We start from the raw sequence: 57671 nt of genomic DNA on the forward strand, positions 1-57671 counted from the left end.
TTCTTGAAGTTCTACCTGAGTATACAATTCATGGCAGTGTATAGCAAGTAGGAATTATGTAGAAGCTACTTAAGTTAAGGTTAAATTCAATGAGATATTTTATAAAATATTCAAAAAAAACTCAGTCCAATTTTATCTTCAACTTGTTAACATTTTTGATAATCGCTAGCATCCTTATCTTTATTGCTTGGGGTTTAAAGCAGATGGCAGCACCAATAGCTGTATTAGAGCAACAACCAGTAACTCTAGAGTATAGTAATCTTTTGCAGTATTCTCTTAGAACGCTTTTGAGGATGCTAATTGCGGTAATTATCTCATTAATTTTTACTTTTATTTATGCCAGCCTAGCTGTTAAAAGCAAGAAATGTGAACAAATATTAATTCCGTTACTAGATATTCTTCAATCTCTTCCTATTCTTGGATATATTTCTTTTACAGTTACAGTTTTTTTAGCTCTTTTCCCGTCAAGTATTATGGGAGCTGAATGTGCAGCAATATTTGCCATTTTTACATCGCAAGTTTGGAACATGACATTTAGTTTTTATTATTCGCTTAAGAATATCCCACAAGAATTGCATGATGCAGCATATATTTTTAGAATGTCAAAATGGAGACAATTTTGGCAGGTCAGCGTTCCATATGCAGTGCCAGGATTAGTTTGGAATATTGTAGTATCAATATCTAGTGGGTGGTTTTTCGTAGTAGCTTCAGAGGTTATCACAGTTGGCAATACCCATATAACCTTGCCTGGAATAGGATCATATATTGCTTTAGCAATTACGCAGAAAAATCTTTATGCAATTAGCTCAGCAATTATGTCAATGTCACTGGTGATTATATTATATGATCAATTGCTACTTAGACCTCTAGTGGCATGGTCTGATAGATTTCGTTATGAAATGAATGCAGGTAACAATGCACCATATTCTTGGGCATTAAATTTATTTCAAAGAAGTTTAATTATTCAAAAATTATTCTCCCCTATTGCTTATATTGCAAAATTTATACTTTATCTCCCCATACTTAATCGTTATAGCGAAATAAATTCAAGTTCGTCAAATAATTTTTCCAATAATCCTTCGTGGAGCGATTATTTATGGTATACTATGCTGGGCGGCATAGCATGTTTTTCAGCCTATTACATATATCATTTCTTGCATTACGATATTGGTGGGTCTGAGCTATTGAATGTATTTGTTTTAGCATCAATTACTATGTTACGTGTGGTAGTACTTATTACTCTTGCGGCAATTATATGGGTACCGATTGGTATATATGTTGGACTAAATCCTAGAGTAACAGCTATTGTACAACCACTAGCACAATTTTTTGCAGCTTTTCCAGCAAACTTATTATTTCCAATTGTCTTTATAATTATTACTCGTTACGATTTAAACCCTAATATTTGGCTTAGTCCTTTGATGATTATGGGAGCTCAATGGTATATATTATTTAATGTTATAGTAGGAGCATCAACTATTCCCAATGATCTTAAAGATGCCACAAAAATTTTCAGAGTTAGTGGTTGGAATTGGTGGTTCAAAGTAATGTTACCAGCAATTACTCCATATTTTATAACAGGAGCAATAACTGCATCAGGTGGGGCATGGAATGCTAGTATCGTGGCAGAAATTATTAATTTTGGCGATCGGAAAATAGCAGCAAGCGGTATTGGAAGTTATATAGCTGAAATGACAATAAAGGCTGATTTTAATAAAATAGTTTTAGGTATGGGCATTATGGCTCTATTTGTGGTATTGTTTAATCGTTTATTTTGGCAACCGTTAAATGAGTATTCTATTAAAAGATTTCAGCTATAATTCTATGAATCTAGAATATCCAAAAATTTCAAAAAAGCCTATTGCATTTAACTGTAAAGTTATTATAATGTGATGTTTCGTTTAGCTAACCTAAATTCGGGATAAGAATTAGTTAATTCTTATCCCGAATTGGCTTGTTATAAGGAAAAATGCATTCTTAAAGCGGTTTTGCGAATGCATTTTAAGCCTTTCTAAAGCTAATAATTTTAATCTTTCAAAATCATGTTTTTAGCAAATTAATATTTAACAATCAGGTGAAGAACCGCTTCAAACCTGATTGTTTCTATATGTATCCCTGAATTCGATGTAACTTGTTACATTGAATTCAGGTTAGCTAGGCTAGCAATACAATGAATAATAGAATAAACAATCCATCTACGATAGTAGTTGCAATGTCTGGTGGGGTTGATAGCTCAGTAGTAGCTGCTATGCTCCATGAACAAGGTCATAAAGTCATTGGTATAACTTTACAATTATATGATCACGGTATAGCTACCAAGAAAAGAAATGCCTGTTGTGCTGGGCAGGACATTTACGATGCAAGAATGGTAGCAGATAAGTTAAACATTCCGCATTATATCTTAGACTATGAGTCTAAATTTAAAGAATCAGTAATTGATGACTTTGCTGATAGTTATATTAGAGGCGAAACCCCCCTGCCCTGCGTAAAATGTAATCAGTCAGTTAAATTTAAAGACTTATTAAAAGTAGCAAAAGATTTAGGGGCAGACTGTCTTGCTACTGGTCATTATGTGCGAAAAATCGAAGGTATCGATGGGGCAGAATTACATACTGGTATTGATATAACCAAGGATCAAAGCTATTTTTTATTTGCAACTACCTTAGAACAACTAAATTATCTATCTTTTCCCTTGGGAGAATTAAGTAAAGAGCAAACAAGAAATATTGCTACTAGATTTAATTTAGGCGTCGCAGATAAGCCTGATAGCCAAGATATTTGTTTTGTGCCAGATGGTGATTATAGGAAGGTAATTAGTAAGATACGAAGCAATGCTAATGAGAAAGGTAAAATAATTCATGTAGACGGCTTTGAACTTGGGACACATAATGGTATAATAAACTATACTGTAGGTCAACGTCGTGGGCTTGGAATAGCTTTTCATGAGCCACTTTATGTAGTAAGAATTGACCCTAATACAAAAATTGTATATGTTGGTCCAGATTCGGTATTAGATTCTACCGAATTTACTATTAAGGATGTTAATTGGCTAGGCAGAGAAATGGTTGCACAAGAGGAAATTGATGTGCAAGTTAAGATTCGCTCTACTCGTCCTGCTACCTTTGCCAAGATTAGTAAAATGAGTAATACAGAAATTAAAGTAAAATTAATCTCTGCAGAGAAAGCTGTAACTCCTGGTCAAGCTTGTGTCATATATGATAATGATCGAGTCCTTGGAGGAGGATGGATTACTAGAGAGATTGTATAGATCCAATTTCAAAAAAGTCTATTTTTATAAAATAAGTAATCTTAGCACTACAGTTGTAGTTACTCACAATGTTGTCCCTGCGAGGCTTTGCCCACGTGGATCACTAGTATGCCATTCCCGCGTAGGCGGGAATCTATAATATCTAATAGCCTTTGCAGGTTATTTTAGACCCCCTACCTACGCAGAGGTGACATCGTTTTTACTACTGATAGTCTAGTGATACGATACTACAACTGTAGTAATACACCCTTCTAGGGTTTTCTACTATTTAAAATCGGAGGAATTAATGAGTTTTTTAACGAGGAAAAGTTTTGAATCAATAAAAGAACTAGGTAAGACTAGTGGTCTTAGCAAAACCCTAGGAGCATTTGACCTAATATTATTAGGGCTTGGTGCTATAATAGGTACGGGTGTATTTGTGACAACCGGTTTGGTTGCTGCTCAATTTTCTGGTCCAGCAGTTATGCTATCCTATGTTATTGCGGGTATAACATGTATTTTTGTTGCTCTTGCATATACAGAACTTGCTACAATGCTACCAACTTCTGGTAGTATTTATACTTACTCTTATATAGCATTTGGCGAGGTATTTGCTTGGCTAATGGGCAGTGTTATTATATTGGAACTTGGTTTTGCTGCTGGAGCTGTTGCAGCGGCTTGGTCTGGATATGTTCAGGCAATATTGTCAGCTGGCGGAATAGATTTGCCAGAAATTTTAACTACCGTGCCTAGCAATGGTGGAATAATAAATTTACCAGCTTTTCTTATTGTAGTATTTGTCTCTTTTATTTTATACTTAGGAACAAAAGATAGTAAAAGACTCAATGCTATTTTAGTATTTGTGAAAATGGCGGCTATATTTGCTTTTATTGTGTTTGCTACACCGCATTTTGATGCTACAAACTGGCAAAACTTTCTACCTTTTGGCGTCAATAATATGCTAGTTGGTGCATCTATCCTATTTTTTGCTATGACAGGTTTTGGTACAATAGCCGCTACAGCTGAAGAATGCAAAAACCCTAACCGAGATTTAATGATCGGTATTATTGGATCACTAGTAATTGCAACAGTAGTATACGTTATAATAGCTGGACTAGTCACCGGCATAGCACCTTTTGATCAACTTAATAATGACCAACCTCTTGCTCATGCACTTAGCTTGAACCATAGTAATGTTGGTTCGGCAATTGTTGCTACTGGAGCAGTATGTGGTATGACTACGGTACTGATGATGAATATTTATGCTACATCCCGTATTTTTTATGTAATTGCCCGAGATGGGTTATTGCCAAGAAGCTTTGCAAAACTGCATGCAAAATATGATAGTCCTTATATCACTATCTTAATATTTTCTGTACTTGCTGCGTTATTAGGTGGGTTTTGCCCCACTACAATACTTGTTCAATTGTCATCTATGGGATCATTAATAGATTATATAGCAGTCGCTGTAATAGTCATGTTGTTTAGAATAATAATGCCAAATGCTACAAGAACCTTTAAATGTCCTGCCGCATTTATCATTATACCATTTGTTTTAGTAGCATGCCTATATCTACTATCTATACAAATGTTTGATAGTAATTTTAATCTGATGGTTGCAGGTCAATTGCTAATATACTGGTTTGCACTCATGTTTGTTCTGTATATTATCAGATTGTTCTTTATAACACGAGAAGTTTAATTTGTATGAGTGATAAATTACAATCTTTACGTGGTATGAAAGACCTACTACCTGAGGATTACCTGATTCACGATTACATAATAAACACAGCCAAACATATAGGTGGGCTTTATGGTTATCAAGCCATAAGTACACCTATAATTGAATATACTAAAGTCTTTGATCGTACACTTGGAGAGACTTCTGATGTAATAAGTAAGGAAATATATAGTTTTCTTGATAAAAGTGGTAATCATATCTCTCTTAGACCGGAGTTTACGGCTGGCATTATCAGGGCTTTTATATCTAATAATCTGCAACAAACATTACCTATTAAATTTTTTTCAAACGGTCCAGTGTTTCGTTACGACCGACCACAAGCTGGAAGACAAAGACAGTTCCATCAAATAAATTTTGAGTATATTGGTGGAGAAGGACCTAGCACCGATGCCGAAACGATTAAGCTTGCATTAGATATCCTTCAAGCTTTAGAAATAGATCAAAATACAACTTTAGAAATAAACTCACTGGGTTGTACTACAACTCGTGCTGTTTACCAACAAAAGTTGGTAGAATATTTCAATGATTATAAGTCAGAATTATCAGAAGATAGCCAAAAGCGGCTTATCAAGAATCCAATGCGTATATTAGATTCGAAAGATGAGCATGATAAAAAAATAGTTGCAAATAGTCCGCTAATGTCATGCTATTATAGTAGTGATACTGCAAAATATTTTGACGATTTGCTAAAATACTTAGATTTACTCAATGTAAAATATATCATTAATCCAAGATTAGTAAGGGGACTTGACTATTATTGTCATACAGCTTTTGAGTTTACTACTAGCAACCTTGGTAGTCAGTTTGGTAGTCAGTCGACAGTTCTTGCTGGTGGTCGTTATGATGGGCTGAGCAAACTTATGGGAGGTCCTGAAGTAAAAGCCATTGGCTTTGCTGCTGGAATTGAACGCCTTAGCCTAATGAGAGAGTACCACATATCTAAACCAAGACCAGTATTTGTCTTTCCCATTAGCGACAATAATTTAGAATATTGCTTAATTTTAACAAATCAATTGCGTCAAAAAAATATTCCTGTTACCTTAGATACTAACGGCAAAATAGCTAAAAGAATAATACGAGCTAATCTACAAAAGGCTAAATATGCTATTTTTGTTGGCGATAATGAACAAATGAGCAATAATTTAAAATTAAAAGATCTTGATAAACAACAAGAATATCTATTGCAATTTGAACAAATTATGGAATTATTAGGTTCTGTGAACATTTCTATGTAAAGAGTAGATTTATAGGCATTTTCGCTTGCAGAACCGCAGCGTACTAAATGTCATATCTTTACCCACATCTTTTAAAAGTGGCATACTTATTAGGCTTTAAAAATACATCTTTGATATTAAAACCTGATATGTATAACCTATTTAAAAAGATGTGGGTAAAGATATGACTAAATGTACGTGAGGATTCGAGTACCTGCTCGACGCACAAATTACCAGCAGAAGTAGAGTTTCGAAAGATATCTAATAAATAAAAAGATAATAGTCAAGTTAGTAATAGAGTATATGTATTCATTAATAACTACATAAAAAGAATTTTTTGCTTGGTTCTATGAATATTGAATTTGTCAAGAAATGGCTAGATAGTTTAGGTTTTGTTTTAAAAAACGAAACACAAAACTCTTTTTCTAAATTTTTTAAAACCTATGAAATTGCTGTAACTTTAGATTCTGAAAGAATCGAAAAATCAATTATCGACTATAAAACAGAAATAAAACTTCACAGAAATACAACAGCTAATTTCTCTCAATCCGAAAATTTGGTAATCTTGGAATGCGTTTGTAGATTGCTTGAAAAGGGATATAGCCCAAATTCAATTGAATTAGAAAAAAGCTGGAACTTAGGACATACCGGCAAAGGTTTTGTTGATATTCTTGTTAGGAACGCAGAAGGTAACTCACTCTTCATGATAGAATGTAAAAACTGGGGTGCAAGTTTTAATAAAGAAAAGAATAAAATGTTTAGGGACGGTGGACAACTTTTAAGTTATTTTAGGCAAGATAGAAAAGCAAAAGCTCTTTGTCTTTATGCTTCTAAGTTAGCAGGCAATAAAATTGTTTATACAAATGAAATAATAGATACGAGTAGTCTAAATGGTGAAAATGATATTGAGATTTTTAACTCTTGGGATAAGACATTTAATAAGAAAGGTATTTTTGAAAATAGTATAAATTGCTATGAGTTCAAAAATATTGGTCTTACATATGGTGATTTAGATGATTTAGAGTTTGCTGATGGTCAAACAATTTTTCATCAATTTGCAGAAATTTTAAGGAGGCATATTGTCTCGGATAAACCTAATGCTTTTAATAAAATATTCAATCTTTTTATTTGCAAAATACAAGATGAAGATACGAAATCAATAGATATAAACATAGATTTAGATTTCCAATTTAAAGTAAATGATAATTTTGAAAGTTTATTTGATCGATTAAATAATCTTTATAAGAAAGGATTAAGTAATTATATCAACATTATTGTTCCAGATGTTAGTAGTGCAGAATTTGAGGCAGTGATTGAACATACTCAAAATGCAGAATTAAGAAAGACTTTTTATAAGCTAAGATATTACAGAAGCTCTCAAGAATTTGCGTTTAAAGACGTATATGACGAAGATACTTTTATAGATAATGCTGAAATTGTTAAGGAAGTTGTAAAACTACTACAAAAGTTTAAGATAAAATATTCAAAAAAACATCAATATCTAGGAGATTTCTTTGAATTATTACTTAATACTGGTTTTAAGCAAGAATCTGGACAATTTTTTACACCAATACCTCTGACAAGATTTATTTGTAAATCTCTACCTATTAAACAAATAATAGATAAAAAAATAGAGAGTGATATAGATTTCTTGCCTTATGTCCTAGACTACGCCTCTGGCTCTGGACACTTTATAACGGAAATAATGGATGAGATAGATATCTATGTAAATCAAATAAAAGACGCTGATATTAAAGCTGGCAGAAATGCGATTAATAACTTTAATAGTCAAAGTAAAAATCTAAAATGGGCAAAAAATTATGTTTATGCAATAGAAAAAGACTACCGTCTCGTAAAAATTTCTAAGGTCAGCTCTTTTTTAAATGGTGATGGAGATGCTAATGTAATTTGTGCTGATGGACTAGCCCCTTTTGATAACGATAAATACAAAGGGAAACTTTACAAAAAAGAAAAAGGAAAAGAAAATAATGTTTTTGATATAATTGTAGCAAATCCACCTTATTCAGTAAGTGGATTTAAAAATACTGTAAAGAACGGAAAAGATACTTTTGAATTGTTTAATTCTTTAACAGATAAATCATCAGAAATTGAATGCTTATTTATTGAAAGAACAAAACAGCTAATGAAAGATGGTGCTGTTGCAGGTATTGTTTTGCCAATTTCAATATTAACAAATGGTGGTATTTACGAAAAAGCAAGAGAAATTATTTTAGATAATTTCTCTACTAAGGCGATTGGTTCTAGTGCGTTCATGGCAACAGGAACAAAAACAATCATCTTATTTTTAGAAAAACGCCAATACTCTGAATTTATTCAAACAAAACATATCGTAAACAGATTCTTTACCAATTTTAACGATGTAATTTGTGGTGGAATTCACAACGCTTTTTCGACTTATGTAAGAAATACTTATGAAGATTTAACTTTTGAAGATTATATAAATATTTTACAAAATAAATCAACAAAGAATGAACAACAAAGGGTATTAACTAAAGAGTATAATTCTCTTTCTTACAATGAGGTTGTTGAATTAGAAAAACAAAAACTGATTTATTTTATCACAACTTATTCTCAAAAAGTTGTTTTAGCTGATAGCGGTGAAAAAGATATTGAAAAAGAATTTTATGGATATGAATTTTCAAATCGGCGTGGAAGTGAGGGAATTTATATTTATAAAGATGAAGAAGGTAACTTAAATTCAAAACTCTATAATCCTGAATTCGAAGGTCTTGAAGACCCGAACAAGTTAAATAGCTATATTTTAAGGAATTATAAAAAAGATAGTAAAATTGAACAAAAAATTGCAGAAATTCAAATTTCCGATGATCATCCACTGAAAGAACATATACATTATGTTCGTCTTTCGCAGTTAATGTCGTTTGATTTGAAAAAATTTGATAAGTCAATCAATCTAAACAAAAGGGATAATTTAAAAATTGAAAGTAAGTGGAAATTAGTGAAATTAGGAGAGGTATGTGAAGATATTATAAGTGGCTCAACACCTTCAAAACGCATTAGAGAATACTGGAATAGCAAAGATATTAATTGGGCAACAATTAAAGATTTTACAAGTTTATATATTGAAAACACAATGCAACATATATCGAGAAAAGGATTAGATAAAGTCAGAATTGTACCAGTTAACAGTGTGTTACTTAGTTGTACAGGGACGATAGGTAAGGTTGCTATAAATAAAATTGCATTAACAACTAATCAGCAAATCAATAGTATTGTATGTAAAAATATTCTAAAACCTGAGTATCTTGGATATTTTCTTGAAAAGAAAACTAATTCTTTAAGTGTTTTAACAGATAATGTTGGAGTAAAACACGTCAATACTCAAATGTTAAGAGATTTTTTAGTTCCTCTCCCCCCTATTGAAATCCAAGAAAAAATTATAGGAGAAATCACAGAAATTGAGAAAAAAGAAAGTGAAGCAAAGCAAAAAATTAATAAATTACAAGACAGAATTAACAAGATATTCGAATATCAAAAAAACACTGTAAGTGCTAAAGAAATCGCAATTAAAGATATTGCAAAAAGTTTATTTGCTGGAGGTGATATTCCGAGAGATAATTTTTCAAAATCGAAAACAGATGAATTTCAAATACCGATTTATTCCAATAATGTAACAAAAGCAATATATGGTTATACAAACATTGTCAAAGTTAACGAGCCGTGTGTTACAATAACTGCCCGTGGAACAATAGGTCATGTTGAATTTAGAAATGAAAAATTCTATCCAATAATTAGATTAATTGTATTAATACCAAAAATAGAAGTAGCAAATCCTCTATATTTGAAATATATCCTAAGTAGAATAGGAATTAAAAATACTGGTTCAGTAATACCCCAATTAACTATACCTAAAATATCTGATGTAAAAGTCCAACTACCATTACTTAAAATCCAAGAAAAAATTGTAAAAGAAGTTGAAGAAATTGAACAAAAAATTGAACGAGCAAAACAATTTTTAATAAATGCAAAAGAAATGAAACAAGAAGTATTAAATAAACATTTGAAGTAACTAAATTAGACGGAAATACAACAATAAAAAATTTTTTATATTGACCTGCCTATAGATAATTATATAATCCACGCTTTCAATAAGTATAAAGTTATAATGATTAAATTACAAAAAATATTATTTACAACTTATATATGTTTCTTAGTTTTTGTGAATGCTCAGGCAGATGAGATTACAGCTGATCAAAGATTTTTTTATATTGGTACTGAAGCTGGTATAGTAGAACCAGTAGTGAAAAAGTTCCGTCATAGTTCAGGTAGTGGTTTTACTTTAAAAAGGTCTAAGATGTATAGCGGTAAGATTGGTTACAGCTTCTATCCGCAAATGGCAATTGAGCTTTCGGTAACACACCAACCAAAATACCGACTACATTATGTTTTACCACAAAAAGAACTAGCTCCCTCTCTAATTATACCACAAACTCCAGGGATCACTAAGGTAATTTCCAATATATATATGATTAATTTAGTATATGATCTCGATAAAGTGAAGGGAATAACTCCTTTTGTTATATTAGGTGCTGGGGTGGCACGGGTAAAAGTTAACTCGGCTTCTTCTCGTTGGGATTTAATGAATGTAGAGTATTTTAGAATTAAAACAACTCGTAGTAATTGTTTTGCTTGGCAAGTGGGTCTTGGATTTTCTAAGGATTTATCTAGCAATTTTAGCATTGATGCAGCAGTAAAATTACAAGCTGCTCATTCAATAAAGATTAACTATGCTACTTTGGATATGAAAACCCAGCAATTTATACCAGCCCCTCCTATTAAAAAGACCATAGGGGTTGGAGAATTTGGTATAGGGTTTACTTATAGGTTACCAATTTAATGCAAGAAGACTATTAGTGTATTGAATTTTTTAGTGTATACTAACCTGAATTCGATTTAACAAGTTACATCGAACTTCCGTGTTATATATAGAAACAATCAGGTTTGAAGCGGCTGCCCACCTGATTGTTAAAATATAATACTCCATTCAATATGTGATTTTAATTATTAAAATCACATATTGAATGATGAAAAAAGTTAAAATGCACTCGCGTCAGCCGCTTCAAGAGTACATTTTTCCTTATAACAAAGCAAGTATCGATATAAGAATTATTAATTCTTATATCGATACTTGAGGTTATACTAGTAAAAATTTAAAGAATTGACAACAAAATACGGTGTTATCCTTGTTTTGTTTTACGTTATGGAGAATATATGACCACTAATTTAGAACTCACCTCAGCACCTCATAATACATACGATGAAGTGCCTTACGAAAGTTATCCGTACGCCTTAACCAATCCATATCACCTACGGACACTTGCTGTTTTATTTGGGATGAAACCAACAGCAATTGAAACTGCACGAATTCTAGAGCTAGGATGTGCTGCAGGCGGGAATTTAATACCTCATGCTGTTAATTATCCTAAAGCACATTTTGTTGGAGTTGATCTATCTAAAGTGCAAATAGATGAGGCTAATAAACATAAAGAAGGATTAGCTCTTAAAAATATAGAATTCCGACATTGTTCTATTACAGATATTGATGAATCATTTGGTAAATTTGATTACATAATTACTCATGGAGTAATCTCTTGGGTACCAAAATTTGTTCAGGATAAGATTTTTGAAGTAAGTAGTAAAAATTTATCAGAGAATGGAATCGCGTATATTAGTTATAATACACTACCTGGTTGGAATATGGTTCGTACCATAAGAGATATGATGCTTTATCACTCAAATACATTTAATAACATTCAAGATAAAATTGCTCAATCTAGATTGTTACTTGAATTTGTTAAGGATAGCTTGGAAACTTCCGACTCTCCTTATGCTCAAGTGTTAAAATCTGAAGCCAGTTTGCTTGCCAAACAAAATGACCATTATTTGCGTCATGACCATCTAGAAGAAGATAATGTACAATATTATTTTCATGAATTTATGGATGAGGCTAAAAAAAATAATCTACAATATCTGTCTGATTGTAGTATAGCTAGCATGTATTTAGGAAATATGCCGGCAAAAGTGGTGGAAAAATTACAAGCGATAAATGATATTGTTAGAACCGAACAATATATGGATTTCATTACCAATCGTCGATTTAGATCAACCTTACTTTGCCATAATAGTGTTAAATTAAATAGATCTATCAATAATGAGGATATTAATAAATTTAATATGACATTTAATATAGTACCAGAAAAGCCTCTTGTTGATATAGATCTTAATTCACTTGAAACAGAGAAGTTTTTTTATAATGGTAATAAGGATAGTAGTTTATCAACATCTTCTCCTTATATGAAAGCAATACTCTATACTTTCTCTGAGAATATCAATAACCCAATGAGTTTTGATAAAATTGCCGTGAGTAGCAATAAAAAATTACATGGAACAAAATTGAATGAAATAAAGGCTGAGTTCTTAGCTAATGCCATGAAATTAGTATTGCAAGGATATATTAATATAACGTTACAGGCAACTCGAAAAGAAGTAGATCTTAATAAACCTAAAGCATCAAAGCTGATCGCATATCAGGTAACTCATACACCCAATATGTGGGTAACAAACCAAAGACATGAGGTGGTAGCTATTAACCTTTTTGAAAAATTTGCTCTGCAATATATGGACGGTAAGCATGATAATAAGCAAATAATTGAATCTGTCATGCAGCATGTTAATTCTGGTGAGATGACATTAAGCCGTGACGGTAAAAAAATAGATAATATTGATGAAGTCAGTAAAGAATTAGAAACATTCTTGCAACCTACACTAACTAGATTCGTGACTAATGCTCTGCTGATTTAAAGATAAGATATATACTCGGTGAACTTCAAGAATTGGCGTTGTCGTGTCTAAAGATCTCCGCTGCTCACGTACTAATGTACGCTCCGCTGCTCGACTTTGACACTCCTAGCTCTTCTTGAAGTTGACCTTCGTCTACCAACTCTTCATTTACGAGCAGTATACTCTAGAATAGAAAATCAAGAATTGTGTTGTATCATTCGGGATAAGAATTAGTTAATTCTTATCCCGAATTGGCTTTAATATAAGGAAAAATGCATTCTTAAAGCGGCTAACGCGAATGCATTTTAAACCTTTCTAAAGCTAAAAACATGATTTTAAAAGATTAAAATCATGTTTTTAGTAAAATATTAATTTAACAATCAGATGCAGAGTCGTCTCAAATCTGATTGTTTCGATATGACAAGCTTCATGGATTGCCACGCTCACGTACGTTCGCTCGCTAATAGACATATGCGTCTATAAAACGTCTATTAGCGAGGAGACCGTAGGCAATCTATAATTTCACCGAATTTGGGATAAGAATTTGTCAATTCTTATCCCAAATTCGCGTAAATCATAGCAGTATACATAAGGTACATGAACACGCGAATCCTTGATATTTTCAAAAAACAATTCTTCCAAGCAGAAGAGTACACTCCTTATTAAAGAGAATCTATCCTAAAGTTTTCTGATAATCAACCTCTTCCTGGTCCAATTTAGCTGCAAGTTTACGCATCCTATTCATGTAAAAGCCTGTTCCTGCTGGCACTAATCTACCAACTATGACATTTTCTTTCAACCCACGCAATTTATCAATTTTTCCAGCTATAGCAGACTCCGTTAGAACTCTTGTTGTTTCTTGGAAAGAAGCAGCAGAAATAAATGATCTAGTTTGCAGCGATGCCTTAGTAATACCTTGTAGGATTGGTTGGGCTTCAGCCGGTCTTAAACCATTATCTATAGCTTTTTTATTAATTTCGGCAAATTCACGATAATCTATCTTCTCATCAACCATTAATGTCGTATCCCCAGAATGGGTTACTTCTACTTTTTGTAACATTTGACGAATTATTACCTCAATGTGCTTATCGTCAATTTTTACGCCCTGTAAACGGTAAACCGCTTGGATTTCTCCCACCATGTAGCTTGTAAGAGCTTCCACTCCCATTACCTTTAAAATATCCTGTAGAACTGGATTGCCATCAATTAACATATCGCCTTTTTTTACAAAATCACCTTCATTAACAACAACATGTTTGCCCTTTGGTACCATATACTCAATTGCTGTAGTATTATCACTTGGCTGAATAACAATACGCCTTTTTGACTTATAGTCTTTGCCAAATTCAACTCTACCATCTACTTCTGCAATAACAGCATGATCTTTTGGACGTCTAGCCTCAACAAGTTCAGCTACTCGTGGAAGACCACCAGTAATATCTTTTGTTTTGGTTGATTCCCTTGGAATACGTGATAAAATATCACCTACTGACACCTTAGCACCATCTTCAACATTTAAAATAGCATTCACTGGCATGTAATATCTAGCCTCCAAACCATTGGATAGCATAATAGTTTCTCCATTCTCATCAACTAATTGAATACGAGGACGTAACTCTGCCCCGCGTGAATATTGTTTTGATTCAATTATAACTTTGCTAGAAATACCAGTTGCTTCATCAGTGATATCACGAATTGACACTCCTTCTACCATATCCTTGAATACAACCTTTCCAGATTTCTCGGTAATAATCGGAATAGTGTACGGATCCCTCTCTACTAATTTTTGTCCTTTTTTTACCTTATCTGAATCATCGGCTATTAATCTTGAACCATACGCTACTTTATGCCTTGCTTTCTCATTATTATTAGCATCCAATAATAATAACTCACATGAACGACCCATTACGATCTTACGTCCCTCAGAATCAACAACCACATTACGACCTAAAATCTTCACTTTTGCATCATGAGAGGCTTCTATTGAAGATATTTCAACACCTTTCGTTGCAGCTCCTCCAATATGGAAAGTTCTCATGGTCAGCTGAGTACCTGGCTCACCAATTGACTGGGCAGCAATCACTCCTATTGCTTCTCCAACTGATACTAAAGAACCAGTGGCTAGATCTCTACCATAACATCTTACACATATTCCATTAATAACCTCACATGTTAGGACAGATCTTACCATTACCACATCCAAACCAGAAGATTCGATTTCTTCTAATTTTGCTTCATTAATTAATTCACCGGCTGATAGTAATAATGCATTAGTAACTGGGTGATATACTTTAATCGCAACTGTTCTGCCTAAAATTTGCTCTGCGAGCGATACAATAACTTCACCACCATCGATAATACTTCTGACTTCTATGCCTTTTGTAGTTTGACAATCTTCATCAGTAATTATACAATCTTGAGCAACATCAACTAATCTACGGGTTAAATACCCAGAATTAGCTGTTTTCAACGCTGTATCTGCAAGACCTTTACGTGCACCATGTGTAGAATTAAAATATTCAAGGACAGTAAGACCTTCTCGGAAATTAGAAATAATCGGGGTTTCAATAATCTCACCTGATGGTTTAGCCATTAAACCACGCATACCAGCTAATTGCTTAATCTGTGCTGCTGATCCCCTTGCTCCCGAAGTAGCCATCATATATATCGAATTTACTTTCTGATGATTAGGCTTATTATTAACAGGTGTCATAGCAATTTCTTTCATCATGTCATTTGCTACTTTATCCGTACATTTAGACCAAGCATCAATCACTTTATTGTATTTTTCACCGTAAGTAATTAGACCATCAGAATATTGTTGTTCAAATTCTTTTACCTCAGTCAATGTTGAATTAATATGGCTATCTTTTGATTTTGGTACAACCATGTCGTCCATACCAAAAGAAATGCCTGAGGAACAAGCATATTTAAATCCAAGTTTCATTAGTTGATCAGCAAAGATCACTGTAGCCTTTTGTCCACAGTGGCGATATACCAAATCAATAACCGCAGATATATCCTTTTTAGTCATGGATTTATTTACAAACTTAAATCCAACATTATGATTACGTGGTAATAATTCTCCTATAATTAACCTACCAAAGCTAGTATCCACTATAGTTGATACAACCTCCCCTTCAATATTAAGCACATCGCGACGAAATTTTATCTTTGAGTGAATAGTTATTACCTTATTATACAAAGCATGTTCAATCTCCGACATGCTAGCAAAACTCATCCCTTCACCAGGTTCATTGTCAAAAACCATTGTTAAATAATAAAGACCTAGTACTATGTCCTTATCAGGGACGATAATCGGACGACCATTTGCCGGACTCAATATGTTGTTTGTTGACATCATAAGTACTCTTGCCTCAAGCTGAGCTTCAATTGAAAGAGGGATATGCACTGCCATCTGATCACCATCAAAATCAGCATTGAACGCAGCACAGACTAAAGGATGTAGCTGGATAGCTTTCCCTTCTATCAGTAAAGGTTCAAAAGCTTGGATACCTAAACGATGCAAAGTTGGTGCTCTATTCAACAACACTGGATGTTCACGTATAACTTCTTCTAAAATATCCCATACTTCTGATTTCTCAGCTTCAACCATTTTCTTAGCGGCTTTTATAGTGGTAGCAATTCCATATAATTCAAGCTTTGAATAAATAAATGGCTTGAATAATTCCAACGCCATCGTCTTTGGTAAACCACATTGGTGTAACTTAAGCTCTGGTCCCACAACGATAACAGAACGAGCAGAATAATCCACTCGTTTACCAAGCAAATTCTGACGAAAACGACCTTGTTTACCTTTTAGCATATCACTAAGTGACTTAAATGGACGTTTATTAGTATTTTTCACTACTTTACCACGACGACCATTATCAAATAATGCATCGACCGATTCTTGTAACATCCTTTTTTCATTTCTGATGATAATATCCGGTGCTTTTAGTTCAAGTAGTCTCTTTAATCTATTATTTCTATTAATAACCCTTCTATAAAGTTCGTTAAGATCAGAAGTTGCAAACCTTCCTCCATCAAGCATAACTAATGGTCTAATTTCAGGTGGGATAACTGGCAGAACAGTCATAATCATCCATTCTGGCTTATTCTCAGATTCAAGAAAATCTTCAACTAACTTAAGTCTTTTAACAATCTTCTTCTTTTTAACTTCTGAAGATGTATTTAATAAATCTTCTTGCAAACTCTTCTTTAATTCAGGTAAATCAAGTTCTGTAAGCATCTGCTGAATCACTTCAGCCCCAATAGAAGCAGTAAAACTATCTTCTCCATACTCATCTTGTGCCTTTTGCAAACTGTCTTCTGATAAAAGGTCACCCTTTTGCAGAGCAGATAACCCAGGATCAACAACAACATAACTTTCAAAATATAGAACTTTTTCTAGATCCTTCATAGTCATATCTAGCAATGTACTAATCCTTGATGGTAAAGATTTCAAGAACCATATATGGGCAACTGGTGCTGCTAGCTCAATATGCCCCATTCTTTCTCTTCGGACTCTAGATGTAGTAACTTCAACACCACACTTCTCACAAGTGATACCACGATATTTCATACGTTTATATTTACCACAAAGACACTCATAGTCCTTCACGGGGCCAAAAATTCTAGCACAAAATAATCCTTCTTTCTCTGGCTTGAAAGTACGGTAATTTATTGTCTCAGGTTTCATTACCTCACCAAAAGACCATGAACGCACTTGATCAGGACTAGCAATATTAATCCTTATTTGATCAAATTGCTGAGTACTGCTTAATTGTCCGTAAAAATTTGTCATCCCTGTTGTCATAAAGATTCTTCCTTAAAAAATTTTTCAGATATAGTTTAGTAAAAAGCCTCTTGGACCTTCTGTAGCAATTGCAAAAAATATCTTTAATCTGTGCTAGTATCCTCAAGCTTTACATTTAAGCACAAGGACCTGAATTCTTTGATCATCACGTTAAACGACTCAGGAATACCCGATTCAAAATTGTTATCACCTCGGACAATAGATTCATAAATTTTAATTCTACCAACCACATCGTCCGATTTTACAGTTAACATTTCTTGTAACGTATAAGCAGCTCCATAAGCCTGCAGTGCCCAACACTCCATCTCACCGAATCTTTGACCTCCAAAATGCGACTTACCACCTAATGGTTGCTGAGTTACCAAACTATAAGGACCGATAGAACGAGCATGGATTTTATCATCGGCCAAATGATGTAATTTTAGGAAATATTTATAGCCAACTGTAACGGCACGATCAAAATACTCTCCTGTTCTACCATCAATCAACCTAATTTGACCTGATGGGTCTTGATCTGCAAGGACTAGCATTTCTTTTACATTCTCAACCTTTGCACCGTCAAAAACTGGGGTTGAGAAATATACCCCCTTATCGATATTATTACAAAACTCAATAATCTCTTGATCGGACATTTTCTTTATATTTTTTGTCGTTGAGTTATGTCCATATACCTCGGAAATAAAAGATTTAAGCTCTTCTACATCAATTTTTTTGTTATGAACTTGATCCAACATAGAAGATATTTTTTTCCCAAGATTTACTGCCGCCCAACCAAGATGAGTCTCTAAAATCTGCCCGATATTCATACGTGAAGGTAAGCCAAGTGGGTTAAGAACGATATCAACTACTGTACCATCTTCTAAAAATGGCATATCTTCTTCTGGCATAATACGAGAGATAACACCCTTATTCCCGTGTCTTCCGGCCATTTTATCTCCAGGTTGTAACTTATGTTTAGTAGCAATGAATACTTTTACAACTTTAAGAGCCCCTTGTGGTAAGTCATCACCACTTTGTAATTTCTCTACTTTGCTAGTAAAACACTTATTAAGCTTGTCTTGCTTTTCATCATAATGACGTTTAATTTGTTCAATTTCATTCATTACATTAGCATCTTCAACAATCAGTTGCCAAAATTGTCCTTTTGATAATGACTTAAGGGTTTGATCACTAATCAATTGACCGGATTTTACGGATTTAGGACCGCTAACAATTATTTGTCCTGTTAAAATCTTCTCTAAACGCATAAAAACAAAATGCTCTATGATTCGAAGTTCATCATCCCTATCTTTTGATAATTTTTCAATTTGTTGCTTTTCAATAGCTATAGCACGCTCATCCTTTTCTATTCCCCTACGAGAAAACACTCGTACTTCTACCACTGTACCAGTGATCCCAGTAGGAACACGTAAAGATGAATCCCGAACATCTGAAGCTTTTTCTCCAAAAATAGCTCTGAGTAATTTCTCTTCTGGAGTCATAGGTGACTCACTTTTAGGGGTAACCTTACCCACCAAGATATCGCCTGGTTTTATTTCTGCACCAACATATACTATACCAACTTCGTCAAGATGGCGTAAACTTTCATCACTAACATTTGGAATATCGCGAGTAATTTCTTCGGGACCAAGTCTTGTATCTCTAGCAATTATTTCAAATTCTTCAATATGAATTGAGGTATAAATATCATCTTTTACAATACGTTCTGATATTAAAATCGAATCTTCAAAATTATACCCATTCCATGGTAAAAAAGCTACTAGCACATTTCTACCAAGAGCTATTTCACCATTATCTGTACTTGGCCCATCAGCAATTACTTCACCTTTTTTTACATAATCACCAACGTTAATCAACGGCTTTTGATTAATACAAGTATTATGGTTAGATCTTTGAAATTTTAATAAATTATAAATGTCCACACTAGGTGATCCATCTGTTTTCTGCTCCTTAGTCCTTACCACTATTCTAGTTGAATCAACTTGCTCTACTATTCCATCATGCAAGGCTACAACTGAAACCCCAGAATCTTGTGCAACAATTCCTTCAATACCAGTACCAACTAAAGGGGCATCACTTCTAATAAGCGGGACAGCCTGACGTTGCATGTTTGACCCCATCAAGGCTCTATTAGCATCGTCATTTTCTAAAAATGGAATAAGTGATGCAGCAACGGAAACAACCTGCATCGGGGTAACGTCAATGTAATCTACTTCTAGAGGGGTAACCATAACAAAATTACCACCTTCAGTTCGACAGTTAATTAATTCTTCTTGTAACAAACCTTTTTGATCAACAACTGCATTAGCTTGAGCAACTTTATATTTTCCTTCTTCAATAGCTGACAAGTAAACAACTTCGTCAGTTACATGACCATCCACGACTTTTCGATAAGGTGTCTCAATGAAGCCATGCTTATTAACTCTAGCATAAGTAGCCATGGAATTAATCAAACCTATGTTCTGTCCTTCTGGTGTTTCAATTGGACAAATCCTCCCATAATGAGTAGGGTGGACGTCCCTCACTTCAAACCCTGCTCTTTCCCTGCTAAGTCCACCAGGTCCTAAAGCTGATAATCTTCTTTTATGAGTTATTTCTGATAATGGATTAGTTTGATCCATAAATTGAGAAAGTTGTGAAGTACTAAAAAATTCTTTTACTACAGAAACCAAAACTTTTGAATTTACTAAATCATGAGGCATAACGGCATCAAGATCAACCACCGACATTCTTTCAAGTACTGATTTCTCTATACGAACAAGACCAATTCTGAACTGATTCTCAATTAGTTCACCAACTGACCTAACTCTTCTGTTACCAAGGTGATCAATATCATCTATAGAACCTTTACCATCTTTTAGCTCTACTAAAACTTTAAGAATATTTTTAATATCTTCAATAGTTAAAATAGCTGTAGATTCTGGTATATTAAGTTCCAATCTTGCATTCATTTTAATACGACCAACTTCTGAAAGATCATATCTTTCATGGTCAAAGAACAAGTTGTTAAATAATGTTTTAGCAGCTTCAATATTAGCTGGTTCTCCTGGTCTTAATACCCTAAATATGTCTATCAATGCTGATTCATAATTTTGATTTTTATCAGCAAATAAGGTATTCCTTATGTAAGGACTTGATTGTGGATTTATAGCAAGTACATCGACAGACGGAATTTCAAGAGTCATAATAGAGTCCAGCATATCCATTGTGATCATTTCACCAATTTCGGCTAGTACCTCACCATTATCCGGATTAACAAGATCTTGTGCTAAATATTTGCCTACTAAATATTCACGTTCTACCAAAATATTTTTCACTCCATCTTTAGCAAATTTTTTAGCCAAACGAGGAGTAATCTTCTGACCAGATGCAAGTATGACATTGCCGGTATCCGCATCCACTAAGTCATTAACTAGCCTATGAGCAGTTATAGACTCAGGTATAAACTTTGTTGCCCAGCTTGCATTTTTGGTAAAACATGTTACCGTATCATAATAGAATTTTATAATTTCATTGGTAGACATTCCAATGGCTCTAAGAAGAGTAGTAGCATAAAGCTTTCTTTTCCTATCTATTCTAAAGTAAACAATATCTTTAGCATCAAATTCAAAATCTAGCCATGATCCTCTATAAGGTATAACTCTAGCAGAATATAGAAACTTCCCTGAAGAATGAATTTTCCCATCATCATGATAGAAAAATACGCCAGGTGACCTATGCATCTGCGATACCACCACTCTTTCTGTACCATTAATAATAAAAGTACCATTCTTTGTCATTAGGGGAATATCCCCCATATAAACTTCTTGTTCTTTAATACCTTTGATTTCTCTTGCTCCAGTATCTTCATCAATATCCCAAATACTTAATCGCAATGTGACTTTAAGAGGAGCAGCATAACTAAGACCTCTTTGAGTACACTCTTCGACATCATATTTAGGATTATCAAATTCATATTTAGCAAATTCTAAATATGCAATATTAGAGGGGTCGTGAATCGGAAAAATTGAACTTAATACTGATTGTAATCCTCTGTTTTCTCGCTCAGAATCTTTAACTCCTAATTGTAAAAAACCTTTTTCATAAGAATTTTTCTGAACCTCTATCAAATTTGGTATAGACGCTACCAAATTTATGTGACCAAAATTTTTTCTTACGCGTTTGCCAATTGATAAGGATTGCGTTGTCATATAATCTCCCGATTAATGCTTTTAATAATTTTTTATTTTGAAACCAAGTAAAAATCTACTTCAAACTTGGAATCTCACATATTACAATAGTCTCAATGTCCCCCTACGAAAGTAGCAAGGTCTAGAAAAAGCCTAGAAGGCTACTTTTTTAGATTCCACTACCTACGCTGAGATAATAGACTTGCTGCATAAATCAAAGATAGTTGAGGGATTTTTAGGAGAAACGAAGCCGGCTACCTTCGCGTACACAGACGTACGTGAGGAGCGGAGGCGAGTTTCGACGACAAAATCACCAACTAGATTGACTTATGCAGTAAGTCTAATATAGAGTTTGCTTATCCGTGTATCATACCTCGGATAACATCAACCCTAATAAAGATAACATTAAATTTGCTACTAACTTGTTACATCAAATTCAGATTATTTAATTCAAAATTAAACTTTAATTACCAATTTCTTTACCTTAACATAAACTAAATTGTTATACTCGAATGATCTGAAGAATGGGGACAACAAACAAAGGGTAAGCAAACGCAACGTAGTAAACCGTTGTTCGTACGCGAAATCCCTGCAAGTATTTGCGAAAACAATTCTTCAAAGCAGAAGAGTATACCTTAAATTTCTTTTTTAGTATTCTATATAAACTCCAAATAAAGATAAAAATCTAAAAAAGCTCGATTTAAAAATATTACTTGAATAATTTAAAGAATTAGAGCATAAAACAAGAGGGGAACGTAGCATATGTACATTAGGAATAAAAACATGCGAATACTCTGTAATTTTGCGAAACCAATTCGTTAAATTATTCAAATATAATAGGAGTGTACTTAAATGATTTGAAGAATGGGGATAATAAACAAGGGCTAAGCGAACTAGGCGTACATCTAGTACGTAAATACACAAATACCCGAAATTTTGCCACACCAATTCTTTAAAGTAGAAAAATATACTAAAATGTACAAATCTGTTTCTTATCTTCATCTGATTCAGAATTTTGGATAAATAAATACAAAGACCTATTAAAGCAAAAGAACTTTGTCTTAAAAGTTTTATAAGTTTTTGTACAAAATGTAATAGTTTATACGGGTATGATAACATATTTAGCAACATAACTCGTAAACCAAATAGAATATCACACAACAAGTTCATTTCCATTATTAACAATACAAACCTAGATTTAGTCCCAAAATGTTTCTACCAATCTATGTATATTCTAAATCTTGCGGTATATACTTAGGTAGAACTTCAAGAATTGGCGTTCCTGCGACCAAAGATCGAAGCTGCCTAGTTACTCATGTACGCCTAGCAGCTCGACTTTGCTACTGCCTAGCTCTTCTTGAAGTTATACTATCGTCTACCAACTCTTCATTTACAAGCAGTATACTCGAATGTGACTCCAAATTGAATTTGAAAATGAGGGGCGAGTCAATGGAGCGTACATAAGGTACGTGAGTACACGAGTCCCTGATATTTTCAAAAAATAATTCGGAGTCACATTCGAGTATACATATATTTATTATTGTTTTGCTTTATAAAGAAAGGCTATCACAAAACTACTACATGGGTATAACTTAAGCAGCCTAAGTATACTCTTCTGCTTTAAAAAATTGTTTTTTTAAATATCAGGGACTCGTGTACTCACGTACCTTATGTACGCTCCATTGACTCGCCCCTCATTTTCAAATTCAATTCTCCAAATCATTCGAGTATATCATCCCTGTGACGGTTAATGTCATTCCTGCCTACACGGGAATGACATCTTTTTTGTTAAAATACTGCTTAACAATAACAACCCTGTGCTTAAGTTAATACCCATAAATGGGGATTCTCATACTTACAAATGTACGCTTAATCTTTTAGCCCTTTGTCCCTATTCTTTAATCACTATACTCTATAATTAACTTAGAAAGTTATCCTAACAACCTTCACAGAGCCTAATTAATATGAACTTACACAAACAAGTTTTTAATACACCCCTAAAATAAACTCTAGGTTTTCCCGCCCGATGGTATACTCAATTACTTTAATTCAATTTTTGCTCCAGCTGCTTCTAATTTTGCTTTAAAACTTTCAGCATCTTCTTTATTTACACCGGATTTAATAGTTTTTGGGGCAGCATCTACTAACTCTTTAGCCTCTTTTAAGCCAAGACCAGTAAGTTCTCTAGTTACCTTAATTACTTCTATTTTTTTATCACCACTACTGACTAAAACAACTTCAAACGCTGTCTTTTCAGCTACTGCTTCTGATACTACAGGACCCGCCACCTGTGCTACAGGAGCTGCAGCTGTTACACCCCATTTTTCTTCTAGCATTTTTGCAAGCTCTGCTGCTTGAATTACTGTAAGTGTTGACAATTGATCTACGATTTTTACTAGGTCTGTCATAATTTTCTTCCTTTTAAAACTTTTTTATTAAATTATTCTTTATTTGCATAAGCTTGAAAAACTCTAGCAAGCTTGGCTGCAGGAGCTTGCACCACACCAGCAATTTTAGTTGCAGGAGCTTGTACCATACCAATAATTTTGCCTCTAAGCTCATTTAATGAAGGCAATTTTACAAGTTGTTGTACAGAATTCGCATCTAATACTTGATTATTTACTAAACCACCAACTATTTTCAAACATTCATTAGTTTTAGCAAATTCTACAACAACTTTCGCAGCTTCAACAGGGTCTTCAGAATATGCAAAGGCTGTCGGACCAACAAGCAAATGTACAATATCACCAATACCAGCCTTATTTGCTGCTATTTTTGACAAAGTATTTTTAACTACTTTGAACCCCGCATTTTTTGCTTTAAGAGACCTACGTAGTAGAGTTACTTGACTAACAGTAAGCCCATGATAATGAGTAATTATCACGGAATTTGACCGTTTATACACCTCTTCAAGTTCTACGACAAATTCATGTTTCTCTGATCTTAACACCTTAACTCTCCTTGTCGTATTTTACGATATACTTGCTAAATCTATTTTTACTGATGGACTCATAGTAGAAGATAGATATATTGCTTTTAAATAATTTCCTTTAGCACCAGAAGGCTTTGCTTTAACTACAGCAGATATTAAAGTTGATGCATTATCTAGCAAATCTTGTTTGGAAAATGATAATTTACCAATTCCAGCATGAATAATACCTGCCTTTTCAACCCTATACTCTACTTGACCACTTTTGGCATTTTTAATTGCCGTTACGATATCGGTAGTTACAGTCCCAAGTTTTGGATTTGGCATTAAGCCCTTTGGCCCCAAAATTCTTGCCACTGCACCTATTGCTGGCATCATATTTGGTGTTGCAATACAAACGTCAAAATTAATTTTTCCTGCTTTAATATCATCAATAATTTCTGTAGAACCAGCAATATCTGCTCCAGCCGCTTTAGCTTCTTCTATCTGCTCATCCTTACAAATCACTGCAACTCTACTAACTTTACCGGTACCAGCGGGTAGTGCCACAACACCACGCACCATTTGATCCGAGTGCTTAGGATCTACCCCTAATTTCATCACCATTTCCAAAGTAGAGTCAAATTTAGTATAAGACACAGACTTGAGTAGCTCTATTCCTTCTGCTAAAGTGCGGTTGCCAACTAGAGCTACTTTTTTTCTTGCTTCTCTAATCTTTTTGCCACCAACTAATTTTTTATCAACTAACATACATTAATCTCCTACCACTTCAAGACCCATAGATTCAGCAGTACCACGAATAATTTTAGCGGCAGCTATTAAATTATCAGTATTAAGATCTACCATTTTAATTTTTGCAATTTCAATGCAATCTGACATTGTAACCTTACCAACAAATGCTTCTTTTTTAGTAGCACTGGAACCTTTAGGAATTTTAGCAAATTGTTTTAAGTAATACGATGCTGGAGAAGTCTTAGTTACAAAAGTAAAACTATTATCTTCATAAGCAGTAATCACGACTGGGATAGGAGTCCCTGGTTCAATAGCTATCGTCGCAGCGTTAAACGCCTTACAAAACTCCATAATATTAAGTTTCTTCTGACCAAGTGCAGGACCAATAGGTGGGGATGGATTAGCCTTACCTGCTGGCACAGTTAACTTAATATAAGAGGTTATTTTTTTTGCCATTATAATCTTATCCTTACTTATTTAATTAATAGCTTTATTCACGTGAGCCTTGTCAATACACTCTCGTTCCTAGCTAAAAGCATTGCCCGCATGAATCACTAGTATGTCATTCCCGCTTCGGTAAGGAATCCATAATATCTAATAGCCTTTGCAGGCTATTTTTTGGATTCCCACTTTTAGCTAGGAATGATATCGTTTTTGACCTTGTAAGTACCATACTAACGTTACCGTTTTTGATCCACGCTAGTAAAGCATTCCCACGTAGGCAAGAATCTAAAAAAGCAGCCTAAAAGACTATTAGACCCCAACTTACGTTAGGATTACATCACACGGTAATATTATATCGAATTCAGCTTAACCTCAGTTCGATCACAAATTAATACTAGGCTTAGTATCATCCCTATTAGTGCTAATGTCACCCCGCATAGGCAGAGGTCTAAAAAAGTCTAAACAACCTAGAAGGCTCTTTTTAGATACCAGCTTACGCTGGGATGACATAGAATTTGCTTAAGTTGACACTCATGCACCTTTAGCTAGGATGCTAGAGACAATAAACTGCATACTCTTCTGCTCCTACGAATTGTTTTTTGAAAATATCATGGATTCGCATGCGTAACTATACTAGATGTACGCTACGCCTGCTCACCATTCATTTTCAAATCCAATTCATAGGATCATTTGAGTACACACCCTACCCTAAACAAACCCTAATTATTTTTCTTAACCTGCGTAAAATTTAGTTCTATAGGAGTTGCTTTACCAAAAATAGATATAGACACACGCAATCTATTTTTGTCATAATCAATTTCTTCTATAACCCCTGTAAAAGTCTCAAACGGACCGTCAGTAACAATTACTGCCTCACCAATTTCATATAATTTCGAAACCCTAGCATCTTTGGTTTCAGCTTCCAGTTTACTAAAAATATTTTGTATTTCTTTTTCGCTAAGGGCTTGTGGTGTACTTTTACCACCTAAAAAACCTGTAACCTTAGTTACACTTTTTACCAAATGCCAAGAATCATCTGTCATATTCATTTTAATCAGAATATAACCAGGCATAAATTTCTTTTCTGTCTTAACGTTTTTACCACGTTTAACTTCAGGTACTTCAATAACCGGAACAACGATATCCTCAAAAAACTCCGACATACCCTGTTTAGCAATTTGATCGAGAATCATTTGCTTTACACGCTTTTCTGAGCCTGATAATGTATGAATAACGTACCACTGCACCACAATTTTTCCCTAAACCTATTCTTTACTTCCCAATATTAAGTAAAACTTGCATTATGCTATGTATACCGTAGTCTAACACCAAACAAATTATACTAAAAATAAATACAGCCACCACTACTATAAGAGTTGAAGTTATCAACTCTTTCTTACCAAGCCAAACAATTTTATAAACTTCTTGCTTTACTTGCTCGTAAAATTTGTAGACTCTATTTTCCTTTAACATATTATACGAACTCATTATAGTTGGCAGGAGCGACAGGAATCGAACCCGCAACCTTCGGTTTTGGAGACCGACGCTCTACCAATTGAGCTACACTCCTATCATATTTTTATCAAAAAGTCAAGTGTTTTAATTTCAATAAAATTCTTACTTATTCGAATGATGCCATTAGCCAAGGCAATTTAAAAGTCACTTCTCATTTTTGATGTCATATATAATATCATATTATACATGATACACTAAGCTATCTTAATAATTTTTTTATTTCTTAGCTTTAATAGTTTCGGCCACCTGTAATGGTACTTGCTCATAATGAGAAAAAACCATACTATATTGAGATCTACCTTGTGATAAAGATCTCAAAGTACTAACATACCCAAACATCTCGGCCAATGGCACATTTGCAGTTATAACTTGTGCATTACCTCTTGGATCCATACTTTGCATTTGCCCTCTACGACTGTTTAGATCACCAATAATATCCCCCATATACTCATTAGGAGTAATTACTTCAACTTTCATAATTGGTTCAAGTAATTTTGGATTACCTTTTGGCATACCTTCTCTAAAAGCAGCTTTTGCAGCAATCTCAAATGCAAGTACACTTGAATCTACATCGTGAAACGCTCCATCTATCAAGGTTGCTTTAAAATCAATCATTGGATAGCCGGCAACTACACCTGTATCTTTTATATTATTTAGACCCTTTTCAACACCAGGAATAAATTCTTTGGGTATAGATCCTCCAACAATTTTGCTTTCAAAAGCAAATCCTGTTCCAGCTTCTTGAGGTTCAAATATTATTTTAACCCGTGCAAATTGCCCAGCTCCACCAGATTGCTTTTTATGAGTATAATCAATTTCACAAGGCTTGGTAATTGTTTCTCGATAAGCTACTTGTGGTGCTCCAATGTTAGCCTCAACTTTAAACTCACGTTTCATACGATCAACCATAATCTCTAGATGCAGTTCACCCATACCTTTAATAACAGTTTGACCGCTTTCCTGATCAGTTGATACTCTAAAAGATGGATCTTCAGCAGCTAACCTAGACAATGCCATTCCCATTTTTTCTTGATCAGCAGTTGATTTTGGCTCTACAGCTAATTCAATAACCGGTTCAGGAAATTCCATTCTCTCCAAAATAACCTGCTTATCCGGATCACACAAAGTATCACCAGTAGTGGTATTTTTAAGACCAGCTAGAGCAACAATATCTCCTGCAAAAGCTTCTTTAATATCTTCTCTTTCATTAGCATGCATAAGAAGCATCCTACCTACTCGTTCTTTTTGGTCTTTTACCGTATTAATGACAGTAGCACCTGAACTAATCTTACCAGAGTAAATCCTGATAAATGTAAGAGATCCCACAAATGGATCGGTCATTACCTTAAAAGCTAAAGCAGAGAAAGGTTCAGATGCTGATATTTTAAAATCTTTTTCTTCTCCAAAATTAATATCTATTCCCTTGACTATTCCAATATCGATTGGTGAAGGTAAATAGTCAACAACCGCATCTAGCAAAGGTTGCACACCTTTATTTTTAAAGGCACTACCACATAACACAGGAAAAAAGACTCGGTCAATCGTTCCTTTCCTTATTACTACTTGAATTTCTTCCTCAGTAAATTCTTCACCTGATAAATATTTCTCCATCAAATGATCATCAGCCTCAGCAACCATTTCAATTAGCAAAGCACGATATTCTTCAGCCTTTTCTAACATATCAGCAGGGATTTCTTGGTACGAATATTCAGCTCCAAGAGATTCATCCTTCCAAATTATTGCCTGCATCTTGATTAAATCAATAACTCCTTTGAAATTCTCTTCAATACCAACTGGCAACTGAATTACTAGAGGTTTTGCACCAAGACGATCTTTAATCATTTCTACACATTTGTAGAAATTAGCACCCATTCTGTCCATTTTATTGACAAAGCACATTCTAGGTACTTTATATTTATCAGCTTGTCTCCAAACTATTTCTGACTGAGGTTCAACACCGGCCACACCATCAAATACCGCCACCGCTCCATCTAAAACACGTAAAGACCTTTCTACTTCTATAGTAAAATCTACGTGACCTGGAGTATCAATAATGTTAATCCTTATATTTTTCCAGTAACAGGTAGTAGCAGCAGAAGTAATGGTGATACCACGTTCCTGCTCTTGTGCCATCCAATCCATAGTGGCACCACCTTCATGAACTTCACCAATTTTATGTGATTTTCCTGTATAAAAGAGAATACGCTCGGTTGTAGTAGTTTTACCAGCGTCAATATGAGCACAAATACCTATATTACGAGTATTAGCAAGAGAAAATTCTGTAATCGCCATATGATTTAATTACCTTGGTTGCGATTTTTTGGGACTAAAATGAGCGAAAGCTTTGTTAGCTTCAGCCATTTTATGAGTGTCCTCTCTTTTTTTAATAGCAACCCCTCTATTATTTGATGCTTCAAATAATTCCTCCGCCAACTTATCAATCATCATTTTTTCAGAACGCTTATTTGCTGCATTGATAATCCAACGTGACGCAAGTGCATACCCTCTTCTTTCATCAACAGGGGAAGGGACCTGATAATTTGCACCTCCCACACGCACTGAGGTAACCTCAAGATATGGCTTTACATTATTCATAGCATTATTGAAAGTTTCATAAGGATCTACCCTATGTTTTTTTTCTATTTTACTAAAAGCAGAATATACTATCTTTTCGGCTAGAGCTTTTTTCCCTTCCTTCATGATATTATTAATAAACCTAGCAAGCAGAGGACTATTATATTTCATATCAGGCAAGATAACCCTTTTCTCTGCGGCATGACGACGTGACATCTTATCTCTCTATTTCAAATTATTTTTTTACAGCTTGCTTCGCTGATGTACCATAACGTGAGCGTCCTTGCTTACGATTTTTTACACCCTGAGTATCATAAGCACCACGTACTATATGGTACTTAACACCTGGAAGATCAGAAACCCTTCCGCCTCTTACCAATACCGTAGAGTGTTCTTGTAAATTATGCCCTTCACCAGGTATGTAAGCATTCACGTACTGCCCATTACTTAAGCGAACACGTGCCATTTTACGAAGAGCAGAATTAGGTTTCTTAGGAGTAACAGTTTTCACTATTACACAAACACCTTTCAAAAATGGATTAGATTCCAAAGCTGGGGATTTTGTCCTACGAATCTTCGACTGTCTTCCAAAACGTACTAACTGATTGTTTGTTGGCATTCAATACTCCAAATTTTTCCTTTTGATATTTATCTATCAACCCTTAAAGCTATAGGGAAAACTATATACTATACCACTTTCACTATTAAGCGGCAACAAGTGGAACTATAGCTATTTTTTTTATAAAAGCAACGAGTTTTTAACAACATTGACTAGATTAGTTATTTTTATGAACTTAGGGTTGTAATTATCCCCCTTAAAGTTTGTAGTTCTGTACTAGATAATTTATCTATACGAGTAAAAATATTCATAATATTTTGAGTCATGTGTAATTTTTTCTCAGGCACTTTAAAGAAATTCTTTTTGTTTAATTCAGTAAACAAATGTTCAAAGAAATATCCTAATTCTCCTTTTGATGCTACGTCCTGTTCATTATTAACATTTATTCTCAGCTGTTTATTACGAAATAGCTCATAACATATAATAATTACTGACTGTGCAATGTTAAGAGAACTAAAACCCCCTGTATTAATGTTAATAATTTTATGGGCATAAGTAATTTCTCTATTTCGCAAACCACAATTTTCACGACCAAACATGATAGCGACTTTAAGACCTGTAGGATAATCCTGACTTAAATTCTCTGATAGAACATAGTTTTTATTGATATTACGTGTTGCTGAACTTGTTGCATATAAATAATCAATATCCTCTATACTTGCTTCCAAACTATCATAAATCTTAGCATTATCTATGATATTTACTGCTGATACCGCCATACTACGTGCCTGTTCATTCGGCCAACCATCTCTAGGTGAAACGATTCTCAACTCTGAAACATCAAAATTTTTCATTGCTCTAGCAGTAGCACCAATATTCTCACCCATTTGAGGTGCTACTAAAATAATAATTGGCATAAACATCTTTGATTAATATGTAATTATTTTCTTTTAAATAGCTACTTAATTCCTATTAACTACTCGTATCCAATTACTATACTCTTTTATCTCTGTCAACTATTAGTTTCATAACGAACCAATGATTTTTTCATTTTACCTAATCTTCTTTAATCAAAGAACGTATCAATGCATTAACTGCTTGCTGATGTTCTGAGTTACGAATTTTCATAAAATTCCTTGATACTTCTATACACATACGCTGATGTTGAGTAAGCACAGGCTCGACATTGTCAGCATCTTCTAAACCTTGATAGAAATAATCGATATTTTTATCTAATGCTTTAGCAATAAGAACCAACCTACCTATTGATATTCTATTAATACCCTTCTCATATTTTTGTAACTGCTGATGTGTTACCTCTATTACCTCTGCAAGTTGTTGACGTGACAACCCTTTGGCAAGCCTTAAAGAATAGATTTTCCCACCTATAAATTGATCAACTTTTTGTATGTAGTCATTTCTTCGTACCATAATTAACTCCTTTATGCATGAACTATTAAATTTTAAGAATATAATAGATTATTAACAAATAAAAAGATTACTGTCATATATTATATAACCTAGAAAGCCAACAATTCACATAGGAATACCCACATGTAAACTGTCTACTATCAGTAAATATTGATTATATTTTTTGTTTATGTACAAGTAGTGCTTAATATTTTTTAACTATTATATAATTATACTGATCTTATAGATACTTAGCAACCTTGTAAATTATAATTTCATTTTTATCGTATTTTTTAACCTTTTTTTACTATTCTAGATAGAATAAGACTAAAAAAATTAAAATCATAGAATTAACTATGATTTTTAAAGAATTATTGCAGAATGTTAAAACTTCAGTTTTGTATTAAAATTAAAAATTTTAATACAAAACTGGCTAGAATAATTTAGGTTCTATTGAGGTTTAAAAAATATACTTAATATAAATAAGTGATAATGTTGAATTTTATATATATACTTGAATGATTATATAAAACAAAAGAAAGTTACTTGATGCAAAGAATTATAAAATGCCTATATCAGGCAGCCTTTAGAACAATTGAACACGATGGTGTTGAACATTCAGGGTATATGTCATTTATGGTACTCCTAACGATCTTTCCTTTTTTAGTTTTTTTGTTAGCACTAACAAGTTTTGTTGGAGCATCAGAACTTGGAAAGAATTTTATCACTATTCTTCTTGAAAGTATGCCAGAACTGGCTACTGACTCAATAAAAACCAGGATAAATGAACTTGGGAAAACTCCTCCTCAGAGCCTAATGACCTTAGCAATAATGGGAAGTATTTGGACTGCTTCATCTTTTGTTGAATGTTTAAGAACAATTTTAAATAGGGTATATGAGATAAAATCTCCTCCCACCTACATAAGGCGAAGATTACTTAGCATAGCACAGTTTTTAGTAATCAGTATATTCATTACCTTTGCCATGCTTATTCTTATTATAGTACCAATAATATTAACAAAACTACCAATAATTTTACAAATGATAGAAGAACATAAGCACACTTTAACCCTTTTTCGATATGTTATCATTTTCTGCTCATTATTTATTACCTCCTCATCACTATATTATATAATCCCTAATGCAAAATTAAATTTTACAGACGTAGTTCCTGGAGCTTTATTAACGGTAATTTTATGGGTGATAAGTGGATATTTATTATCTACCTATATAATATATTATAACCAATTAAGTATAATATATGGTTCACTTGGTAGTATAATAGTGACTTTAATATTTTTTTATATTATTAACATGATTTTTATATATGGTGCAGAATTTAATTACCTACTAAGAGAATATCCTTGAAAGCAGAAGAGTATACTCTTCCGCTTTCAAGAAAAGCTATCGCAAAACTTTGAGGTGTGCATGCACGAACAATAATTTACTACTATAACCTGAATTCGATGTAACAAGTTACATCGAATTCAGTGTTATATATAGAAACAATCAGGTTTGAAGCGGCTGCCCACCTGATTGTTAAAATCACATATTGAATGATGAAAAAAGTTAAAATGCACTTGCGTCAGCCGCTTCAAGAGTGCATTTTTCCTTATAACAAAGCAAGTATCGACATAAGAATTATTAATTCTTATATCGAACTGAGGTTGAGGTTACTATAGTCAACTGATGAGAAGTAGGTAGCATCGCCTTCGCTCGCCTATTACAATAGGCGTCGCTCCATTTAATAATTTCACTTCTTCAATTATATCATCAACATTCCACCATTAACATGGATAGTTTGACCGGTGATGTAGGAAGCTTTGTCGCTTGCTAGGAAAGCTACTACGTTTGCAACATCTTCGGCTTCTCCGAAAGTTCTAAGAGGAATTTTTTGCATTATAGCCTCTTTTTGAGCTTCGTTTAATTTATCAGTCATGTTTGATTTAATAAAACCAGGAGAAACTGCATTAATTGTGATACCCCTACTTGCTACCTCAATTGCTAGAGACTTTGTCATACCGATCAAACCAGCTTTGGAAGCACAATAATTTGCCTGTCCTGGATTGCCGGAAACTGCAACCACAGATGATATGTTAATTATTCTACCATAACGAGTTTTCATCATTTTCTTTATCGCTTCACGATTTAGAATAAAGCTAGCTTTTAAGTTTATATCTATAACTTGATCAAACATTTCATTGGACATTTTTATTGCCAGCATATCTTTAGTGATTCCGGCATTACAAACTAAAATGTCGATTTGCTCAAGACTAGACACCAAGTTAGTACATTCATCAATATTTGCTAGATTACATGGTACTATCGTATAATTATCTTTTAAGTTATTTGCAAGTTCTTGTAGTTTCTCTTGGTTACTACCACTAATTATCACATGACTACCAAGAGAGTGGAATAGCTTAGCAATGCTACCACCAATTGTCCCAGATGCTCCTGTAATTAGAGATTTTTTAGCAGTTAAATCTATCATTTCTATTCTTCCTCTTCTATAGTTATCGTTTTGCTATCAAAAGTAACACTAGTATTATGAGAAGATTTTTGACGAATTAGTTGTTCTATTTCAGAGCAGATAGCAGGGTGTTCTCTTAGGTAATGTTTAACATTTTCTCTACCTTGACCTATACGAGTGTCATTATATGAAAACCAAGACCCCGATTTTTCTATTATTTCAAATTTAACACCAAGATCAATTATCTCGCTTTCTCTAGAAATACCACTACCATACGTTATATCAAATTCTGCCGTCTTAAACGGTGGAGAGACTTTGTTTTTAACAACTTTAATCTTAGTTTGGCTTCCTACTATATCTTCTTTATCCTTGATTGTTGAAATTCTTCTAATATCTAGCCTTACTGAGGCATAAAATTTTAAAGCATTACCACCTGTGGTAGTTTCTGGACTACCAAACATGACTCCTATTTTCATTCTAATTTGGTTAATAAAAATAATTATACAATTAGTTCTTGAAATTGATGCAGTGAGTTTTCTAAGTGCTTGGCTCATTAATCTAGCTTGTAACCCCATATGAGAGTCACCCATTTCCCCTTCAATCTCTGCTTTAGGCACAAGAGCAGCGACACTATCTATAACGACCATATCAATAGCTCCAGAGCGTACTAGAGTATCAGTTATTTCAAGTGCCTGCTCTCCAGTATCTGGTTGAGAAATAATAAGCTCGTCAATATTTATGCCAAGTTTTTTGGCATATGCTGGGTCTAAAGCATGTTCTGCATCAATAAAAGCACAAGTACCACCTTTCTTCTGTGCTTCAGCAATCATATGTAGAGTTAAAGTGGTCTTTCCCGAACTTTCCGGTCCAAAAATTTCAATAATTCTTCCCTTGGGTAACCCACCTATACCGAGTGCCAAGTCAAGCCCTAGCGATCCTGTTGGTATTGCCTCAACATCTACAGCAGGACGTTGACCGAGTTTCATGACAGAACCTTTGCCGTAACTTTTTTCAATTTGGCTAACTGCAGCAAGCAATGCTCTTTCTTTGTCTATAACGTTCATTTCTAGAATCAGCTTAATAAAATCAAATTAAATTTATAAAGTAACATACGAGGAAAATCCAGTAAAATAATTACAAATATTAATATCATAATGATTTAAAAATTACAACTAAAAATTAAAAATCTATTCTTTAACCTAAAGATGATCTGTCAACAGCAACCTTAATGTTTAATTGTTCTTGCTCCACAAATCCATGTTATATTGTTTGCAATATTCAAACATATCAACTGTATTAGGGTGATGTATGCCAAATTCTTTAACTTGCGGTTTACCAAAGAATTTATAATTATATAAATCTTTGATTTTACAAGCTGCTTTTGCTGCATGATTATATAAATCACTTACTTGAGCAATATTTTTACTTCTATCTCTATATAAATAATGGTATATAACAAATGCTTTTTTATAAGATTCTATAGCCTGCTTTAGCTTATTTTGGGTAAATAGAATATCACCTTGTACTATATAACTAGATGCCAAGCTGAAATTATTAGAATAATTTGTTTGCTTCGAATTGCTATTTTCACTTGCTAAAAATATGGAAATAGCTTTTTTAATATATTCATAAGCTTGATCTACTTTATTTAAACCTAACATACTTCTCGCCATTTCTGTATAAATATTTGCAAATATTTCATTATCTTCATTCTTTATGGGCTTATGTATATAATATAACTGTTGAGCTTGAGCATAAGCTTCTTGATATCTACCAAGGGAATTCAATATCTTTGCTCTAGGCATGTAAACCCCAGTAAAGTATGGGTCATTAACATGCGATCCATTTTTTATAAACAGCTCAATAATTTTATCTACATATTCTAAAGCCTCATGATATTTTCCTTGCATATTAAATAATGTACTTTTTAAAGAATATATTATAGATACATCAGCTTCTTGTATTATTCTTTGTTTTACTAATTTTTCTATCTTTTTAAGAAATTCTTCAGCAAGTTTTATCTCTCCTAAAAACATATAAGATCCAGATATATGAGATATACAATTAAATTTGAGAGAATAACTAGATTCATCATCATCAAGTTTACCTAAAATCTTTAATGATTTAGTAAAATAAGAAATCGCCGTTTCAAAATTTCTTAATATTATTTTATTATACACTCCTATTGCTCCCAAATATCTAGCGTAATAAAATTTTTGATATTCAGACATTTGCCACAATTTAAATTTTTTGTTTTTATCTTTCCAATTAAACCAATTAACCATTTGTTGAGCTTTATTATTATTATAAACGTTTATATATAGAGACAATAATTCACTTCTTAAGGTAAGCATTGCATATATGTTAACATTATATTTCTCAGAATTTATAAGAATAATTTCTAGGTTTTCTAGTACAGTTTGAGCACTCCTCCACAAATATCCTGAGTGAGTTCCTTTCGCCTTAGGTATCTTAGCAATAATATTTTCTAAATATATTTTATTATTATCACCATTTAGTTCCATTATTTTATTACTAACTATATCATGCATTTCAAAAATAGGGTTATCTTCGCTAGAACTAATATTACTGATTAGCATAAATTTAGATAATTGATATATATCATCATCTAAAGTATCTTTATGATCAGTAATGGTGCTAAGAAGCTGCTTCGAGAAGCTTTGGTTATTTAGCAAAGCTATTTTATTAAGTAACTTTACTGCACTAGGATTTAATTGTTGAATAGCCATGCTAATATTTGTTGCTATTTTATCAGTCGATTGATAAATTCTCTTTTTATATTCCTCTTTATCCAAACCTTTAACTCTGTTAAGTAATTGAGCTCCTTGCACTATCAACATTGGATAACCACTAAAAGATTGCGTTAAAAATTCGATACTATTATTATCCTTATTGTTCAATAAGTTATTAGCTAAAGCTATAATAGTAGGCTTATCAAATATGGGCATTGCTATAATATTAGGTAACTTTTCATTATCTTGCGAACAAAACACCACATTACCATTATGTTCCCATTCAACTAAATCTTGTACTTTTTTATTTTCATTAACTTTTAAATTATCAAACAATAATAACCATTTATTAGTAGAAGTTAAATATGACATTACTTCTTTTTTTGCTAAAGCAACTTCTTCAGATATATTAGTTTGTTTAACCTTATTAAGTTGTTTGGCTAATTTAACAAATTGTTCATCAAAATCAAGGTTACAATCAAAAAACCAAATTAGATCATAATTATTTTTTTTCTCATAACTATACATCCTAATCAGTTGAGTTTTACCTATACCACTAGTACCAACTATACTTGCTTGTCTATATTTACTTAAATATTCATCAAGGATTTTAAGTTGTTGCTCATGATTGACAAAATAACTAACTGGGGTGATTAAATTAGATACTTGTTCTTGAGCAAAAGTTCTAGTATTAATGATTAATAATATGATTGATAGTAGAAAATTTTTCATATAATGAAACTGTTAAAAAATAAATTATGCCCTAACGGTACGTATAAAACATATTATACGCATAACTATAAAGTATAAGCAAAAATAACTCAACTTAAGTGTGAATATTAATAATAATCATCATTAAAAATATGAATAGAGAATTTTTATGAGAAAAACTTTAATAATTCTAATTTTGCAATTTATCGTAATAGAAGCATTTGCAAGTATTGAAAGAATAAAGCTACATTCTTTTGATAATTTAGTTGATCAAATTAAAAATGACCCAATAAAAGGTAAAGATACGCTAATTGTATTTGATATTGATGGAGTTATTCTTTGTCCTAAGAACAGCTACTTAAGCCATAATAATCGAGAGGTACGTCATAAATTTCTTGATGACATTGAAAAATCACAAGGTCTAGCTCAGAGAAAAAATATATATGCACTTATTGCTGCTCAGATGGAATATAAGCTAATTGAACCAAGCTTAATGAAACACTTTTGGTTTCTAAAGTTCAATGGTTATGACGTTATTGCCTTAACATCAATGGGACCAAATAATCCATATTTTGATCAGGAACAAGATCGTGTTGATATGCTTAAAGATAAAGGATTATTGTTTGATAAAAGATATCACGGTCAAATAAAAATTGATAAACAAAAAAGACCCCAGCCAAAAGCCATTGAGGGAGTTATTTTTGCAAGAGGATATGAAAAGGGATTAGTTCTCAAGGCATACCTTGATCAACAACATACTGCCTATAGCAAGATAGTGGTGATAGACGATAAACCTCAAAATTTAGATTCTATTGAAAAACACCTAGAAAATCAGATTGGTAAAATAGTGCTAGTAGAATATAACTATGATAAATTTGTAGAACAAAAATTTACAAACAATATTTCTACTTTGCAGCAAAACTTTCTTAAAACTCAATCTATTTGGTTAAGTGATAAACAAGCCTCAGTTTTATTACAAATGAGGAATAAAGCCAAAGTTGAATAATGTAAAGAAAAATTAGGTTAAATGTGAATTATAAAATTAGCCTTTGTGAACATTTCTAAGTAGGAGCAAAAAATCGGAAGATGTGATAGTAGACCTCTTTCGAAACTCGCTTGTGCTGAGGGATTTGAAGGAGACGCTTCACCTCGAACCGCAGCGTACTCTAATTCCGTTACGGATTCGAGTACCACATCATTGTCCAAATCACCAGCAGAAGTAGAGTTTCGAAAGAAGTCTAGTGTAATTTTCGGACAAAAAATCACTATCAGAGAACATAGATATTGTACAAAATGCCTTGAGTAAGAGAGAGGTGGTTAACTAGAATTGAAATTTGATCCCTTTTAATCAGAATTTCGGATGGACCTCATCTTCAGTCGAGCTTGTGCCTCATCGTCACTCAGCCATATATGATCTTGGGATAATACTTGAAACTGTTTATCTGCTATATCCTGATTTAATACCTCATTTTTATCTTTGAGTTCAGTATAATGAATACCTAGATAATTAATTTGAGGATATTTATCTTTAAGTACATTTTGCACTGAAATTAGATTTTTCAAGTGGTCATCGACAAAAATGATATTTTTGTAATTTTTATTTAATTGCTCCAAGAAACCTAAAAGCACTTTCCCTTTATCTATTTTGTTCGTGAATATAACACGAGAGATACATTTAGGAAAGTCCTCCTTTAATAAATCACCATTATCTTTAAAATGATATCCAAGAGACTTTAAGCGTGATAAATGAAGTTGTGCTTCATTCTGAACGATACCATAGTTCCCACTGCTGTTGGCCGTAAACCCAACAATAGTCATTTTTTGAGCATCAAGTTCGTTAACAAAATTTGGCATGTCTAGAGAAAGCAATTCAACCTTAATAGAAGACAAAATCTGACTAGTTAAATACTCAGCCATCGGTACTTTACGCCCATTAAGTGCAATCTCTTTTCCTTGGAAATCTTTAAAGATGGCTTTGAGGTGTTTTGAGCGATAATTGTCTTTTTCGCCCGCATATCTCAACACGCTATCCCGTGGTACAAACAGCACATAATCGAGGTCAAATAAAATAAGAGTGTTTTCGCCATCAAATTGAGAAGCATATGTTTTAATCTCGTTAACCGAAGATGCTTGTACAATTTGAGCATTTGCTTCAAAAGCGAAAAAACCCATGAACACCATGAATACAATCTTAATATACTCAAATGATTTGGAGAATTGGAGCGTAAAACAAGGGGTGAGAGGACTAGGCGTAGTAAACCGTTGCTCGTATGCGAATTCTCCGCAAGTATTTGCAAAAGCCAATTCTTTAAAGCAGAAGAGTATACCCAATTTAATCTGGTTCAAGTAATTTTTCATCATTATACAACCTATCTTGATGATATCTATTTTTAGTCGCCATTTGGATGAATGGTATCCCAATATACTTCTACTTTTTGCTATAACAACTTAGTTAACGGTAGTGCCTATGAGTTTTAAACATCTAAATTAACTACATTCAAAGCATTTGCTTGAATGAATTGTCTTCTAGGTTCAACAATATCTCCCATTAATGTTGAAAAAATCACCTCGGCACTATCTTGCTCATGTACTTTAACTTGCAGTAAAGTTCTTTTTTGTGGATCTAATGTTGTCTCTCCTAACTGATCAGAATTCATCTCCCCAAGACCTTTAAAACGTTGAATAGCTATACCTTTCTTGCCGCTTTCTAATATATAATTTAGCAACATACTAGGTAACGTAATCATAAATTCCTGGTTTTTGATCAACAGCTTTGCTTGTCCAATAAATAAATTTACAAGTGGGGTAAATGCTTTAGCTAGCTGAATAAATTCAAAAGATTCAAGCTGTTCTTTTGATAAAATTTTACTTTCTTTTACTCCACGAACAAAACGGAAAAATTCTATATTATTTGCGTTAACTATAAACTGCCAGTCTGTCTTATCAGGTGCGATATCACCAAGATTCAAAATATTTAAAGCCTGATTTATTTCATTCGTTTTATTTTCATCAAATATTTGATTACCTAATAAACCTTTTATAGCTAGACATTCTGCAATTTGCCTATTAAATTTTTTGCTTACTTGGTCAAGTAACGTAGTAAACCTGATAACCGCCTTTATTGTCCCCTCAAGATCATTACCAATGATCTCTGCCCCATTATACAGCATAATTGTTGCATCACTAATAGTAGATTTGACTAAATAATCTTGCAGAGCTTGTTCATTTTTTAAGTAAAGCTCGTTATTACCTTTTTTTACTTTATATAAAGGCGGCTGAGCTATATATAGATATCCTTTATCAATTAATTGACGCATATGCCGGTAAAAGAAAGTAAGTAATAAGGTTCTGATGTGCGAACCATCAACATCAGCATCAGTCATAATAATTATTTTATGATATCTTAACTTATCCAAAGAAAAGTCTTCATTACCAATAGCAGTGCCAAGAGCTGTTATTAGAGTCCCTACTTGCTCAGAGTTTAACATTTTATCAAATCTAGCTCTTTCAACGTTTAAGATTTTACCTCGCAGTGGCAAGATTGCTTGAAATTTCCTATCTCTACCCTGCTTTGCTGTACCACCGGCAGAGTCTCCTTCCACAATAAATAACTCTGAAAGAGCAGGGTCTTTCTCTTGACAATCGGCAAGTTTCCCAGGTAAGTTAGAAATTTCAAGAGCCGATTTCCGACGAGTTAATTCCCTTGCTCTTTTTGCTGCTTCTCTAGCAGTTGCAGCTTCAATAATTTTATTAATAATTATTTTTGCGTCACTAGGATGTTCTTCAAACCATTCTAAAATCTTAGTATATACGGCACCTTCTACGATAGGTCGAACCTCAGAACTAACTAATTTATCTTTAGTTTGTGAAGAAAACTTAGGGTCTGGTACTTTTACTGATAAAATACATGAGAGACCTTCTCTCGTATCATCACCAGTGAAATTTACTTTATTTTTTTTGTTAAGCTGAGTATTCTCAATATAAGTTGTGACAACTCTAGTAAGAGCGGCTTTAAAGGCAATAAGGTGCGTACCACCATCACGCTGCCTTATATTATTGGTAAAACATAAAATATTTTCATGATATGAATCATTCCAATTCATAGCTAGTTCGAAAGTAATCCCTGTTACTTGGTTATTGGTATTAAGTGATATACATTTATGTAATGAAGTTTTAGCTTTATCTATATATTTGACATAAGCTTCTACACCACCAGTAAAACAAAACTCTACTTCTTGTTGTTCAGCAAAACGATGATCCTTTAGTAATATCCTAACACCAGAATTCAAAAAGGCTAGTTCTCTAAGTCTATGCTCTACAGTAGCAAAATTAAATTCAATTGAGCTAAAAGTGGTAATAGATGGAAGGAAAGTAATCTCAGTGCCTTTTTTTTCTACGGACTCTCCTTTTAGTACAAGTGGCATTTCAGCCGCCCCATCTCTAAATTTTATAAAATATTCCTTATTATCCCGCCAAATTCTAAGTTCTAACCATTCTGACAGAGCATTTACCACAGATACACCAACACCATGCAATCCACCAGATATTTTATAAGAATTTTGATCAAACTTACCACCAGCATGTAATTGGGTCATAATAACTTCAGCTGCTGATATACCTTCTTCTTCGTGAATATCAACAGGTATCCCACGTCCATTATCACGTACTGTTACAGATCCGTTAGCATTTAGGATTACTTTAATTAGGTCACAGTGACCAGCTAAAGCTTCATCTATGGCGTTATCAACGACTTCGTAAATCATATGATGTAATCCTGAACCATCGTCAGTATCACCAATATACATACCAGGCCTTTTCTTAACTGCCTCAAGACCTTTTAAAACTTTGATGGAGTCAGCTCCATATTCTACTTCTGCTATTGATTGCTGTTGATTAGTTGACATATTTATACATAAAATGAAAGATAAAGAATAACTATACACCAAAATTACAGCAAGTGTATAGTTTTCAAGTAGTTTACTAAAATTATAGTCCATTTAGGAGAAGTGGGTAGTAGGAGCGACGAGTGACGACGTCACCAAATTCTTATCAATTGACTATATATACTAAATATTACCTTTTTCGTACTACACCTTGGGTTTTACTACTATTATTTTCAAGGACTACTTTCATAGCATTTCCTATTTGTAGTAATTCAGGCAACGATTTTAACGGGGTGCTTAACGATGTAAGGTTTTTTAAAAAATAAGCTGGCAGAATATTTTTTGTCTTATCCTTAACTAAATTTATAAAAGATTTGGTGATTTTTTCCCTGTCAGGCATTAATTTGACTGTTTCTTGTATTTTTGATTCAATAATCAATATATTTTTGGCTGCTTTTTGGCAATATCCTAACTTCTCAAGAATGCTTTTATTGGGATCTAATGCAGCAATGAGGTTTTCTTTTATGTGAGATAATTCGGTTTCAATTAATTTTTTTAGATCTTTTCCTTGATTAGGTATATTTCCAAGGATTTTAGCCATACCTTTACGTAGAAGGTCAACACCTCCCATTATACCATCTTTAGTATGAGGGATTTCTTCAGATAAGTCAATAAGTTTTTTAAAAGATTTTTTTTCTTTTGGATCTTGTACAACCAATTTATTAACTTTCTTCAAAGAGTCAATATCTAACCCTAATTCTGCTACAGCTACAGGTGATACTCCTGCTATTTCTGCGATTTCAACAATCTGCGTAGCTTTGGAATATTTTTCTTTAAGGTTTGTACTTTTTTCTATTTCGGCTCGTTTTCCTCTAACTATTTCTAGTTTTTCTTGCCAATTTTCTACTGTCTTCGTTAAATTTTCAGTACTGAGAAAAGATTTTACTGATTCTAATAAGCCACTTCCCTTGAGTATTAAACCAACTACAGGCATTTGTACAGCTATTATACCAACTAATAAATTACCTAAATAATCAACTATATCTTTTGACGCTCCAGGATACAAGTTATCTAGTTTATTTTGAAACTCCAAAATACTTTCAAGAACTTTTATTATTAGCTCAATGAAAGCATCTTCAAAGAATAATATCTCTTCCTTTACCTGTTGCTGTTCATCAATGTACTTTTCTAATTCATCTAAGGAATTACCTACTGTTTCTCTGAATGATTCAGCTATTTCTCGCTCCCTTTGTTGATCTTCTGAATCTAGAAATATGTTATATATATAGTCAACTCTTTTTTTAATAGCTCTTAAGTTCCTAGGAAACGTTTTGAGTGTTTTCATAGAATCAAACTTTAACTGTTCTATAGCACTAGCAATAGAAGCATTTGATAAGATAGTGGGTAAAGCGACTTTTGAAAGGAAAGAGTATATATTAGGCATAATAGATAATTGAATTATATTAAAATTTTTAAATTATTACTCAAATAATACAAATAAAAACTACACTTTAAAACTGTTATATTGCTCTGACAGTTAGTTTTTGATATGTTATAGCTACTTACGCGAATTTGGGATAAGAATTAACTAATTCTTATCCTAAATTGTGGCTACTTGATTTGATCTGATTAAATAGACTTACTGCATAAGTCAATCTAGTTGGTGATTTTGTCGTCGAAACTCGCCTCCGCTCCTCACGTACGTCTGTGTACGCGAAGGTAGCCGGCTTCGTTTCTCCTAAAAATCCCTCAACTATCTTTGATTTATGCAGCAAGTCTAATATTTTTTAGCTATACGTGCTAGCTTTATCACAACAAATCAAGTTTTAGATCAAGAATACCTTTAACTTCTTGCATAAGCTAGCAAAATTTTTTAACATAAACATATTTTTAGAAAACCAATTATGCATAAATTCATATACTTCACCGTTATCATTTTATTAAACTATTCAGTTTATGCTATTAACTTGTCTGATGCTCTAACTAGTGCGTATAATAATAATGGTGAGTTACAAATCAATAGGCAGACTTTTTTAAATGAAATTGAACAGTTCCCTGCAGCTTTTTCAGGTTTTATGCCCAGTGCGTCTTATAATATTGATTCTGCTATTAATACGAATAAACCAAATAGTCAATATGCTCCTTCTAATAAAAAAGAGCTGAAATCACAACAGGGAGCCTTAGTAATAGAGCTGCCTCTATTCAGTGGTGGGAGTAGTGTTGCAAATTTGAAAGCCGCCCAATCAGCTTTTAGGGCATCACGTGCTAAATATTATGCAGAAGAACAAAAAATTCTTCTTAACCTAATAAAAACTTATCTCGATTGTTATGAAACAAAAGAAAAATATGAGATTTCTGAAACTAGTGTAAAAGCTAACAAACAGCAATTAGAAACCATTGAAGAAAAACTAGAATTAGGTGAGGCAACATCAATAGATTTAGCTAGTGCCAAGGCTGGTCTTGCAAAAGCTGAAACTGAGAAGTTAACCGCATATGCTAATTATCAAGCAACAAAAGCAAGCTTCATTCGAATGTTCGGTATAGAAGCAAATGATATTGATATGCCTCCTATACCTGATAATTTACCTACTTCATTAGAGGATTTAATGCAAAGAGCGATAAATGTTAATCCTAACATAGATAGTACAAGACATAGTGTTAAAAGTTATAAAGCTAGTGAACTGGCAGCAAAAGCTGAACTTTTACCCAAGGTAAGCTTTAAAGTTCAATCTGGTAAAACCCATTACACTCCAGAAAGTCCATATAATACCAACAATAGAAGTACTACATCTACATTATCAATTAATATACCTATTTATCCTCACGGGGGTAGCGAATATTTAAGAATTAGGAAAGCTAGAAATAGTACTAGGAGTGCAGCTATTCAACTTGATGATACAATAAAGCAAATTAGGGCAAGTGCTATTGGTAGTTGGGAAGGATTTGAAGCAGCAAAGTCTAAAATTATTGCTACATCACAAGGTGTAGAAGCCGCTCAAATAGCTTATAATGGCACAATACAGGAAGAAATTGTTGGTTCTAAAACAATCTTAGACGTTTTAACTGCTGAAGAAAAATTACATAGTGCTAGGGTGTCAAAAGTTGATGCACACAGAGACTCTATTTTAGCAGCTTACCAAATGAAATCTTTAATTGGGGAATTGACAGCAAAAAGCTTAAATTTGAAAGTTAAATATTTTACTCCTGAAGATGAGTTTAAAGGACTTAAAAAGAAACTTATTATAGGTTTTTAATGAGTAAAGATCATAGAAAAAACCAAGACATGTCAGTTGAAGAGATATTGAAATCAATTAAAGGAGCGATTGATAGTCGTGCTACAATCAATGCAGGAGGATTGGGTAATAGGAGCGATGGAGCGACACCGCCTACATATAAAGATAACTCTACCGACTTCTCCTCAATTAACTATAGTAATAGCCAATCTAACGATGATGAAATATTAGAATTGACAAATATAGTAGAGGATGAGGCAAATAAGTTAGAAAATAATAGGCATAGTGAACTAGAAGAGGAACTATTGCAGACATCCTTGGTATCCGATAAATCTGCAGCAGAAACTACTAAGATTTTTCAGCATTTCTCTAAAACAGCTCAGGAGATTAGTGCAAATGCTTCGAACCCTACGGTCAAAACATTAGAGGATATAATTATTGAAATGTTACGACCACAATTGAGTCAATGGTTAAATACAAACTTGCCTTTATTAGTAAAACAATTGGTAGAAAAAGAAATCCAAAAATTAATACCAAATGATAAAAAATGACTTAGTGGAGGATATCATTTGTGTTAGTCTTATTTTAACAACCTCAGTTTTAGATTAAAATTAAAAATTTTAATCCAAAATTGAGGTTAACAGGGTAATTTAAAAGTCTAGCTATAAGCTTTGATAAATAAGTTGTATATACTCAGGTAGAACTTCAAGAATTGGCGTTGTCGTGTCTAAAGATCGAAGCTGCCTAGTTACTCATGTACGCTACGCCGCTCGACTTTGCTACTGCCTAGCTCTTCTTGAAGTTATACTATCGTCTACCAACTCTTCATTTACGAGCAGTATACTGCTATGATTTTAAGAGTTGGGTAAATTTAACGTGAGAATAATTATAAATGCACTTTAACATGGAAAGTAAGAAGATTATCTTAGGTAACAAATTTTTTATAGTCCTAATAACTATCTTTTTGTTTATGGATAAGGCTGATGCTGCTCCACCACCTCTTCCTCCAGCACTGCCACAATTAGAAAGTGATAAAGTGAATAAACAGAAAGAAGAGGCAGATTCTTTGCTGGAAAAAATACAGCAATTTATGCATTCTAAGAAAATTGATAATGAAGTATCAGGATCAAGCAAACCAGCATCCACACCGCAAGATACTAATAATGAAGAAGGTGAGACAGATTCCTTCATTGATTTAGGGAATAATAAATTACCAACCTTAGAAAATACAAAAGAATTGGATCAATTATATAAACATCCGTACCAAAAAATTGATTTAGATCCACCTAGCAAGAATGACAGTAATACCAACAAAGATTCTCCTACTCTTCCAGCAACTGAGCTTAAAGATGCTGTACCTATTAAGCCACTTGATTCATCTGCCCAGTCTGAACCTCAAATAGATATTCCGAGTAGTAATAAGTCTGAGCCACAAGCTATTACTCCTATCGTACCTTCTGTAACTATACCTGATAAAGAGAAAGATCCAGTAATATTACAGCAGCCAAGTAATGCAGATAATAAAGAAGTGGTTGCTCCTAATCTAGATATATTGCCTTCTTCGCAAGAAAAAAAGCCTACTGAACCACAAATAACTGCTCCTATCGTACCGATAGTATCACCTAAGGAAAATACTGAATCTAAAATGACTAATCCTCAAACTCCTATACCAGTATTTGTAAAAAAGGATAAGCAACTAGATGACTCTAATAAAACTGTCCTAGAGAAAGATAGTAATGTAACCAAAGAAGTGCAAGAAGTAAATAAGCATCAACCTAATCAATCTACAATTACAAAAGATAAAGCTAGCACCATCAAAGAAACATCGCCTAAAATAACTGAATTTGTACAAGATGAAGCACAAATGTTACTTTTACCAAATGATGATGTCGTATTGGGAGAGCTTACAGAAGAGGCAAGATTAGAGCAAATGGATATGTATTCATTTATTCAAATGTTTAAGAAAATTTATGATAGTGACAATAGAAAGCAGCAAAGAAAGATGATAGATAATTTTATTGATAATTATGATAGTGTTTTCCATACTACTATAGTAAGTGATGCAACGGATAGAGCATTTGAGGCAGTTAGAAAAAATAATTTATTTGTTCTTAGGGTTCTTTTGGATAATTATCCAATCATCCAAAGAAGGGGGAATGATAATTATACTCTTTTACATGAAGCTGCAGAAACTAATAATTACTATATAGCAAAATTGTTAATTATGCGTGGTATAAACATTAAGGCTACTAATTATCATTGTAGAACGGCATTGGACATCTCTGATGAACAAAATAATAATGTGGGCTGTTTGATAATGAAAGCAACAGCAAATTAGTTTGGAAATGCTCTAATATCACTTGTTATAAATCAGGTAAATAATGGATTCAAAAGAAAATTAGTTTACTCATGTATGGAACTACCCAAAAATGCAAGAAAAAAAATAATACTTGACAGAAAAAAAGCAAATACATGACTGCATTTGCTTTTTTTCTGTCAAGTATTATTTTTTTTCTTGCATTTTTGGGTAGTTCCATACATGAGTTAGTTTATTTTTGCTAATCTAGCACTATGCCTTCCCCCTTCAAATTTAGTCGTTAAAAATTTATCGATCATTTTACAAACTAATTCCTCATTAGGTATTTTAGCTCCTAACACTATTATATTAGCATCATTATGAGCCCTTGATCTTTCTGCCATAAATAAGTCAAAACATAAAGCTGCCCTTATTTCAGACGTACGATTTGCGGCAATTGACATACCTATGCCAGTTCCACAAATTAAAATTCCCAAAGGAGCTACATTTTCTAAAATCCCATCAACAACTTTTTTAGAATAATCTGGATAATCCACTATTTCTTGATTGTAAGTACCACAATCAAGAATAGATATATTTTTATCGTGTAAATAACTGATAATTTTGCTCTTGAGTAGAAATCCAGAGTGATCACTGGCTATTATAAGATCGTAAGTTTTCATAATTACTTAATTTTGATAAAAAAATACTAGACTTGATTCTATATTAAAGTTAGTTTATTGCATAATAAAATTGCAAATTTTTTGGTAAGTTATGAAGAATAATATAGTTTTTGTCTATTTTATAGTCTTTTTGATTTCTGGATGTAGCACACAACCTCCAGCCCCTATTGAGTATAATCATGGAAAGGATTTTACCAAAAAGTCTACAACCATCAATTCACCAACTACAGCATATTCCGAGAATAAGAACATATTAGAAAGTGATGAAGATGAAATAATAAGTAGAGAAATTGATGAGAAAGAAAAAGATTTTGATGCTCCAACTGGTTTCTTAAAAGATCGTAATGCCATAGAAACTGAAAATCGAGACGATGTAATAATAGTCCCAAAAGTAAAGCTAGATGATAATAAGATAATCTACCGTGAGGTACAACCAGGGGAAACGTTAGAATCGATAGCCAATGAGTATGGTCAAACGGCAGAACAATTAGCTGAGCTAAATAACATGTCTGAACCATATCATCTTAACAAATCTCAAATTATCATGATAAAAGTTAGTACTGAGCTATTAAATAAAAAAAACCAAGAAATATCCATAAGAAAAAGTGCTATAAGAGAAGCAGAAAATGCTGTACCAATTAATACCCCCAAATTTATCAAACCAATCGATGGTAAAATTATTATCAAATTTGGTGAACAAACATCTAAAGGAAAAAGCAAAGGAATTAATATTGCTGCAGACGAAGGAACTGCTGTAGAATCTATTGCAACAGGTCAAGTAGTGTTTGCAGGTAATGATACAAAGTTTGGTAATTTATTAATAATAAAGTTAGATAATAGCGACCTTTATGTTGCTTATGCTCATTTGCAAGACCTACTTATTCAAAAAGGAGCAACAATTTCACAAGGCAAGATAATAGGACATGTAGGGAGTACTGGAGATGCTAAATATCCTCAGCTACATTTTGCTATTCGCGAGGGAAAGATAGCTGTTGATCCGCTGAAATATGTAGACTATAAAAAATAATGAATAAGAATACAATAACAATTGTTATGTTTTTAAGAATTGATTAATAATAAGTTTCTTAGGAACTCACACTTGAAGCACTGCTATCAAGTTCACAATTGAAGAAACAGGATTGAGTGATTTGTTTCCTAGAAGGAGCGAATTCTATTAGGAACTATAGGACAAATTAAGTTGTTAACTATGAGTCAAATACGTAGCTGTATTTGTTTTTTCTACTATTGATATGATTTCTTCTTGCACTATCTATGTTAAGTCTATAACATAAGTAAAAAGGTTCTGATAAACAAATATAGAGAAATAATATGATTATTAACACTATGTTGATAGAACAACTTGCTGCAGAGGCTTTTTGGTTCTTTGTATATAAGTATGACATGCAAAGTACAGGCTTTCCTGACTCTATAGATGACATTCCTGACTTGATGTGGTCTAGGGAGATTGCTAGGAAAAAATTAATACAGTTAGGAGAAGCAGATGAAGAAAAACTAGTAGAACGACTCTATATGTTGGTTGCAAATGTAATTGCTACTCATGGGAAAGAAGAGAAAAATATTATTGGTACAATATATGTTGAAGACTTTAAAGAGTGTAAAGAAAAAGATTTTCCTTATACACATCTTATTACACAATTAGTTAATGATTCTGATGAAAATTATGATTTAAAAATAAAAGGACAAATACCACATGTTGGTACATTACTACTAAGAACTCCTTTTCCTTCTGGGGTGTTATTGAAAGAAATTCCTGTAAAATCAAATTTATTAATTCCAAATACAAACAATGCATTAGGATTTAAAAAAACGATGGTTCTAATGCCAAAAAGTATATCAATATTACCTGATAATGCCTACGGTTATCGTGCATTTATTTCAGGTATATTTTGTATTTCTACCACAAAACCTGCAGATACTATTTGGCATAAAATTATTCCAAATAGTATTTGTTCCCTTGAAACACAAAAGTTTTACAATATATCCAAATGATTTGAGTATATATTTGTTACTCTATATTTTCATGCTTTCTTATTTTTATCATTTGGCAAAAATCCTCTATATTGTGCATCCCACAGGGTTTTGTAGATTCCTCCTTTAGCGATTAACATAGCATGAGTACCGTCTTCCACAATTTTGCCACGCTTGAATACTAAAATACGATCCATATGCAGCAATGTTGATAAACGGTGAGCAACGACTATAGTTGTAGCATTACTGGTCTCCAAAACTTCATCAATAGATTTTTGAATTAGAGCCTCGGTTGGTGAATCAAGTGCCGATGTTGCTTCATCTAAAATAAGGATTGGTGCATTTTTTAAAATAGCCCTAGCGATTGCAATCCGTTGCCGTTGTCCGCCACTTACTTTTACCCCTCGTTCACCAACTATTGAATGGTAACCATTGGGCATTCGTAGAATATCATCATGTATTCTAGCTTTTTTACATGCTTCTTCAATCTCTAGTAAAGTAGCATCATATTTAGCTAGCTGCAAATTTTCTAGAATAGAACGATGAAACATCGTAATATCTTGCGGGATTACTGAAATATTGCTTCTTAGCGACTCTTCCGTTACCTGTGAAATATCATATCCATCAACTAAAATAGCTCCGCTTTGCAAATTGAAATATCGGAGTAAACATTTGATCAAGGTAGTTTTTCCAGCCCCTGATGTACCAACTATCCCTATTCTTTCTCCAGCTTTGATATGCAATGTAAGATTGTCAAATATATTATCTCCACCACTACCATAGTTGAAGGTGACATCTTGGTATTTAATGTCACCTTTGATAGGAGGAAGCAGCTTAGCATTTTCTGCATCGGTAACATCTGAAATAGTATTAATAAAGTTATATGAAGATTTGATGGCAGCGATTTTGGGGTTGATGGAAAATATTATATTGTCTAATAACTGATCAATCGCCCATTCAATGTTAGAAGTAATTATTATACTAACGGCAAAATCACCAGCAGTGATTTGTCCAGTTTTGTATAAATATGCTGTCACAAATATTTGGGCTGCTGCCAATAGAGTAATTAATATGCTATCGGTTAAATCTACATAATAAGCATCATATACCCGAGTTTTTCGATCCCAACCTTTCCACTTATTAATGGCAGGTAGGAGCTTTAATTTCATCTCTGTCCAGCTATTACCAATAATTTTGATACCAAAAATGTTGGCAATAGAGTCGTTGATAATGCCTACTGCTTCTTGTCGTGCCTTAACATATTCTTCTTGCAGTTGCATTTGTTTTTGGAGTAAAACTGACATTATTGGTACATATACAACAAGAAAAGCAATTACAACCCCTGCTATTTTATAATTCATCATGAACAAAAATATTATGCCACTTACCATAGTTGTAAGATGTACCAAAGAACGATTGAGAACAGTAATTATGGTTATAATACCATCTTGAAAATCAGCAATTTTACTGGCAATTTCTCCTGATAAATGGGAATCAAACCAATGTAAAGAATGTTTCATAGTCTTGCTATAAGTATCTTCAACGATTTCTGCAAGCATCACTGGCTTGTATTTAATATCAAAGAGCCTAACGATAAAAAACGTACCGTGATTCATCATTTTATATAATGCAAACAACCAAAGAAGTAGAGTAACATCTATTTTTGGATCTTTGGCAATAGTATCAATAATTTCTTTAATTTGATAGTTAACGAATAAAGTAAATAGTGAAGCACCAATGGACATAAGCGTAAGGCTAGCTAGGTATATGCGGTATTTGTAAGCCAAGCAGTATAAATATGATTTTAGTTGGTAGTTTGAGTCCATAAAAATATTTCTTCTAGATTATGCAAAAATGCACTTTATTATAGCAGGTTACAATATCTCCACTAAGTACTATCTTTAATATTTTTTTAATTAGTGGAAAAGTTATAACCTGCTATAATGAATTCTTTACATAATTAAAAGAGAATTGTAGTGCAAAAATTTCTAAAATATTCAGTAGCGTTACTCATTTTAATAATTGTTATACTGCTAATAACACCTCTATTTATTTCCTTAGAATCATATAAAAGACTAGCTTCTGATAAAGTCAAAGAAATAACTGGTCGAGAGCTGCAAATTAATGGAGATATCACCATCTCTTTGCTGCCCACTCCGACTATTACCATTAAGGACGTAACTCTTACTTCTCTACCTAATGCCCATTACCCTTCTTTACTGGAAGTTAAGGAAGTATCTGCTTCTCTTTCTATATTATCCTTACTTAAAGGAAAGATAGACATTTCAACGATTGAAATTAACAAACCAGTAATTAATTTAGAACGGATGCGTAATGGTGTGGCTTCTTGGGAATTTGCCAAAATACCAAGCAATGTTAGTAAAACTTCAACGGGTGAAATGAATGATAACAAGGCACCGTTTTCTTTATATATCAACTTAATTAAAATCGTTGATGCTAAGTTAAATTATGTTGATTTTGCTGATAAGACTAAGGGTAATAATGCTATCCCAACAACAATAGATATTGATAGATTAGAAATCAAAGAGCTGCACGGTCCATCTGATTTAGCTTGTCAGTTTTATTCTTCCGGTAAGAATTATGATGTCAAAGGTAATATACAAGACAAGCAAGGTGTCATAGCTTTAACCGTAGATTTAAATGCCCTACAAGAAAAGGTTAATTTCTCAGGTAACTTTGCTTACGACAATATGACTTTTGCTGGACAGTTAAAATTGGAAGGAACTGCTAAGAATCTGCAAAGTATTTTTCCTGATATACCTATCTTACACAATTTAGATCATAAACTAACTTTTAATATTAATAGTGATAAGAAATTATTAAAAATTAGTGACATTGATTTTACTGCAGGTAAGATATTAGCTAAGGGTAATGCTAACTTCCATTTTGCAGATAATAAGGTAGATTTAAGAGTTAAATTATTAGATAAGACATTTTCTTTTGCCACAAGCTTTGCCTATTTAGATCAAAATTTATCTCTAAATGACATTAATTTTACTGCAGATAAAGCTAATTTAACAGGCAATGTTGGGGTTAAGGATTGGGATAAAGAGCTAGTGGTTTCTTATAATGTAAAAATTAGTGAGATACCCACCATTGCTAGTTTATTTGGTAAGACTCTACCGACTAGTCTTGGAGATATGTGGCTAAAGGGCGAGACTATTAAACAACAAAAATTTCTTAAAACTAATATAAATAAATTTACTCTTGAGTTTAAAAAGAAGCCTATAAATTTCAGTGGAGCAGTAACTATCAATTTAGCGTCTGCTAAACCAAAAATTTTATCAGATATAATGATAGCTTCCCTAAATTTAGATGATTTCACTGATGTGCCATCTAATAGCTTATCTACTAGTTCTGGGCAAAGTGTAAATAATTCTGTTCCTTGGTCTAAAGACATTATAGATTTATCATTTTTAAATAAGCTTGATGGAGACTTAACTTTAACTATACAAAAGATCATTAAAGGAAGCCTGATCTTTGATAATGTCAAAACTACTATGTTACTTGCAGGTGGTGTGCTGAATATTAAATCTTTAAATGGTAATTTATTTGGGGGAAGTTTAACCGCTACTGGACAAATTTCTTCACAAGTTAATCAACCTGTTAGTTTTAAAGCTAGTCTTAAAGATGCCGAGTTAAAAAATATAGTACCACAAGGAGATAAAATTAACGTTACACAAGGACTTGTTAATTTTGTAGTCGATATAAAAACAAAAGGTCAGAGCCAATTGCAATATGTAAGTAACTTATTTGGTAAAGCAACATTAACGGCGTCCAACGGTAAAGTTAGTGGATTCGATCTGCAAAAAGTATTAGATAGCCTTAAAAATATTAGAGACCTTCAAACTATTTTAAAAATGCTCGATGGTTTCTTTGCAAGTGGTGAAACAAAATTTCAAAAACTTGCTGTAGATACTGAAATAACACAAGGCATAGTTAATATAACAAACGGTAAATTAAATGCTGCCTCGTCAGAGATAACAGTTACTGGAAATATTAACCTGCCTAAATATACACTTGATATAGATAGTGTTATTAATGTAAATATAAATTCGATACCACCATTGAAAGTTCGCCTGTATGGCAATCTAAATAATCCACAGCATAAACTTGATACTAACGCATTAAAGGAATATCTCACGAAAAATTTAGTAAATAGTGTGGTTGATGGCGTTAAGAAAGGTACAAAGCCTGAAGATATATTAAAAAATATTATTGGAGGAAGAAAAAATGAACAATCTGAAGGAGAAGGAACACAAAACGATCAACATGTAGAACCTTCTAATAATGTTCCTGTCAACAAAGTAAAATCTACCATTGAGAAAGGGTTGAAAGGGTTATTTAAATAAAATAGTCATCCTGAACCGTCATATATGGACGCCAATAAAAACACAAGTAAAAAACAAAAAATGTAGCTATGGGTTAGTATACTCAAATAATTTTCTAAAAAAATATCTTTTGTTATTAGTGGCACTAAATTTTATGCTATATTATCCATGTGATTAATATTAAAGAGTTTTTTTTATGGGAAGAGTTATAATAACAGAAGAAGAATTAGAATTTTTAGTTAAATTATATCAGTACTATAAATATGAAGATAGTGCTGAATTGCAAAAATATATCATAGATAAAGCTGTAGCCCATAAGTTACCTACTATCTCAATAGTATTATACAATGTAATGTGTGTAGAGTTCTTAGCAGCAGCAGATTACCATAATGCTATTAAATATGCTGAATATGCTCATAATTCTTTGCTTAATAGTTCCGAAAAATTACAAACTGAGACCTATAAGGGATCGTTATATGAAATCTTATTTAATCTAGGGTTAGCGTGGAAATATCTTGATACAACAAAGTCTTTAGACTATTTTGCCCAAGCAGAAAGAATAAAGCAAGGTGATCAGGAAGCGATAATAGAGCAATTAAAACATTATCTTACTCTTGTTGGTATTGCTAATGCTTCAAAGCAAAGGTTTAGAAATTATTGAAACTAAAGAAACATCTTATTTAGCTTCTCTTCCTAAAGAGCCTGAGTGTAGTGCTAGTACACAAGAGTTAGGGTTAGATTTAGACTTGATTTTAATGAACTTACAAAGAGAGGGGATAGAACCATCAGGCGTTAATGATGATTGATACTAGCATTTAAGTTACGGCAACCTAGGTTAGTTCTTTTAAGTTATTCTATAAAAATTTGTTCCTATTTTCTTGGATTTAGGTCATAATCCGTCGTTGTCATTTCCTCAAGAAATCAAGAAGTAAAAATATATAATAAATGAATATTGATAAAAATATACCAAATTATCTGACGATAGCTCGTATTGTGGTTATTCCAATTATTGTAATAACCTTTTATCTAGATAACTCCAAACTCGCTCATAGAATTGCAGCGTTATTATTTATTATAGCTAGTATTACTGATTTTTTTGACGGTTATCTTGCTAGAAAATTTGATTTAGTATCAGGGTTTGGTAAAATGTTTGATCCAATAGCTGATAAATTATTAGTAGGTTGTGTAATTATAATGTTGGTAAAAAAAGGAGCAGCGGGAGAGATACCGTGCTTATTAATTTTAGCTCGTGAATTTTTAGTGGCTGGACTACGTGAATTTCTAGCTTTAATTCAAGTAAGTATTCCTGTGTCTAGATTAGCTAAGATTAAAACATTTACCCAAATGTTTGCTTTGTCAGCGTTAATTCTTGGTTCTAAAGGTTCAGGTATAATTTATATGGATTTAATAGGCCAAATAGCTTTATGGATTGCTGCACTTTTAACTGTAGTAACCGGATATTCATATTTGAAGGCTTGTAGTAAATATTTTTGAGCAAATTAGTCCCTAAGCCAAAATATCACTATTGATTTAAATTGTACCATCTAAGAGCAATTATTTATTATAATAAAAAATAAAATTATTGATATAATAGTAACTTAGTGTAGCATAAAAAGTATGATATATAATTAAATAATAGGTATTAATCCTAAATGTTTTAGATATACTCGATGAAAATCAAGAATTGGCGTCGTCATTATCCAATAGACTTGCTGCATAAATCAAAGAAGCTTTCGGGATTTTTAGGAGAAACGAAGCCGGTGACCTTCGCGTACACAGACGTACGTGAGGAGCGGAGGCGAGTTTCGACGACAAAATCACCAACTAGATTGACTTATGCAGTAAGTCTAATATCTGCTGGTGCTCACGTACTATATGTACGCCTAGCACCTCGACTTGGTAATTCCTGCTACTATCATGATTTTGATTCTATCGTCTATCAATTCTTCATTTACGAGCAGTATACATTACGCAACTATTATAAGCAGCCAACTTACGTTTCAAACAAAAGAATAGCTGTGAATCTCTAACTATTAGTTTATTGGGTTATGAAGGAGCAAAATTCACCATATTTAGATAAATTAAAGCAAAATTTATTCCAGATATTTATCTTAATTTTTATAGTTTAT

The 57671-nt window shown here is 33.0% G+C and carries 42 protein-coding genes, 1 tRNA gene and 1 pseudogene (1 of these 44 only partly in view); 21 read left to right on the plus strand and 23 right to left on the minus strand.

The window, feature by feature from the left end; translation table 11 throughout:
- The first annotated feature begins 89 nt into the window (after positions 1 to 89).
- The 7 genes and pseudogenes from AAGD36_RS03475 to AAGD36_RS03510 all read left to right on the plus strand — a co-directional run.
- Positions 90 to 1820 (plus strand): ABC transporter permease, encoded by a 1731-nt coding sequence (locus AAGD36_RS03475; protein ID WP_341755966.1) that lies wholly within the window; start codon positions 90 to 92, stop codon positions 1818 to 1820.
- Between the two features lie 350 nt (positions 1821 to 2170).
- The gene (mnmA, locus tag AAGD36_RS03480; RefSeq protein WP_341755967.1) at positions 2171 to 3268 is read left to right on the plus strand and encodes a tRNA 2-thiouridine(34) synthase MnmA; all 1098 of its coding nucleotides are present in this window, start codon (positions 2171 to 2173) and stop codon (positions 3266 to 3268) included.
- Between the two features lie 286 nt (positions 3269 to 3554).
- Complete coding sequence (locus AAGD36_RS03485) at positions 3555 to 4949, plus strand: amino acid permease (RefSeq protein WP_341755968.1); 1395 nt, start codon at positions 3555 to 3557, stop codon at positions 4947 to 4949.
- A gap of 5 nt (positions 4950 to 4954) precedes the next feature.
- Positions 4955 to 6223 (plus strand): histidine--tRNA ligase, encoded by a 1269-nt coding sequence (gene hisS, locus AAGD36_RS03490; protein ID WP_341755969.1) that lies wholly within the window; start codon positions 4955 to 4957, stop codon positions 6221 to 6223.
- Positions 6224 to 6551: 328 nt separating this feature from the next.
- Positions 6552 to 10250 (plus strand): restriction endonuclease subunit S, encoded by a 3699-nt coding sequence (locus tag AAGD36_RS03500; protein WP_341755970.1) that lies wholly within the window; start codon positions 6552 to 6554, stop codon positions 10248 to 10250.
- Between the two features lie 96 nt (positions 10251 to 10346).
- Complete coding sequence (locus AAGD36_RS03505) at positions 10347 to 11078, plus strand: outer membrane beta-barrel protein (RefSeq protein ID WP_341754964.1); 732 nt, start codon at positions 10347 to 10349, stop codon at positions 11076 to 11078.
- Between the two features lie 407 nt (positions 11079 to 11485).
- A pseudogene (locus tag AAGD36_RS03510) lies at positions 11486 to 13042 on the plus strand (methyltransferase regulatory domain-containing protein); the annotation flags it as partial.
- Positions 13043 to 13694: 652 nt separating this feature from the next.
- Here AAGD36_RS03510 and rpoC read toward each other — a convergent pair.
- Together rpoC and rpoB are read right to left on the minus strand one after the other, a co-directional pair.
- The gene (gene rpoC / locus AAGD36_RS03515; RefSeq protein WP_410521222.1) at positions 13695 to 17840 is read right to left on the minus strand and encodes a DNA-directed RNA polymerase subunit beta'; all 4146 of its coding nucleotides are present in this window, start codon (positions 17838 to 17840) and stop codon (positions 13695 to 13697) included.
- Positions 17841 to 17923: 83 nt separating this feature from the next.
- Positions 17924 to 22030 (minus strand): DNA-directed RNA polymerase subunit beta, encoded by a 4107-nt coding sequence (rpoB, locus tag AAGD36_RS03520; protein ID WP_341754965.1) that lies wholly within the window; start codon positions 22028 to 22030, stop codon positions 17924 to 17926.
- A gap of 181 nt (positions 22031 to 22211) precedes the next feature.
- On the opposite strand from rpoB, the gene AAGD36_RS03525 reads away from it, so the two are divergent.
- Positions 22212 to 22358, plus strand: coding sequence for a hypothetical protein (locus AAGD36_RS03525; RefSeq protein WP_341754966.1), 147 nt, complete (start codon positions 22212 to 22214; stop codon positions 22356 to 22358).
- A 1690-nt stretch (positions 22359 to 24048) separates the two neighbouring features.
- Here AAGD36_RS03525 and rplL read toward each other — a convergent pair.
- The 12 genes from rplL to AAGD36_RS03585 form a co-directional block, all read right to left on the minus strand.
- Complete coding sequence (gene rplL, locus AAGD36_RS03530; protein WP_341754967.1) at positions 24049 to 24417, minus strand: 50S ribosomal protein L7/L12; 369 nt, start codon at positions 24415 to 24417, stop codon at positions 24049 to 24051.
- Positions 24418 to 24449: 32 nt separating this feature from the next.
- Positions 24450 to 24959, minus strand: coding sequence for a 50S ribosomal protein L10 (gene rplJ / locus AAGD36_RS03535; protein WP_341754968.1), 510 nt, complete (start codon positions 24957 to 24959; stop codon positions 24450 to 24452).
- Positions 24960 to 24980: 21 nt separating this feature from the next.
- A complete protein-coding gene (rplA, locus tag AAGD36_RS03540; protein WP_341751672.1) occupies positions 24981 to 25688 on the minus strand; it encodes a 50S ribosomal protein L1 in 708 nt (235 codons plus the stop codon).
- A gap of 3 nt (positions 25689 to 25691) precedes the next feature.
- The gene (rplK, locus tag AAGD36_RS03545) at positions 25692 to 26126 is read right to left on the minus strand and encodes a 50S ribosomal protein L11 (protein WP_341751671.1); all 435 of its coding nucleotides are present in this window, start codon (positions 26124 to 26126) and stop codon (positions 25692 to 25694) included.
- Between the two features lie 707 nt (positions 26127 to 26833).
- A complete protein-coding gene (nusG, locus tag AAGD36_RS03550; protein WP_341748452.1) occupies positions 26834 to 27367 on the minus strand; it encodes a transcription termination/antitermination protein NusG in 534 nt (177 codons plus the stop codon).
- Positions 27368 to 27386: 19 nt separating this feature from the next.
- Positions 27387 to 27587, minus strand: a complete 201-nt coding sequence (secE, locus tag AAGD36_RS03555; RefSeq protein ID WP_341748453.1) for a preprotein translocase subunit SecE — start codon at positions 27585 to 27587, stop codon at positions 27387 to 27389.
- A 21-nt stretch (positions 27588 to 27608) separates the two neighbouring features.
- Positions 27609 to 27684, minus strand: a tRNA-Trp gene (locus AAGD36_RS03560).
- 161 nt (positions 27685 to 27845) lie between these two features.
- Positions 27846 to 29921, minus strand: coding sequence for an elongation factor G (fusA, locus tag AAGD36_RS03565; RefSeq protein ID WP_375331905.1), 2076 nt, complete (start codon positions 29919 to 29921; stop codon positions 27846 to 27848).
- 9 nt (positions 29922 to 29930) lie between these two features.
- Positions 29931 to 30419, minus strand: coding sequence for a 30S ribosomal protein S7 (gene rpsG / locus AAGD36_RS03570; RefSeq protein WP_341747240.1), 489 nt, complete (start codon positions 30417 to 30419; stop codon positions 29931 to 29933).
- A gap of 19 nt (positions 30420 to 30438) precedes the next feature.
- Positions 30439 to 30822: a 30S ribosomal protein S12 gene (gene rpsL, locus AAGD36_RS03575; protein ID WP_341754969.1), complete on the minus strand. Its 384-nt coding sequence runs from the start codon at positions 30820 to 30822 to the stop codon at positions 30439 to 30441.
- A gap of 167 nt (positions 30823 to 30989) precedes the next feature.
- Positions 30990 to 31679: an RNA methyltransferase gene (locus AAGD36_RS03580; RefSeq protein WP_341751669.1), complete on the minus strand. Its 690-nt coding sequence runs from the start codon at positions 31677 to 31679 to the stop codon at positions 30990 to 30992.
- A 139-nt stretch (positions 31680 to 31818) separates the two neighbouring features.
- Positions 31819 to 32193: a helix-turn-helix domain-containing protein gene (locus AAGD36_RS03585; protein WP_341747243.1), complete on the minus strand. Its 375-nt coding sequence runs from the start codon at positions 32191 to 32193 to the stop codon at positions 31819 to 31821.
- A gap of 528 nt (positions 32194 to 32721) precedes the next feature.
- Here AAGD36_RS03585 and AAGD36_RS03590 point away from each other — a divergent pair.
- Positions 32722 to 33540, plus strand: coding sequence for a YihY/virulence factor BrkB family protein (locus AAGD36_RS03590; protein WP_341747244.1), 819 nt, complete (start codon positions 32722 to 32724; stop codon positions 33538 to 33540).
- 397 nt (positions 33541 to 33937) lie between these two features.
- On the opposite strand, the gene fabG is transcribed toward AAGD36_RS03590, so the two are convergent.
- The 3 genes from fabG to AAGD36_RS03605 form a co-directional block, all read right to left on the minus strand.
- Complete coding sequence (gene fabG, locus AAGD36_RS03595) at positions 33938 to 34663, minus strand: 3-oxoacyl-ACP reductase FabG (RefSeq protein ID WP_341747245.1); 726 nt, start codon at positions 34661 to 34663, stop codon at positions 33938 to 33940.
- Positions 34664 to 34665: 2 nt separating this feature from the next.
- Complete coding sequence (gene recA / locus AAGD36_RS03600) at positions 34666 to 35706, minus strand: recombinase RecA (protein WP_341754970.1); 1041 nt, start codon at positions 35704 to 35706, stop codon at positions 34666 to 34668.
- 168 nt (positions 35707 to 35874) lie between these two features.
- Complete coding sequence (locus AAGD36_RS03605; RefSeq protein ID WP_341754971.1) at positions 35875 to 38127, minus strand: tetratricopeptide repeat protein; 2253 nt, start codon at positions 38125 to 38127, stop codon at positions 35875 to 35877.
- A gap of 148 nt (positions 38128 to 38275) precedes the next feature.
- Here AAGD36_RS03605 and AAGD36_RS03610 point away from each other — a divergent pair, with 148 nt between their 5' ends.
- Positions 38276 to 39112 (plus strand): DUF2608 domain-containing protein, encoded by an 837-nt coding sequence (locus AAGD36_RS03610; RefSeq protein WP_341754972.1) that lies wholly within the window; start codon positions 38276 to 38278, stop codon positions 39110 to 39112.
- 338 nt (positions 39113 to 39450) lie between these two features.
- Here AAGD36_RS03610 and AAGD36_RS03620 read toward each other — a convergent pair whose 3' ends face one another.
- The 4 genes from AAGD36_RS03620 to AAGD36_RS03635 form a co-directional block, all read right to left on the minus strand.
- Positions 39451 to 40464, minus strand: coding sequence for a DUF2608 domain-containing protein (locus tag AAGD36_RS03620; protein WP_341754973.1), 1014 nt, complete (start codon positions 40462 to 40464; stop codon positions 39451 to 39453).
- A 116-nt stretch (positions 40465 to 40580) separates the two neighbouring features.
- Positions 40581 to 43010 (minus strand): DNA topoisomerase (ATP-hydrolyzing) subunit B, encoded by a 2430-nt coding sequence (gyrB, locus tag AAGD36_RS03625; protein ID WP_341754974.1) that lies wholly within the window; start codon positions 43008 to 43010, stop codon positions 40581 to 40583.
- A 169-nt stretch (positions 43011 to 43179) separates the two neighbouring features.
- A complete protein-coding gene (locus AAGD36_RS03630; protein WP_341754975.1) occupies positions 43180 to 44433 on the minus strand; it encodes a hypothetical protein in 1254 nt (417 codons plus the stop codon).
- A gap of 151 nt (positions 44434 to 44584) precedes the next feature.
- Positions 44585 to 44764, minus strand: a complete 180-nt coding sequence (locus tag AAGD36_RS03635) for a hypothetical protein (protein WP_341754976.1) — start codon at positions 44762 to 44764, stop codon at positions 44585 to 44587.
- Positions 44765 to 44893: 129 nt separating this feature from the next.
- Between AAGD36_RS03635 and AAGD36_RS03640 the strand changes: the two genes are divergently transcribed.
- The 3 genes from AAGD36_RS03640 to AAGD36_RS03650 all read left to right on the plus strand — a co-directional run bounded on the left by AAGD36_RS03640 (position 44894) and on the right by AAGD36_RS03650 (position 48560).
- A complete protein-coding gene (locus tag AAGD36_RS03640; RefSeq protein WP_341754977.1) occupies positions 44894 to 46243 on the plus strand; it encodes a TolC family protein in 1350 nt (449 codons plus the stop codon).
- A complete protein-coding gene (locus AAGD36_RS03645) occupies positions 46243 to 46773 on the plus strand; it encodes a DUF2497 domain-containing protein (protein ID WP_341754978.1) in 531 nt (176 codons plus the stop codon). Before AAGD36_RS03640 ends, AAGD36_RS03645 begins: the two co-directional genes overlap by 1 nt.
- A 353-nt stretch (positions 46774 to 47126) precedes the next feature.
- On the plus strand, positions 47127 to 48560 hold the full coding sequence (locus AAGD36_RS03650; protein ID WP_341754979.1) for a hypothetical protein: 1434 nt from the start codon (positions 47127 to 47129) through the stop codon (positions 48558 to 48560).
- Between the two features lie 206 nt (positions 48561 to 48766).
- Here AAGD36_RS03650 and rpiB read toward each other — a convergent pair whose 3' ends face one another.
- Entirely contained in the window at positions 48767 to 49201 is a 435-nt protein-coding gene (gene rpiB, locus AAGD36_RS03655) for a ribose 5-phosphate isomerase B (RefSeq protein WP_341754980.1), read from the minus strand.
- A 91-nt stretch (positions 49202 to 49292) separates the two neighbouring features.
- On the opposite strand from rpiB, the gene AAGD36_RS03660 reads away from it, so the two are divergent.
- Positions 49293 to 50228: a LysM peptidoglycan-binding domain-containing M23 family metallopeptidase gene (locus AAGD36_RS03660; RefSeq protein WP_341754981.1), complete on the plus strand. Its 936-nt coding sequence runs from the start codon at positions 49293 to 49295 to the stop codon at positions 50226 to 50228.
- Positions 50229 to 50530: 302 nt separating this feature from the next.
- Positions 50531 to 51211, plus strand: coding sequence for a hypothetical protein (locus AAGD36_RS03665; protein ID WP_341747327.1), 681 nt, complete (start codon positions 50531 to 50533; stop codon positions 51209 to 51211).
- Positions 51212 to 51240: 29 nt separating this feature from the next.
- On the opposite strand, the gene AAGD36_RS03670 is transcribed toward AAGD36_RS03665, so the two are convergent.
- Positions 51241 to 52935, minus strand: coding sequence for an ABC transporter ATP-binding protein (locus tag AAGD36_RS03670; protein ID WP_341754982.1), 1695 nt, complete (start codon positions 52933 to 52935; stop codon positions 51241 to 51243).
- Positions 52936 to 53166: 231 nt separating this feature from the next.
- On the opposite strand from AAGD36_RS03670, the gene AAGD36_RS03675 reads away from it, so the two are divergent.
- The 6 genes from AAGD36_RS03675 to AAGD36_RS03700 all read left to right on the plus strand — a co-directional run.
- The gene (locus AAGD36_RS03675; RefSeq protein WP_341754983.1) at positions 53167 to 55563 is read left to right on the plus strand and encodes an AsmA family protein; all 2397 of its coding nucleotides are present in this window, start codon (positions 53167 to 53169) and stop codon (positions 55561 to 55563) included.
- Between the two features lie 175 nt (positions 55564 to 55738).
- On the plus strand, positions 55739 to 56203 hold the full coding sequence (locus tag AAGD36_RS03680; protein ID WP_341754984.1) for a hypothetical protein: 465 nt from the start codon (positions 55739 to 55741) through the stop codon (positions 56201 to 56203).
- A complete protein-coding gene (locus AAGD36_RS03685) occupies positions 56172 to 56348 on the plus strand; it encodes a hypothetical protein (RefSeq protein WP_341754985.1) in 177 nt (58 codons plus the stop codon). Before AAGD36_RS03680 ends, AAGD36_RS03685 begins: the two co-directional genes overlap by 32 nt.
- A 139-nt stretch (positions 56349 to 56487) precedes the next feature.
- Entirely contained in the window at positions 56488 to 57036 is a 549-nt protein-coding gene (gene pgsA / locus AAGD36_RS03690) for a CDP-diacylglycerol--glycerol-3-phosphate 3-phosphatidyltransferase (RefSeq protein WP_341754986.1), read from the plus strand.
- Between the two features lie 176 nt (positions 57037 to 57212).
- The gene (locus AAGD36_RS03695; RefSeq protein WP_341754987.1) at positions 57213 to 57572 is read left to right on the plus strand and encodes a hypothetical protein; all 360 of its coding nucleotides are present in this window, start codon (positions 57213 to 57215) and stop codon (positions 57570 to 57572) included.
- Positions 57573 to 57590: 18 nt separating this feature from the next.
- Positions 57591 to 57671 carry the 5' portion of a hypothetical protein gene (locus AAGD36_RS03700; protein ID WP_341754988.1) on the plus strand. Its footprint extends 1353 nt past the window's final position, so only the first 81 of its 1434 coding nucleotides appear in the window; its start codon is at positions 57591 to 57593; the stop codon falls past the right edge of the window.

Origin of the sequence: Candidatus Tisiphia endosymbiont of Ptychoptera albimana, assembly GCF_964026605.1 — a bacterium.
Taxonomy (GTDB): Bacteria; Pseudomonadota; Alphaproteobacteria; order Rickettsiales; family Rickettsiaceae; genus Tisiphia.

Coding starts and splice junctions, on each gene's coding strand:
- AAGD36_RS03580 (WP_341751669.1), bottom strand. CDS start 31,679: ATGCCAATTATTATTTTAGTAGCACCTCAAATGGGTGAGAATATTGGT.
- rpoC (WP_410521222.1), bottom strand. CDS start 17,840: ATGACAACAGGGATGACAAATTTTTACGGACAATTAAGCAGTACTCAG.
- rplK (WP_341751671.1), bottom strand. CDS start 26,126: ATGGCAAAAAAAATAACCTCTTATATTAAGTTAACTGTGCCAGCAGGT.
- AAGD36_RS03485 (WP_341755968.1), top strand. CDS start 3,555: ATGAGTTTTTTAACGAGGAAAAGTTTTGAATCAATAAAAGAACTAGGT.
- AAGD36_RS03650 (WP_341754979.1), top strand. CDS start 47,127: ATGGAAAGTAAGAAGATTATCTTAGGTAACAAATTTTTTATAGTCCTA.
- fusA (WP_375331905.1), bottom strand. CDS start 29,921: ATGGCGATTACAGAATTTTCTCTTGCTAATACTCGTAATATAGGTATT.
- rpoB (WP_341754965.1), bottom strand. CDS start 22,030: ATGACAACGCAATCCTTATCAATTGGCAAACGCGTAAGAAAAAATTTT.
- rpiB (WP_341754980.1), bottom strand. CDS start 49,201: ATGAAAACTTACGATCTTATAATAGCCAGTGATCACTCTGGATTTCTA.
- AAGD36_RS03610 (WP_341754972.1), top strand. CDS start 38,276: ATGAGAAAAACTTTAATAATTCTAATTTTGCAATTTATCGTAATAGAA.
- gyrB (WP_341754974.1), bottom strand. CDS start 43,010: ATGTCAACTAATCAACAGCAATCAATAGCAGAAGTAGAATATGGAGCT.
- AAGD36_RS03585 (WP_341747243.1), bottom strand. CDS start 32,193: ATGGTACGAAGAAATGACTACATACAAAAAGTTGATCAATTTATAGGT.
- AAGD36_RS03695 (WP_341754987.1), top strand. CDS start 57,213: ATGAAAATCAAGAATTGGCGTCGTCATTATCCAATAGACTTGCTGCAT.
- rpsL (WP_341754969.1), bottom strand. CDS start 30,822: ATGCCAACAAACAATCAGTTAGTACGTTTTGGAAGACAGTCGAAGATT.
- rplA (WP_341751672.1), bottom strand. CDS start 25,688: ATGTTAGTTGATAAAAAATTAGTTGGTGGCAAAAAGATTAGAGAAGCA.
- AAGD36_RS03505 (WP_341754964.1), top strand. CDS start 10,347: ATGATTAAATTACAAAAAATATTATTTACAACTTATATATGTTTCTTA.
- secE (WP_341748453.1), bottom strand. CDS start 27,587: ATGTTAAAGGAAAATAGAGTCTACAAATTTTACGAGCAAGTAAAGCAA.
- pgsA (WP_341754986.1), top strand. CDS start 56,488: ATGAATATTGATAAAAATATACCAAATTATCTGACGATAGCTCGTATT.
- AAGD36_RS03620 (WP_341754973.1), bottom strand. CDS start 40,464: ATGAAAAATTACTTGAACCAGATTAAATTGGGTATACTCTTCTGCTTT.
- AAGD36_RS03630 (WP_341754975.1), bottom strand. CDS start 44,433: ATGCCTAATATATACTCTTTCCTTTCAAAAGTCGCTTTACCCACTATC.
- AAGD36_RS03640 (WP_341754977.1), top strand. CDS start 44,894: ATGCATAAATTCATATACTTCACCGTTATCATTTTATTAAACTATTCA.
- AAGD36_RS03645 (WP_341754978.1), top strand. CDS start 46,243: ATGAGTAAAGATCATAGAAAAAACCAAGACATGTCAGTTGAAGAGATA.
- AAGD36_RS03665 (WP_341747327.1), top strand. CDS start 50,531: ATGATTATTAACACTATGTTGATAGAACAACTTGCTGCAGAGGCTTTT.
- AAGD36_RS03685 (WP_341754985.1), top strand. CDS start 56,172: ATGCTTCAAAGCAAAGGTTTAGAAATTATTGAAACTAAAGAAACATCT.
- AAGD36_RS03670 (WP_341754982.1), bottom strand. CDS start 52,935: ATGTCCATTGGTGCTTCACTATTTACTTTATTCGTTAACTATCAAATT.
- fabG (WP_341747245.1), bottom strand. CDS start 34,663: ATGATAGATTTAACTGCTAAAAAATCTCTAATTACAGGAGCATCTGGG.
- AAGD36_RS03660 (WP_341754981.1), top strand. CDS start 49,293: ATGAAGAATAATATAGTTTTTGTCTATTTTATAGTCTTTTTGATTTCT.
- rpsG (WP_341747240.1), bottom strand. CDS start 30,419: ATGTCACGTCGTCATGCCGCAGAGAAAAGGGTTATCTTGCCTGATATG.
- hisS (WP_341755969.1), top strand. CDS start 4,955: ATGAGTGATAAATTACAATCTTTACGTGGTATGAAAGACCTACTACCT.
- AAGD36_RS03500 (WP_341755970.1), top strand. CDS start 6,552: ATGAATATTGAATTTGTCAAGAAATGGCTAGATAGTTTAGGTTTTGTT.
- AAGD36_RS03680 (WP_341754984.1), top strand. CDS start 55,739: ATGGGAAGAGTTATAATAACAGAAGAAGAATTAGAATTTTTAGTTAAA.
- recA (WP_341754970.1), bottom strand. CDS start 35,706: ATGAACGTTATAGACAAAGAAAGAGCATTGCTTGCTGCAGTTAGCCAA.
- rplL (WP_341754967.1), bottom strand. CDS start 24,417: ATGACAGACCTAGTAAAAATCGTAGATCAATTGTCAACACTTACAGTA.
- AAGD36_RS03590 (WP_341747244.1), top strand. CDS start 32,722: ATGCAAAGAATTATAAAATGCCTATATCAGGCAGCCTTTAGAACAATT.
- AAGD36_RS03475 (WP_341755966.1), top strand. CDS start 90: ATGAGATATTTTATAAAATATTCAAAAAAAACTCAGTCCAATTTTATC.
- mnmA (WP_341755967.1), top strand. CDS start 2,171: ATGAATAATAGAATAAACAATCCATCTACGATAGTAGTTGCAATGTCT.
- AAGD36_RS03605 (WP_341754971.1), bottom strand. CDS start 38,127: ATGAAAAATTTTCTACTATCAATCATATTATTAATCATTAATACTAGA.